This window comes from Acinetobacter sp. LCT-H3 (assembly GCF_001866125.1).
Lineage (GTDB): Bacteria > Pseudomonadota > Gammaproteobacteria > Pseudomonadales > Moraxellaceae > Acinetobacter > Acinetobacter schindleri.
On record NZ_MODX01000020.1, the window covers coordinates 1 to 55357 of the forward strand.

Here is a 55357-nt window from a genome sequence, read left to right on the forward strand (position 1 = left end):
ATTTTCATTGGCATCATTCACTGGTGGTAACGTAATTGGATCATTGATGTCATCCAAGCGATCTTGCAGATCGTCTTTGTCAGCACCATCCGGTAATACATTAACTGCATCCTGTGCTTTGTTCTTGGCTTCCGCGGCTGCATCAATTGCATCTTGAACTGCTTGTTGTTCTTCAGGGGTAATCAGGCCATCTTGTTGTGCTTGTTCTAGTATTTCTAATGCATTCTGATAGGTTGTTTCAGCTTGAGATACTAGCCTTTCAGCATTATCCACTGGATTTATTGGGGTAGAATCTTTTGAATTACTTGACCCACCCGATCCACCTACCGCAGCTGCAATTCCCCCAACAGCTAATGCTCCACCAATCCAAGGTAGTAAGTCAGTTGCCCCTCCTCCAAGGAGAGCCTCCTCAGTGATCGGATTGTATTTAACTAGTAATTGACCTGAACTGTCGGTAAATTCTGCCCAGTACAGCTCGCCATTATTCCCTTCAAAAACAAGTAAACTTTCATTCACCGCGGGGTCAAAATAATTTTCTACAACAATTTTTTCACCATTTTTAAGTGTGATAACTGCCGCATTTCCTTCTCTTAAAATATTGGCAACATCCTCTATTTTGACGCCAATTTTAACTACGGAATTTTGATTTAATATAACCGAATCGGCATTTAAACTTTGAATAATTTGTCCATTATTCTTAGCCAATATATCAATGCTAGCCATGAGAGAAACTCCTGAATATTCTTATGATGAGTCGTGCCGTGTATAATTCCCAACCAGCTCTTCATAGCAGGAGTAAATCCAAGTTAAAACCATAAAATAAGTAAGATTTTATTATTATTATGTAGTAATTTTAAATTGAAGTTTAATTTTATTAATTAATATGATTTAAGCTATTGATTTATATTTATATACAATTTATTGATGAATTATATTAGAAAATTTATATTAATTTTATTATTATGTATTTCAATTATTTATATTAAATTATAAGCTTTTATATCTAGTTAATTGTATATTTGTAAATTAATTACACTTAACAACAAATAAGTTACTTGATGTAACACATGAATTACAAATTTATAAACAGGTTATTAATCCACTATTTAATAGCTTAAATTTAATATAATAAGTTTATAATTTAATTTACTCTTTATATAAATATGTTAATTAAATAACTAGAAAATAATCTCGAATCATGAAATATAAATCGAGATTATTTTAAATATACAAAGCGTAGAATTTTAAAATATAAAAATTATTTACCTAGACAATCAAAAACTTCATTAAAGCGTTGAATCTGAAATTTGGGCTCAGCTTGAGCAAATTCTTCTGGTGAACCATAGCCATAGGTGACTGCAATAGTTTCTATCCCATTACGTCTAGCACCAAAAATGTCATGCTCACGATCTCCCACCATGATACAAGTAGCTGGATCTAACTGCTCTTGCTGCAAGATGTATTCGATCAGGTCACCTTTGTTGGTACGATCACCATTTAGCTCACTGCCATAAATGCCTTTAAAATATTGATCTAGCTCAAAGTGTTCAAGAATCTGTCGTGCATAAACGGTGGGTTTAGCAGTCGCAAGAAATAGTCGATATCCACGGCGTTTGAGTTCAGCTAAAGTTTCAGCCACCTCAGGAAAGACTTTATTTTCATACAGTCCGGTGACTGCAAAACGTTCCCGATAGGCTTCTAGTGCCTGCTCTGCCAGCACGTGATTGCTTGCAACGTTCAGAATTTTAGCGAGTGAGGCTTTAAGCGGTGGTCCAATAATCCAGTCAATATTGGTATCAGGATGAATAGGATGACCAATTTTTTCCAAGCCATAACGTGCTGAAGTGGTAATCCCTACTTTAGGATCAGTTAAGGTTCCATCCAGATCAATCAGGATATTCTGAATCACCACAGTCCTCCGGTTACTTCGATGCAAATGGGTATCGAGTGTTCATGAAATTTTGCCTATACTAACGCAAATCTAGAGTTTAAGGACATCGTTTTGCGCCCTACCGTACTATGCTTTTCAGGTTTGGATCCTTCAGGTGGAGCAGGTCTCCAGGCTGATATTGAAGCTATTGGCCAAAGCGGGGCTCATGCTGCAATAGCCTGTACCGCCCTTACTATTCAGAACTCTCAACAGGTATTTGGCTTTGAAGCGACATCAAAAAGCCTATTGCTTGCACAAGCTCATGCGGTAGTCGGTGACTTGCCCATCCGTGGTGTCAAATCCGGCATGCTTGGTACTACCGACAATATTGCAGCCCTAGCCGAGTTTCTTGCTGAGCATCCTGAATATTTTTATGTGCTTGATCCGGTACTTGTCGCGAACAGTGGTGGCTCATTGGGAGATCAGGCAACCTTGGTCAAGGCTTTTACCCAATTGATCCCTCATGCAACTATTATTACACCGAACACAGTGGAATTGCGTGCACTGACAGGTGAGCAGGATCTGGAACTTGCGACACAAAAACTGTTTGCCATGGGTGCCAAAGCTATACTGGTCAAAGGAGGTCATGAGGATACTCCCGATTATATCCAGAACAGTTTATATATTCAGGGTGAACTGGTGAACCAGACCCGTTGTGCTCGTCTGAAGGGTGAATATCATGGTTCAGGCTGTTCACTGGCCAGTTTCATTGCCGGTCGTTTAGCATTAGGCGATCAGCTCAAGACTGCCGTACAGCATGCTGAAACCTGGTTATTCGGTGTATTAAAAAATGCTGAAACCCCTATCCCTAATGGACAGAAAATTCCAAAACGCTTTGGTTAATACTCATTCTGCAAATAAAAAGAGCCTAAATCATTCAGGCTCTTTTTTTATTGGAATTCAACTGAACATTGCCCTATAGTAGAGAACTTAAATAGCGAATGAATTCATATAAATAATGTCATTATAGATTTAAATAGTTAGCTCTAATACTTTCATGCTATGTGTTTCAATCTCTACCGGTACCGAAATATGCTGATGCACCATTTTCCATTGCCCTTGTTCCTTTTTCAAACATAAGCTAGTACGACACCATTTCACGGATGGAAGCCACTTTACTTTTTCAGCACTTGCTGGTGTAAGTTTGACATAACCATGAATGAAAGCTAAATGAGGCTCTACGTGGATTGTCACGTCATGTCGCTGTATGGTCACTCCATGCAGCATATAAGGCTTGTAAAGATTCCATTTCTGTTCATAAGCTTCCAGACCATGAACTTCTGTACTTAAATCAAAAAACCTGACATCTGATACACACAACTTAAGCACATTCTGAATATCCAAGCCTGTTATTGCACTATCCCATTCATGTAATAAATCAACTATTTCTCTACCTAAAGATGCGTCCCCGAATATTTTCATCTCTATTCTCTTATATTTTTTAAATGGTCAAATAATCACTGCAATCTGCCCCGACAGAAGGACATAGATTTTTTTTAGAATTACAGCAAAAAAACCTTAACTAGTTAAGATCATCAAATATATTAAAAGCCCCATAAAATTCATTTTTTAAAGATCATTTTATTGTTAGCTAAACAACTTCCATAAAACTTGAGAAGGAACCTAGTTAATTTAAGCCTATTTAAGTTATTTTTCACTGTTTGCTAGATTTTATTTGTGTCACAACATAACAATCCCGAAAAATAATACTTATAATTTCAACAACATACAAGTATTGTTAAACTAAAGTTAAATAAAGGCTTTACTATAACAGTCCTTTGGCATTTCTATGATTTCTACACAGAGCTGTATTGTCAAACCCTGCTGGGCTGGTAGATGCTGTCGTAGCACTGCTAAGACACACTGGGAAATTGCCTGTTTCAATTCAGGACTACGCCCCGACAATAAGGATACTTTTGCATGTACATAGGCCTGAGTGGTATTCAAATCCAGTCCAATCACATAATTCTGCTGACAAATTGCCCGGCTTTTTAAATCATTCGGATCCTGAATATAATTTGCAGTATATAAGGCCTGGTGAATCTTAAGCAGCATCGGCTTGACCTCCAGATTCTGGATATTATCTGAATATTCAATATGAAGATGAGGCATGAGGTTTTATTTACTCAGTATTTTTTCTTGATTATGCCCCGTCTGAAATAAAATGTAAGCCAAGGCAGGTGATGACGGCCTATTTTTTAAACCGCCATTCTGGTTCAAACTTTAATAGATTAAAACAGATCAGGACTGGATTATGCTTTTTTCACATATTCAGACTTGAGCTTCATTGCGCCAATACCCTCAATTTTACAGTCAATATCATGACCATCTGCTGCATCTGGCAACAGGCGAATACTTTTTACTTTAGTTCCAACTTTCACCACAGATGAGGAACCTTTAATTTTCAGGTCTTTGATCACTGTTACACTATCACTATCAGCAAGAACATTACCATTGGCATCCTTAATGATTAGCTGCTCTTCTGTATCTTCACCCTCTTTCCATTCATGCGAACATTCAGGACAAATCAGTAAATCCCCATCTTCGTAGGTGTATTCAGACTGGCATTTTGGACAATGGGGTAGACTCATAAGAACCTCAAAAATAAAAATAAAAATAAGAAATGAATAAATTAAAAAATCATTATAGCATTTTATACCTTATATTTTATATGGATTTAATTTCTACAATTCCTCTATTCGTTTTAAATAATATCAGTTTGAATTATTCATTAATAAACTGTTGATTAACCAGAAGAAAAAGCCCAGACGGGCTGGGCTTATACTCTTCATTCTGTGTTATAAAAATTTTGTTTAGCTTTAACTGGTCAAAGGCGTATCATCATCGTCGATGTCGTCATATACATAAGCCATACAGCCCCAACCATCATAAACGCCACCAAATTCACTCGCGATTTTGGTAAACCATTGCTCCAGATCAACAATATCTTCGTAGCTCGGTTCCATATAAACGAAAATCGTGATCACCCACTCGAGTGTATCGCTTTCTTCATCCTGGAACAGGCTGATTTTCTGTTCTTCTTTTAATAGATGCAAAGCACAGCGATCAGCCTGAGATTCTTCATTAAATGCAATCGAAAATTCAATTTCATGTGCTTCAGTCAGATCATCGCCATCCTGAAACATCTGCCAGAGTACATTGCCATTTTCATCATCCGGGAACTGCTGATAATCACGTGACATAGGGCTGTCCTTATTATGCTGCCGTTTTATTATACAAATTAGATTAGCTGATTTTTATACAGGATACGATAGGAAAAATAACATTTTTTACAGTTTTTAAATGACTGATTTTATATATCAAATCGATTTTTTATTTTTAAACTATCTCTTTAACTTTTAACTGGTAGAGATACTTTTGACTGCTTATTTTGGAGATATTTTCATCCTCATTTTACGCCTAATTTTTTTGACTAAGCGGCTTAAGCCTGGTGAATAACTTTTCCTGGTGTTTTCTTTAATTCCAGAAGTAAGGCTGCAAACTTGAGCTCTTGCAAACGTAAATCCAGATACGATTGCTGAATGCGAGCCTGACTTAAATCCTGCCCTTTATGATTAATTAAATAAAAATCATCTTGCAGCGCCTGTAGCATCTGTCCCAGATTATCTGCAGTTAAACGAGACAGATACAGGTCGGCACGGCTGTTAAAGGCCAGACTGATCATATCCATGGTGGTATTACGGCGATCTTCATCGACATAGTTGCATTGCGCAACTTTTTTGTCTCGAATCGCCTGCTCAATTTGCTCACGAATATCCTGTAAATGTCTTGCAGTATCTTGCTCCTGATAACCCTCTATTAATTCAGTCAAAACATCTTTAGCTGCTAGCGAGAATCCATACTGATAACCATGAATTTTATGCTCTAAGGCAGTAACCACATCCTGCAAGCGATATTCTTCTTGTGCCTGTTTATAATAACGTTGCAGTTTTTCCCGTGCCTGCTGATCAACCTTTTGAATTGCCTTAGCCTGATAACCCTCTATAAATGCCTTCACCCGCTCGATATAGCCTTTAATATCATCCACCATGATTGAAGCATCAACCTTGGTCATTTCTACAAAATTTTCAGCCTGTAAGGTACGGTTAATGACATATTGTTCAATTTCGCAGATCTCCTGGTATTTCTTATATTTTTCTAAAGTCGTGCGTAAACTACTGATCTGCACGCGTAGCTGGGACAACTCGTACTCACTATCTTCTACCTGTTGTTCATAATCAGTCAGTTTATGACGTGCATGATCCAGATTGTCCTGTAAAACATCGAGGTTTCCACGCAGGGATTTTAATTTGTTTAGTGTGACTGCAAGTACGCCAGATAGTATCCCCACCAGAACGAATAAAATAATACTTAACATCGTCCGTGCCCTAATTAAAAAAATAAAATAAGAAAAATGCTTTAAATCAAACCAAAGAACTTATGAAAGATTCTTATTTTGCACTGATTTTCTTAAAAATCCTATCACTAGAATTAGGTATAAATATTTAATAATACTGATATTTTTGATCCTAGACAGTATCGTGGACAACCGATCCCTCTAAATTCTTGAAATATTTCTGTTCAAAGGCTTCTGGACTTAACCAGCCATTTGCAGAATGCCTTCTGATTCGATTGTAGTAAACTTCAATATACTCAAACAAGATAGCATTTGCCTCTTTTCTCGTAGAAAATACACTGCCATGTACTACATGCCCCTTCAGGGTATGGAAGAAGCTTTCGGTCACTGCATTGTCCCAACAGTTTCCTCGTCTAGACATGCTTTGAATACAGTTATTCGTCAATAATAGCGCCCTAAAATCACGACTACAGTACTGACTACCTTGATCCGAATGCACCATGACACTCGTTGGATAACCCTGACGAGCCATTGCATAATTAAACGCATCACACACCAATTGGCGGTCTATTCGATGGCTGGTTTGCCAACCCACAATACGACGGCTGAATAGATCTAGCATCACACATAAATACAGCCAGCCTTCTTTAGTGCGGATATAGGTAATATCCGTTGTCCAAACTTTATTAGGCTGAGTAACTGTAAATTGGCGATCCAACAAATTTGGTGCTGTAGACAAACGATGATTTGAATCAGTCGTATGCTTGTATTTACGTGTAATCCTACTACATAAACCAAGCTTTTTTAGCATCCTTCCAACGGTACGTTCGCTCATGCGATAACCTAAATCACGCATGTCATGTACCAATGACGGTGCACCCAAGCGCGCATGATGCTGCCAATATACAACTTTTAAATCATTGTATTTCTGCGCTGTATTGGTCTGGCGTTTTCGCCAGGCATAATAGCCTGAAGTGCTGACATCTAGGCATTTACAGACAGAAGACACAGTGACTTCATTCACATCCATATCTTGAATTACCGTGTACTTTTCTTGGCATGATCTGTCAGAAAGTACACATGCGCTTTTTTTAAGATGTGATTGGCTTCCTTGAGCTGTTTGACTTCTTTCTCTAATTCCAAGATCCGCTGTTGTTCAGGAGAAAGTTGACGTTTGCTTGAACCTACTGGATTGGCTTCACGAATCCATTTATCTAAGGTTGAATAACCCACACCTAATTTATGGGCGATTGCAGCTATAGGCTCGTGGGAGTTTGAAAGTGCATGATCAATTGCTTGCTGTTTAAATTCTGGACTAAAGCGTTTAGCCATTTCTTGGATCTCCAAAGATTGAAGTTACGTTATCTTTAGAGGGACATGCTGTCCATTATTTTGGCTAGGATCATTTTGTTGAATCTTATTGCTTTATCTCTTGAAATCTTGCCGGAATAAAAATATTAAAGCTTTAAGTATGAATTAACTTATAAGATAGACAGCAAGTTATTGAATTTAATTAAATAATTATTATATTCTTAATTTTTATCAAAATTAAAATATAATATTGTTTGATAACATAGATTTAAATTTACCAAATTTTGATCTTTTTAAAAATTTAATTTTCTTCATGAGACAGTATTAAGATAGGTAAACTTATAAATTTACATAGTTCAACAAAGCACATAACTATATTTAAACTAATGCTTTTTAGATCAAAAAATAAGTAAATTTGGAGAATTAAAGAAAAAATATGAAATATTTTCTCACACTTTATACAACGCAATAGATGAGTAAAGTGTTCTGCATTCATTCCAGAAATTCAAATATTATTTAATAAAACATGGAGTCGAAACTAGAAAATATTAAAAAGGCACACTACCGTGAATTTCTACCGGTTTATCACTTAAGGGCTGGGTAAATGCAAGATAACTGGCATGCAGGGCCATACGTTGCAGCGGACTGCGCAGTGGTTCGGGGTGATAAATTTTATCGCCAGTAATCGGATGACCAATATGCATCATATGTACACGCAGTTGATGTGAACGCCCGGTAATCGGCATTAATAAGACACGGCTAATATCTTGTGCCACATCATAATCCAACACTTGATACAGGGTTTTAGAGGGCTTGCCCAGTTCCGTATGTACCATCTGACGTGGCCGATTTTCCCAGTCAGTGATGAGTGGGGCATTAACTTCACCCTCACCGACCAGTTTGCCTTGTACCAAAGCGATATAATGCTTATTCACTGTACGTGCCTGAAACATTTTACTGACTGCCACTTCTGCATCACGATGCTTGGCAAACATCAGAATTCCGGAAGTAGCCATATCCAGGCGATGGGTAATTCGTGCTTCCGGAAATTGCTCGCACACACGTAAATAAGCGCTGTCATGATGCTCTGGCAGACGACCCGGCACCGACAACAACCCTGCCGGTTTTTCAATCACCACCAGATCCTCATCTTCATAGAGAATTTTAATCGGATCTTGAGGTGGGCAGTAAACAAAGTTATCGTTTAGTGGCATGGCGCAATTGCATGGGGAGAAAGATGCGCAAAATAACAATGTCAATTCAGTGTGTCAATCTGAACGTTTACAGGAAGTTGATTTAAGGAGGTTATACTCGGCTTGCGACTTGGCCAGCCGGGTTTAAGCTGCTCAGATCGTACTGCTGAATTGCTTCCGGTCAATTTAATCTGCCAGATAGTAATCGACTGTAGATACGACACGAACTTTTTTAAGATAGGGTGTATTACTGTCGCGATCTTCAATACTGAACAGACCCTGATTAGCAGTTTTGATTTTTCCTAGACGACTTTGTGAATCAGCTGCAAATTTTTCTGCCACGCTCCGAGCATTTTGTGTGGCCTGTTCAATCATCGCTGGTTTAATGTCATTCAAGCCAGTAAATAGATACTCAGTTCGTTGTCCAGAATCATCGCCACCAAAGGCAATGCCCTTTTTACCCAGTTCTGCTAAACGGGTTTGTGCTGCCCGTACTGCATCAATATTATGGGTATATACGGTAATGGTTTGATGTGCGGTATAACGCAGGGCAACATTGGCATCACCGCCATACTGCTGTGCATATTTATCTGTGGTGACGGGTGCTCCCGTGGTAATTTCTTCGGCTTTAAAGCCTTCACCTTTCAGGAAAGTCTGGATTTGCTGGGTTTGTAGTTCCATCACGTCATAAAGCTGAGCCAGATCCTGACTGGCCGAACTAAAACGAATCGGCCAGACCGCGACATTTGCCTTAACTTCACGTTCAGACAGGCCTTTGACCGAGACAATCCGTTCATACTGTTTGATCTTGACGGCACTATTCCCCAGAATCCATCCCGCTATAATCATTCCTAAGCCGATGAGTGCACCTAAAATCAGGGCGGGTTTAAACTGATTCATTTGCCTGAGCTCCTTTTAGCGATGTTGTTGTTTTTAGTTGGATAATTTTAATAAGTTAAACTGGGTCTTTGAGATTACTATTCGACCACAGGTTAAAATCACGTTAATGAAAGATTCAAATCTATTATTTCTCTGTATGTTCACATCAGATATAAAGCCAATAAAGGCACTAGATTAAATAGAAAAATACCAATCTTATAGAGTGCCATACCTGCATAATGAATGGCATCGAAGGTTGAGTCTGATAGCTGGAACCATTTTCCATGCAACTGTTTGACCCAATCATGGGCAAAGACAATGATCAGGAACCAGAATATTAATATGCTGTAATTAACGAACAATGCATACAGTAAAAATTGCCGCCAGAAATCAAGCTCCATCGTGATTCCCCTAAAGGATACGGTTCAATTTCCAGACTAGCATAAATTGACTGAATAAAAAGAAATGGCGGATATAACACTGTTAAGGAGATTTGAATAGAAGAGTTATTTTTATATTTTCTAATGGGTTTTACTGGAGAATTTTTTAGGGTGTTGGGAAAACTCGCGATGGTTTACTTCAACTATCAATCTTTGTAAGAATTGATCTTATAGCCTACAAACTTCTGGTTCATAGCGTCCTAAGCCGGATCAAGACCTTTTGGGTAAGTACTGCTCTCGCGTTTTGCGCCGCTCACAGCATGCTACTCTTTCCGATCCCGTCACACCCTTGAGAAATATATTAGCCTTGAGCGTACGGAATTAATTTCCTATGTTTTTATCATTTTTCTAATTTTTGAAAAATTATTCCGATTTAAAAGACAATTCAGAGAAATAAATCTCATTGGCTCATTTTTATGACGTTTTATTTTAAAAAAATGAGCTTTATTGGAATTTTATTTACCCCTTTTCTCCTTTTTTTCACTTTAAAAAGTTCCCTGCAACCATTGTGCAGTAAACCACCAGCCACTCATGGCACACATCCCGGACATGATAATTGCCAGTACTTTATTCATTTTGCTTAATTCAGATGTCAGTACTTTCAGATTGATCAGATAAGCCAGCGCAAAATAGATCAGCCCAATTGCACCACAAAAAGGCACAAATATGAGCGACCAGGCCGCACAGACATGTGCAGAAAGCGGTAGTTTCGGGGATTCAGAAACGTGGTTGGTCATATCCATACTCATTTGCACTCTTTATCGTGCATAAAAGTGCACTAAATTAAGTCAAAGCTCTGCGATTAGATGAAGCTTTGCATCCTCGTATTAAATAAATTGCAAAATGTGCGCCAATTTCAGGCAGTTAGATATTTAAAATGTAAGTTGATCAAAGTCTTTAATTTTAGATAAGTAAATAGGTGACTTTTTATGCACTGAATGCGTTTCTTTATATTTTGGGTTGCGCTCCGGATCCGTGATTAGGTTTTTACTATAGATTTTTTTGCCAGTCAGCAGATTAAAGCTGGTTTTCGACTCAAGTAAAGGACCATGATGAGAAAACTGGTCATAACCAATCAGTCGCATATCCTGATTCTGAAGACGGAATTTATAGCTCCAATAGCCATAACGTCCATGCTGATACGTAAGCTGCAGTAGTCCTTTGTTAATTTCAGGCACCAGTTCAGGTGGATAGTACACCCCACCATCTTCCTGATCCGAGCTGAAACAGTTCAGGTTTTGCAGAAACTGTTTATAAGTGTTCTTGTCCTTTTGCCCCAAAAGAACAATGATACCTCGGCGGTTCCGGTCTAAGGTTCCACGATATTCATCTTTAACTAAAGCTTTAGGATCTGTAGCTTTGACAATCAGTACAGCATCTGGCACACCATCTTTATTCAAGTCACCTTTTACTACTTCAAAGAAAGAATAGTTTTTAGGGACATAGGCTTGAAAAGTTTTTTGATCTTGTTGTGACTGGCGCTGTTGGGGCTTTAAAGCTTGTTGCGCTACGGCTGCATTCGAGATCAATATGGTTGCACTGAAAAAAACTGCAAGTTTTGCTATTTTCATTTTCCTGATCTCATATGTATAGGCACATGTTGCTTATTATTTTTAACATAGAAAGATGAAAGCTGAAACAAAATGACCCTACACAATGGCAGGGTCAAAAATCTCAACATCATATTCATTTTTAATTACTGATTGATTCATGAGTTATGCCTTGCAGCATTTTTCACAACCGGTCACTTTCTCTCTAGGCCAGTTCATGCGCGCACGCTTATACGCCAGTTCATAATTGGCAAAATAACCAATCAGAATCTGAGCATTAGGATCAGGCAAGTCTTCACACCCCATCGTTGAATTATGGATCAGATGTGCACCATTGTCTGTCGTATGCTCATCAATCACAAACTTGATCATATCCATGCAAACTCCCCATATTCTTTTTTATAAAGGTAGGGATTAAAACCATAATAAAAGTATGTATTTATTAATCCCATACTAAAAATTATGCCTTTAATGAATAAAAATCAATCACTTTTTAGAGTTTTTTTAGTCCTTTCACATGAACTTACTATTTAGTTTTAGATTTATAAAACAGTGACTTAGAGGATTTATGCTATACCAGTATCAGCTTTTTTTTTCTTGATCTGTTTAAACCAGCGTACAAACCAGATGGCAGCAATAATTAATACTATCACCAGCATTACAGGTGCCAAGAAGGATAAAATTGAAATCAAGATCGCACTGACCCACTCCCCCGTAGAAATGACCGGATTTCCTACTCCACCGGTGGTGGTAGTTGATAAACCTCGCAAAGCCACCGTACCAAATTGTACTGCTCCGGCGGTGCCTCCACCTACAATTAATGCGGTTGCCCAAGCTATAAACTGCGACATTTCCCCACTACTTACTGCCATCGTAGATACGGTTCCAGCAATGACAGCTGCGGGGGTAGCAATAATATCAAGGATATTATCCACCCAGGGAATATAGTAAGCGATGATTTCACATAAGGTCGCGATGCCCAGTGTCAAACAAACCGAGGGTAATGCCAGCCAGCCGAAGCCCTGGATCGGTTCAAACCAGTTCAGATTACAAGCGATACTCATGACCAGCAAAGGTGCAAATATACGGAAGCCACACGCTGCACTGAGTCCAATACCAATACATAAACCGAGGATCGTTTCCATACTGCACTCCAAACCTGTTTGTGGCGATGGGTGATTTTCTTTCTCTCTAAAATAGCAAAAAGCCCTATGGGGTAATAGGGCTTTTATTTAAAACAGGTTTTTCTGTTTTATTTTTTTGCTGTAGCTTAGGCAACCTTATCGTTATATTGGGTGCCTTGGCATTTGGTACACGGTGGTAAGCGGTCTGTACCAATTTCTAAGTAAACGCGATGTCCGCATTGAACACAAAAATAGAAACCTGTTCCCGGTTTAGAGCCAGCAATAACCATCTTTGTTCTCCGTTGTTTTAGAAAATGGTCTAAGCAGTATAACTCTGTTGTAATGAATGTCTATTGTCCATTTTTGTAAATGATGATGGCAGATGGGCGAAGTCAATCTTATCTAGAAAAGCAAACCATTACCTGAAGTATTACGAGTATTGATATAAGCATTACTAATTTGAAAATCACTATAAAACTTTAAAAACTCTTTAGGATCTCTAATCTTATCTAACAAATTTCTTTTGAAGAGGGAAACAAACATAGCTATTGAATAGGCCTGACAATTAATTGATTTTTCAGGATTAAACTCAATATCTGTAAATGCTTCATATTCTAATAATTCAGAATGATATTGGGAATTAAACTTTAAAGCATTAATATAAAGCCAATCATAAAAAGCTGTTAAAGGCTCCAATCCCCAATCAATTCCATAAAATGAAAATTTTTTTAACTGTCCTGACATTTTTAATCTTTCATCTTTTTTTGCTTCTCTTGAAGTAACATTCAAAAGATCTAAAAAAGGCCCTCCATATTCAAAAACTTTGCTGCTTTGAAAAGCACATTCAACACTAAAGTTTTTCTGTGACTTTTTATCAAACATCATCAAATTGAAAGCACTTAAAGCTATACCTAAATCTGATTCAGATTTGCTAGAAACTTCCAGAATGTTCTGAATATTCAAACTTTCTCGAATACTCTGGTGCAAAGAATTAATCGACTTCTGCTTTTGTACTACAGCAAACCCAGAATAATATTGAAAATCTATCATTCTAGTATCTACAAGTGTAGAACCAATTGAATTAGCAATAAAAACTGGTCGTTTTGCCATATTTCACCTTCTAAAACCCCCATAGAAATGCTTTTCTAGTATGAAAAACTTGAGAGCCTTCTGCACAATATGCGAATTTAATATGTGGAAACTTTTTTGAAAAAAAACTAATTAGATTTTTATCGCTTAAAATACAACCCTTTAAATAATCAATCGTTACAGTCGAAGGAATCATCACTTCTGCCTGAACATCTGTAGGGTCACAAGGTCTAAGAATATTTTCTCTAGTCTCTGCAGCGTAAGTAAACATTCGTTCTAATGCATTTCCCCCTCTAAAAGAACTTGGGGGTAATCTACTAACATTAGCTGATGCTGCATTTACAGGATAAAATAAGCAGTCATATGCCGTTAATATCTCGGGTTTAAAAACTAAAAGAGCCCATTTACTATCCGGTGTAGCACATCTTAATCGATAAAACATTAGATGATTTGGAAAGCTAATACTAAAGCTACTATGATCTAATTTTCCGTCTGCCCTTACAGTATCATTGAAAATTGAAGTACTACCCACCAAATTACTTCTTGGCACTACCCCATTTAATAAAATGCTACTAAGGTTTTCAACTCTAGAAAAATGAAAAACAGATTTAATTTCTCTTTTATCAATAATTTTTTGAATGTCTTCCAAAATAGTAAAGCCCCCAATTTTTAACATTATTTGGAGGCTATACTATTAAATTTCAAGACTTTTAATTAACTTACATTCCCTTCCAAGAAATCCTGTGCAAAGCGCTGTAGTACTCCACCCGCTTCATAGACAGACACTTCTTCTTCGGTATCCAGACGACAGGTCACAGGTACTTCAATCGTCTGTTCCTTACCATCTTCCGTGGCACGCTCAATCACAAGTGTCAAAGTCGAACGTGGTGCAATATTACCAATCACGCTATACAGTTCAGTACCATCCAGCTTTAGAGTCTTGCGGTCTGTACCCGGCTTAAACTCAAGTGGAAGAACGCCCATACCCACCAGATTGGTACGGTGAATACGCTCAAAACCTTCAGCCACAATCGCTTCTACACCTGCCAGACGCACACCTTTGGCTGCCCAGTCACGACTTGAACCCTGACCATAGTCTTTACCAGCAATCACGATCAAAGGTTGTTTACGGTTCATGTAGGTTTCAATTGCTTCCCACATCCGCATCACTTCGCCTTCTGGTTCCACACGCGCTTTAGAACCCTGCTTAATGGTGCCATCAGAACGGACCACCATTTCGTTATACAACTTAGGATTCGCTAGGGTTGCACGCTGTGCAGTCAGGTGATCGCCACGGTGCGTCGCATAAGAGTTAAAGTCTTCCTCGGGCACACCCATTTTTGCTAAGTATTCACCCGCTGCCGAATCCAACACAATCGCATTCGATGGAGATAAATGATCAGTGGTGATGTTATCGCCAAGGATGGCTAACGGACGCATATTTGCCAGAGTACGCGGTGCAGCCAATGCCCCTTCCCAGTATGGCGGACGGCGGATATAAGTACTTTGCGGACGCCAGTCATACAGCGGACTTGCTGCCTGCTCACGCTCACCCAGATCGAACATTGGAATATACACTTTCTTGAATTGCTCTGGCTTCACTGATTCTTTTACCAGCGCATCAATTTCTTCATCCAATGGCCAGATGTCTTTCAGGTAAATCGGGTTGCCGTCTTTATCGTTGCCTAGTGCATCTTTTTCGATATCAAAACGAATCGTACCGGCAATTGCATAAGCCACGACTAACGGTGGAGATGCCAAGAAAGCCTGTTTTGCATACGGATGGATACGGCCATCGAAGTTTCGGTTACCGGACAATACCGCTGTGGCATACAGGTCACGGTCGATAATTTCCTGCTGAATCTTTGGATCGAGTGCGCCCGACATGCCGTTACAGGTGGTGCAGGCATAAGCCACGATACCAAAGCCGAGTTTTTCCAGATCTTCAAGTACACCTGCTTCTTCCAAGTACAGCGCAGCTGCTTTAGAACCCGGTGCAAAAGATGATTTCACCCATGGCTTACGCACTAAACCAAGCTCATTGGCTTTACGTGCCAATAAACCTGCTGCAACAGTATTACGTGGGTTGGAAGTATTGGTACATGAAGTGATCGCCGCGATGATGATCGCACCATCTGGCATCAGGCCATCGGTACGGTTTTCTACTACCCCGGCAATGCCTTTTTCTTTCAGGTCAGCAGTTGAAACACGCGCATGCGGATTCGATGGACCAGCAATATTACGGGTCACAGTCGACAGGTCAAAACGCAATACACGTGGATATTCAGCTTGTGTCATTTCCGATGACCACAGACCAATTTCCTTGGCATAGCCTTCAACCAGTTTTACTTGTTCTGATTCACGACCAGTCAGGGTCAGATAATCAATGGTGTTTTGATCAATATAGAACATGGCGGCCGTTGCACCATATTCAGGGGTCATATTAGAAATTGTGGCGCGATCACCCACTGACATGCTGTCCGCACCTTCACCAAAGAATTCTAAGTACGCACCCACAACACGTTCCTTACGTAGGAATTCAGTTAAGGCCAAAACGATATCTGTTGCGGTAATGCCCGGTTGACGCTGTCCAACTAACTCTACACCGATAATATCTGGCAGACGCATCCAAGATGCACGGCCCAGCATCACGTTCTCAGCTTCCAGACCACCGACACCAATCGAGATTACGCCCAAGGCATCGGTATGTGGTGTATGCGAGTCTGTACCAACACAAGTGTCCGGGAATGCAACACCGTCACGGTTCTGAATCACCGGTGACATTTTTTCCAGATTGATCTGGTGCATGATGCCGTTACCGGCTGGAATCACATCAACATTTTCAAAAGCCGTTTTGGTCCATTCAATAAAATGGAAACGGTCTTCGTTACGGCGGTCTTCAATCGCACGGTTTTTCTCAAATGCATCCGGATCAAAGCCACCATATTCCACTGCCAGCGAGTGGTCGACAATCAGCTGGGTTGGCACCACCGGATTGACTTTGGAGGGATCACCGCCCTGATCGGCAATCGCATCACGCAGACCGGCAAGATCGACCAGTGCCGTTTGCCCCAAAATGTCATGACATACCACACGGGCTGGATACCACGGGAAATCATGCTCCTGTTTACGCTCAATTAGCTGACGCAGTGACTGTTCCAGAATGGCAGGATCACAACGGCGTACCAACTGCTCTGCCAGCACTTTGGAGGTATAGGGAAGTTTGGCATATGCGCCTGGCTGAATATCTTCAACGGCCTGACGCACGTCGTAATATTCCAGCTGGGTACCTTGCAGTGGTTTACGGTAGTTGTTGTTCATAGCTTACCTGCCTCTTGAATCGTTCTTCTGTACTGCATACTTGTTGTAGATGTTTCACATCGTTTTGCAGGCATAGTACACTGTGGAAAAGCCATTTCCCAAATCTCTTATATTTCATAAACTTATATATAAAAAACAGCGTTTTTGAAATAAATGGATACATATTCTTTAAAAGAATGGCTTTAAATCCTTATTTTTTAGAAAAAAACCGGGCAAATCCTTCTTATTCTTTAGTATAAGAATAGCCTTATAGCTCAAAAAATAGACTTATTTAAGATTAACGGTATGTTTTATTTTTTCATTTAAAGGCAAAAGACGGTTTTTAAATGATCTGAGTTTTTTGGGTAGAAAGAGCACTATTGAATAGATAATTTTTTTGACTCTTTTCCATCTTTGGCAAGATCCTTAGCCTGACAATAAACCATAGCATCAATAAAATTTTCCAAGTTTATTTCTAGCTCTTTTTAATTTTGAGGGAAATACAATATGCGCTTGATACCTGGAAACCTGTAAAGCAAGTGAGCTAGATTAAAATCCCTAACTTTTTTAAGATTTTTTTTACAGTCGATGATTTCTTGCAAATTACTTTAAATATCATAATTAATTCAAAAACTTAATACTTATTCTTAGTAGTTTATTATCTGAATAGTTTTGACCTTTTCCTGTCATCTATCTGTATATCCCAATTTGGTGATATTCACCCTTAAAACATTTCAGTACATCTAAGCGATAAGTACTTCATAACAACAACACACAACATAAAAAATTAATAAAGGTGAATAACATGTTACAGATCGCCATTATTGGGATCATTACTGTATTAGTGGCAGTTTTGGCTTCCAGCTGGATTGGAGGGAAAAAGCCCTCCGATCCATACAATCCGACTAAACCTACTCCTACCCACCCCACTAAACCGGATCATCCTTCTCCCCCTTTCCCTCCCGCCTCTGGTAAATCGGAGTCACTCATTAATAATCCACCCTTGCTGCAAAAAGGTGGTAAAGGTAAATACGAACTGGTTGCGGCATATAAGACCAATAAGATTTATAACCCGAGGCAATCGCAATGGGATCAATTACTGGTTCGGGGTTATTTGACTAAAGCCAGTTTATTGAACAGGCAGGAAGCACGTGAAACCGGAATTGTGGATGAACTGGTTGGTCCACAGATTCGGGTCAAACAGGGTGAAACCTTGTCGATTAATTTAAATAATCAGCTACCTGATGAAACACCTGAAAGCTGTGAAAATATTCTCGATCCGAATGAACCCCATTGTTTTAATACCACCAACCTGCATACACATGGTTTCTGGGTCAGCCCTCAGGGAAATAGTGACAATGTCTTTCTGAAAATTGCCCCACAGGCGAATCTTGATTATCAATATAAGATTGAACCCAATCATCCTGCGGGCACTTACTGGTACCATGCCCATTTACATGGCTCGACCGCAATTCAGGTATCTAGTGGGATGGCTGGTCCACTCATTGTGGAAGGAAGCCGGGTACCTAAAGTGAAAAATGGCAAGGTGACTTCTACAGGTGATCTCGATATTTTATGGAAAGATAAAGCCAAGCATAATGATGCAAATGAAAAAATTCTGATCTTCCAGCAAATTCAATATGACTGTACTGACACTGAAGGCCAATCTTTAAACAGCAATGATTGTAAAGGTGCAGGCATAGGCACGATGGAAAACTATGCTGGTCTGAATAGCTTCAACTCTTGGGGGCTAAATAACTACTACACTTCAATTAATGGCAAAGTATTAGGCGAAATTCAGGTCAATCAAAATGAATTTAACCGCTGGCGTATGATTCATGGAGGGGTACGGGACACTATTGGCTTAATCATTAAAGAATTACCTGGCTCCAGCCAATATACTGCCAAGCAAACGGTGGATGCCTGTCTTTCCTATCAGGGGAATATTCTCATTCCCGCCTCAAAAGTTGCTTTCGATCAACTGACCAGCCTGCCAGTTCACACGATTGCCCAAGACGGATTAACGATGAGCCAGGCTCAGCCCCGTACCCTTTCCGTGTTCCAGCCAGGTTATCGTCACGATGCCATGCTCAGCTTTCCCTCCACCAATAAATACTGCATCTTCGATTCAAGATTAAATATTGATGATGAAATTAATATCAGAACTTCCGGTGAAATCACCCCACAGTTATCTCCTAATAGCAGGCTAAATGCACAGCTGCTGGGCTGGGTAAATGTAAAATCCACCAAGTTGAAGGCGCAAACTGCTGCTCAGTTTTTAAAAGATCAGGCACAGAAAATCGGCTTAAGCAAGGAGATTCAGGCGCAATTAGCGCAACTTAATCTGTCTGCCTTTACTGATCATCCCTCATTGATGACCAGAGAAATAGATAACCTGATTCAAGACCGACCACAACAACGCTCTACTTTTGATGCCTCTTTTGGTCCAAATGGTAAATTCGGTTATCGTTATGCTGATCATCCAGGCATCTATAGTTTTGGAGAAACCTTCACTGGAGAAAGTGTGGTCAATGGCAAATATGTGCGCAAGCTAGAAATAGGTAAAGTCGATGAATGGGTACTGACCAGCGCAAATCTGGGACATCCTTTCCATATCCATGTCAATCCGTTCCAGATTGTTAAAATTTTAAACCCGGATAAAAAAGACGTAAGTGAAGCAATATCGGAACCTGCAACCACGCCCAATGAGCTGGATGATGTCCAGTACCGAGGTTTAAAAGGACAATTCAAGGATACCATCTTTGTTAAACCGGGATATGAAGTGATTGTTCGAAGTCATTACAAGAAATTCGAAGGTGACTTTGTACAGCATTGTCATATTCTCGATCATGAAGATCAGGGCATGATGGAATATGTACGAATCTGTGGCGGGAAATTTGACTGTAATGCTGATTTACCTGGTTCACATGACCATCATCATTAACTCTCGCTTTTAATTAAAAGCCTGCATCTGATATTGCGGGCTTTTTTATTTGCCTAGAGATAATGCTTGCTGCACAATAGCTTGATTGATTTTTAGTATTCAAACTGAGGCTGATCATGGCAACATCTCCTGCTTTTACCTTATTTACGCTGAATGGAGTAGATGCGCAAAAATTCCTGCAAGGTCAAGTGACTTTAAATACTGAAGCCTTGGCTGAAAACCAAACGCGCTATACCGCAATCTGTAGTTTAAAAGGACGCATTCTATTTGGTTTATGGCTGAAAAAAATTAACGCTGAAAGCTTTGAAATCGTTGTGACTGCTGATCAGGCTGAAGACTTTGCCAAGCACATCCGCAAGTTTGGAGCTTTCTCCAAAATGAAGTTAGAAGAAGTAGGTTTAGCTTATCCAGTCGTCACAGGCATCCATAGCGAATTTGGTCCTGAAGCAACGGATATTCAAGCTTGGGAGATGAATGCAATTGAATCAGGTCAGGCATGGATTCAGGCAGCAACCGCAGAACAATTCCAGCCACAAGAACTGCGCCTGTATCAGCGTGAAGGCATCCACTATGACAAGGGGTGTTACCTCGGTCAGGAAGTCATTGCCCGTTTATGGTTCAAAGCCAAACCGAAACACTGGTTGCATCTGGTACAAGGTACAGCTGAAGCACCAGCTATCGCAAGTAAACTGAATAATGATGTAGAAGTCGTAAACAGTGTCAATATTGACGGCGGCTTTAAAGCACTCGTGGTTGCCAAACCGGAAGCGCTTATTGAATTAGGTTTGACTGTACTCGACCTGCCTGAAGCACTCAGTGGTGATGTCGCTCGTCCACAATAAGAAAATCACTTTAAAAAAAATCCTCCTATATGGAGGATTTTTTTTAAAGATTAAAATCATGGAACAATTTGTTCATGTCTTTAATCACATAATCTTTAAAATGAAAAGCGCGTGCATGTTTCGCATCGAAGCGTGCAGTTTTACCTTCATGCTCAAAAATATATACACGGTCTTCATTGCTGACTAAAAAGTTTTGACCCAATCGCATGAGTAATGCATCGAACTTATCCTCATCAGCGATACTGTCATCCTTACTGATTTGATCATATGCACGTTTAATGCCTTTAATAAACATTGTTTCACCCTACTTCATGGCTCAAACGCGGATTTAATCAGAGATTCATAGAATTTCAAAGTTTTGTGGTAAAGATAGTTTTCATCTTCTCTTCATTATATTTGTATTTCGTGACAATTAGGATATTTACAAAGTATAAAATCATTTTATGATGTAGCTGTAATAATTTAAAAAACACCACGGAATCAGGTGTTGCATACAACAAGGTCCAGGAACCATGAAAAAAATAATATTTGCTGCGATGCTCGCAGTTTCATCTCAATATGCACTTGCCAATGCAAATACCAAAGCTGAAGCAGTTGATCCTCAATTTGCCAAGGTTGAAGCCCTAGTCAAAGCCAATGACTTTAAAGGTGCCCACACTTTACTGAATGAGTTAGCACAGAAAGGAAATGCTCAAGCACTGTATAACTTAGGCTATTTAACCCAGACTGGTCAGGGCACCGCAAAGAATGAGAAAAAAGCGGTACAACTGTATGAACAGTCAGCAAGCAAAGGCTACCCGGTTGCCAACTATGTCCTCGGTAAAAATTATGCAGGCGGTACAATGGGGCTGAAACAGGATCTGAACAAAGCCAAACAATATCTGGAACGTGCATCCAGTGCCGGTTTTGATGATGCTACTGTGGATCTGGCAGTGTTACTTTTTGCTGAAGGAAAACCTGCTTCTGATCAGCAAGCACTGAAAAAACTTCAACCACTGATTAAAAAAGATAATTTCCAGGCAATTCATGCCAAAGCCCTGTATGACATCAGCCTGGGCTTTAAAAATAAAGATGAAAAACCGATTCAGCAAGGTTTAAGCTCGATTCAGGAGCTTGCCAAGAAAGGCTATATCCCTGCCCTGATGGCAGTCGCTAACATGTTTGCCAATGGTAATATCGTGCCGCAAAACCTGCCTGAAGCGAAGAAAATCTTTAGTGCCTTGGCTCAGGAAAATATTCCACAAGCCAAAGAGTCTCTGGCGGCAGTAGAGAAAATGATTGCTGAACAAAGCAAGAAACCAGCTCAACCAACGGCGCAAAAGAAAAGCTAACCTAAGCTATAAAAAGCCCCTGATTCGGGGCTTTTTTATTGGAATGTTTAACTGAGATAATAACCAGACTGAGTCAGGATGACTGCCACCACAATAAATCCCATTAAGGTACTGAGTACCAATGGCGGTAAAGCTTTGTCCTGTACCCCATAATGCTGGGCAAAAATCCCAAAAGCGATTGGCATTGGCAATGCCGCCAGCAATGTGCCGATAAAAAGCATCTCACGACTGACATCGAAAGCCGATAATAAACTGAAAATCAGCAATGGCATGACGATGACTTTTATGGCTGTCAGGAACCAGCTAAAGGCCGTCAGTGAGCTGAGATTCATGCCAATCAGGCTACCACCAATCACAAATAAGGCCAGTGGCGATGCGGTTTGCCCTAACATTTTTAAGGTAGAGCTAAGTAATTCTGGTAGTTGAATATCTAGAACTATGCACAAAATACCCAGCATAATCGAAAGAATCACCGGATTTTTCAAGATCCGTAGCAATGTTCCAGTCAATATACTTTTACCAGCTGTACCGGGGGCTTGCAGACCCCGTTCAGCCAGAATCAGCATCAAGGTCACGATCAGCAGATTTTCTACAATAAGAGTCAATGAAAGATAAATTGCTGAATGTGAACCAATCAATAAAGTCAGTATCGCCGTGCCGATAAACCCGGTATTGGACATGGCCCCCCCCATGGCCAGCACACCGGACTCAGTGAGAGAAGCCTTGAAGAAATAGCGGCAGCAGAAAAATACTACGCCGTAGAGCAGCAAAGAACCGCCTGCATAGGCAATAAAATACTGTGGACTCCAGATATCGCTGAGATGTTTACTTGCCAAGGCTTGTAACAGAAAAGCTGGCAAGGAAATCTTCATTACAAACTGACTCATCGCCGTAATCAGCGAGGGGGTGATAAATTGGGTTCGTGCAGCGATATAACCTAAAAACACGACGGCACAAATTGGAAATAGAATAGTGAATAACATTAATTTTCTGCAGTTTTACTGCATTGTTCCTTAATATGTTCATCCCTGAACGATTAACTTCCACTCATTCAACAAGCAGTTTTATTTGTCCGCTGAGGAGAAAGGCTTAAGCAGATCACGCAAACCGTGTGGCTGGCAACGCAAATACTGAGGCGTCACCTCTACGGTTTCACCGAGTGTCGCAGCTGCATGCCATGGCCAGCGTGGATCATACAAAATGCCACGCGCAAGCGCGATAGCATCTGCCTGTCCATATTGTAGAATTCCTTCTGCCTGCATTGCTTCCGTAATCAAACCGACCGCAATCACTGGAATATTGACCGCCTTTTTAATCGCTTCCGCAAAAGGAACCTGATAATTCGGATGCACATCAATTTTCTGGTCTACATGTAAACCTGCACTCGAAACGTGGATATAGACAGCACCCGATGCTTCCAGCGCTTTAGAAAGTTCAACAGCAGCCTCAATGTTCCAGCTTTCAACCTCTTTCATCCAGTCGGTAGCGGAAATACGCACGCCAATCGGATAGCCTTCAGGAACCGCAGCTTTCATCGCTTTAAAGACCTCTAAAGTCAGACGAATTCGGTTTTCAAATGAACCGCCATATTGATCCTGGCGCTGATTCGACAGAGGTGACATAAACTGATGCAGCAAATAGCCATGCGCAGCATGAAGCTCAATCAGCTCAAATCCTGCTTCGACAGCACGCTTGGCACTGGTGGCAAAGTCCTGAATTACTTGCTGGATTTCCTCAAGATTTAAGGCTTTTGGTGGGTGCTCATGTGCTTGAAAGGGAATATCACTGGCAGAGACAGTCTGCCAGCCTAAAGGCTGATCTGGTGCAATTTGCCCCTTGCCTTCCCAGGGTTTATCTGTGGAGGCTTTACGCCCAGCATGTGCCAGCTGAATCGCAAAAGGCATTGGCGAAAGAGATCGTACCTTCTCCAGTAAGGTCTTGATCTGTGCTGTCTGGCTATCATTCCACAAGCCCAAATCGGCATAACTGATCCGGCCTTCTGGCTGTACCGCAGTCGCTTCGACAATACATAAACCTGCACCTGATAAGGCATAGTTAGCCCATTGCTGTTCGTGCCAATAGGTAATTTCCCCCTGCTCTGTTGCAGAGTACTGACACATCGGCGCAATTACGATTTTATTTTGAAGTTGCAGTGATCCAAATTGAATAGGTTGAAATAGTAATGCCACGCTGTATTTCCTCTTTTTATTGCACAGTTTCACTCTAGAAATAAAAACAAGCTCCCAAGAGCCTGTTTAGTTATAGCGTGAACAATCCAACTTTAGAAGATCACTCGTGTAGTTAACCCTAGTACTAATGCATTGTCTACTTGATTGCTAGACCCTGGATTTATTACATATTGCAGGTTTGGACGTAGCATTAACCACTTTGTTGCGTTATAGCTGTAGTTGAGTTCGATATTGTATTCAGCGCTAGCATCAAATGATGGACGTGAATCTGCAAAACGGTCATTCACATGCACACGGTTGACCGCCAGACCTAAAATGTCGTTCGGCTGGCTGTCCACAAGACCGATATATTTCACACCAATTTGTTGTGAATTATCTACTTTGTTAGTATCGCGGTCATGCCAGGTAAAATTAGCAAATGAATGTAAACCCTGACGGCCACTACCTGTCGATGTTAACTGTTGCTCTATAGCTAACCAGCCTGCAAAGGTACGATTTTTTCCTTCACCTGTTGCGATGTCTTTTTGGTTAGCAATATCATCAGCCGTGTTATACATACCACCAATACGGTAGCTACCCGGTAAACCGTTCACAAAAGATTTTGGAGTCCAGACCACCTCTGCCGGAATGGTTACGCCATCCGCATGATCGGTATTCAGACTCCAGCCTTGACCTTCAGCCTTGCCATTACCATTGTCCGGGTTAAATTCATAAACTCCTACTTGAACTGCAACTTCAGGATTTAACCGTTGTTTAACGCGTGCTCCCCATTGAGATACTGGGGTATTCATCCAGATATTACCCTGCCATTTACCCATCTGTGCAGCGCAGAATGCTGTACTGGCAAAATCACAAGCCATGACATTAAAGTCCATACCCAGACCTAAACGACCTGCTTTAATACTCAATCCTTGATCTTTGAAGGTCTTCTCAATTGACAGTTCGCTTAAACGACTGTCCTGGTTACCACGACCAAAAGTACCTTGAACATTGGCCATGTGAGGAGCATTTCCTTGTAAATCACGCACTGAAGTACTTTGGCCTTGACGTGCGGTAGCGACTACACGAACAGTTACACCATCCCAGCCTGCCAGTTTTTCCATATCTAACTGGGTGCCTAACCATAACTGTGCAGAAGTTAATGGATCTGCTCCTTCATTACGGCCACCCTCTGCAAGATAAGCCGTATCTGTCAGTATATTTGCCTCAAACTTGATACCTTGCTGGGCAAGTTCTGTACGCTTTCCATCCCAGTCCCCGAACAGGTACTGCCCCTGAGGATCAAATGCAGATTCAGCTTGAGCTGAAGTCATGGCTACCATGAATGGCAGTAAAGCTAGACTTAACTTTTTCATATAAAACCTAAACATACGGAGAGAGTAAAGGCAACCTGAGACTTGCCCTGTATGACTTGATACAGAACGTTACATAACTTTTCACTTAAATACACAGCATTTTTTTTATTATTGGTAAAACTTTAAGTTATAAGAGATAATATTTTATATAAAATTTAATTTATATAATGTATATTTTTCAGGTATTTAATTACTTAATAAGATCTAAAATCCGTTTCTCTTTAAACCTAACAGTAAAAATACACCTGATATTAAAGTTTATTTTTTAAACAATTGTTAAAATAAATTTCCATCTTCAATTTTCAGTTCTCTTTTAAACAGGACTTGCATTCAACTATAAAACGCCCAATATTAGCGTCATGATATTAGCTGCTAAATGTTATGCCTGAATTACCAGAAGTTGAAACCACCAAAACCAGTCTCCTGCCTCTCCTTGATCAGAAAGTTCTATACGTGGAGGTGCGTCAGTCAAGCTTACGCTGGCCGATTCCTGAGGATATTGCTCGTCTGCAAGGACAGCGCCTGATTCAACTGACACGTCGTTCCAAATATATTCTGGCGCAATTTGAACAGGATACGATGCTATGGCATTTAGGCATGTCAGGTAGCTTTCGCTTGTGTGAAGCCAATGAAGAATTGCGCAAGCATGATCATCTGATTATTCAGTTTGAAGAGATTCAGCTGCGTTACCATGACCCGCGCCGTTTCGGCTGTATTCTCTGGTTAGACACTCAATCACAAAGCAAGCTGATTGATACGCTTGGGCCGGAGCCATTAAGCGATGCTTTTAATGCCGAATATCTATTTGAAAAACTAAAAAATAAAAACGTTGGCACCAAAGTTGCAATTATGGATAACCATTTCGTGGTCGGCGTAGGCAATATCTATGCAACTGAAAGCCTGTTCAATATGGGTATTCATCCAGCCCAGCCAGCCTCAAGTTTGAGTTTCGAACAGATTGAAAAACTGGTGGTTGAGATCAAGCGTATTTTAAAACAGGCGATTGACTTAGGTGGTTCTACCTTACGCGACTACACCAATGCTATGGGAGAAAATGGTTATTTCCAGCAGACGCTGTTGGCTTATGGCCGTGCAGGAGAAATGTGCGTGAACTGCGAAACGACACTAGAAAATATCAAGCTCGGCCAGCGTGCATCCGTCTATTGTCCTGAATGCCAGCCGCTGAAAAAGGTAAAGCTTTCATCCAAGCGTGTGGCTGCTGTACGAGGTAAGAAATCATGAAGACTGCGATTGTCCGTCATATTCTGGTGAAGGATAAAGATACTGCGGAACAGCTTAAAAAGAAGATTCTGGCAGGTGCAGATTTTTCCAAAATTGCCAAACAATATTCGACCTGTAACTCTGCCAAACGTGGTGGTGAACTCGGTGAAGTAAAAAAAGGCCAACTCGTTCCAGTGATTGACAAACTGGTCTTTACTGCTGCGGAACATGTTCTACATGGTCCAGTCAAAAGTCAGTTTGGTTTTCATTTGCTAGAAATTAAGTTCCGAATGGATTTTTAATCCCCCTAAATCCCTCTATAAGTAAAGGGGGACTTCCCCTCTTCTTTTAGGGAGAGGTTAAGAAATAAAAAACGGCGCGAGAAGCGCCGTTTTTTGATCTAGAAAGCTTAGACTTCAGGTCGTTTTTTTAATTCATCACGAATTTCACGTAATAATGCAACATCTTCCGGTGTTGCTGCTGGCTCTGGGTCTACCTCTTGTTTACGACGCAGTTTGTTCATTAGTTTTACTAACCAGAATACGACCCATGCCAATAACAGGAAGTTAATTAAAATCGTCAGGAAATTACCATAAGCAAGAACATTCAGACCCGCTGCCTGTGCAGCAGCCAAATTGGTCACATTATTTGGATTATCACCTAACACCACAAACCAGTTAGAGTAATCAACATCACCACCCAAGATCCAGCTCACGACAGGCATGATAATGTCTTTCACCATAGAATCGATAATTTTACCGAAAGCACCGCCAATGATCACACCCACTGCGAGATCCATGACATTGCCTTTCACCGCAAATTCTTTAAATTCTTGAATAATGCTCATAAAGTCACCTGTTTCTTATACAATTTTCAATTTTGCGATAGATTATACAGGAGTTAGATATTTCTATTTAAGCCTAATTGATCAGGTTTATGTAATCTTGTCCAACCTTATCTAGATATATAAAAAAACCGCTGAACAATGTCAGCGGTTTTTTAAACTATTAGTAATCGAACTTATTTAGCACGGTTACGCTTACGTTCGTTTTCAGTCAGGTAACGCTTACGGATACGGATTGACTTCGGTGTTACTTCAACAAGCTCGTCATCTTCAATGAATTCAAGCGCTTGTTCTAGCGTGTATTCAATTGCAGGAACAAGTGTTAACGCATCATCAGTACCAGAGGCACGTACGTTGGTTAACTGTTTTGCTTTAGTTGGGTTAACAACCATGTCATCAGAACGTGAGTTAATACCCACGATCATGCCTTCATAAACTTCTAACTGTGGTTTAGCGAATAGACGACCACGGTCTTGCAGCGTAAACAATGCATAGCCCAGGCAAGTACCTTGAACCATAGAAATCAGTACACCATTTTGACGTTTCGCAACAGTACCTTGTTTCATTGGACCATAATGCGAGAAGCTAGACGTCATGATACCCGTACCAGAAGTCATGGTCAGGAATTCTGAACGGAAACCGATCAAGCCACGTGAAGGTACAGTTGCTTCAATACGGATACGGCCTTTACCGTCAACTTCCATATTGGTCATTTCGCCTTTACGGTGACCCATTTGCTCCATTACAGCGCCTTGGTGCTGTTCTTCAACGTCAAACGTTACGTTTTCATATGGCTCTTGTTTTTCACCATCAATTTCTTTGATGATGACTTGTGGACGAGACACGCCCATTTCGAAGCCTTCACGACGCATGTTTTCAATTAAAACTGAAAGGTGAAGCTCACCACGACCAGATACTTTGAAACGGTCTGGACTGTCAGTGTCTTCAACACGAAGTGCTACGTTGTGGATCAATTCGCGGTCAAGACGTTCACGGATATTACGTGAAGTTACAAATTTACCTTCTTTACCAGCAAACGGTGAGTTGTTTACCTGGAATGTCATCGATACTGTAGGTTCATCTACAGACAATGGTGGAAGCGCTTCAACTGCTTTCGGATCACAGATTGTGTCAGAAATGTTTAGTGCATCAATACCAGTGATACAAACGATGTCGCCTGCTTGAGCAGATTCAACATCAACACGCTCTAAACCATGGTAACCCATGATTTTCAAGATACGGCCGTTACGAGTGTTACCTTCTTTGTCGATCACAGTCACAGGCGTGTTTAATTTCACTGAACCGCGTTGGATACGACCAACACCGATTACACCTACGAAGCTGTTATAGTCAAGTGAAGACACTTGCATTTGGAATGGACCATCAACGTCAACTGCTGGTGGTTCAACAATGTCTACGATTGTTTGGAACAACGGCGTCATGTCGTCAGCAAGTTCTTCAGGAGAAGGACCCGCTACACCACGAAGACCAGATGCATATACAACCGGGAAGTCTAACTGTTCGTCAGTACCGCCTAAGTTATCGAATAAATCGAATACTTGGTCAATTACCCAGTCAGGACGTGCGCTTGGCTTGTCGACTTTGTTGATAATGACAATTGGTTTTAAACCACGTGCGAACGCTTTTTGCGTTACGAAACGAGTTTGTGGCATTGGACCTTCTTGTGAGTCTACAAGAAGCAATACGCAGTCCACCATCGAAAGAACACGTTCAACTTCACCACCGAAGTCGGCGTGTCCCGGGGTGTCCACGATGTTAATGCGATATTCTGTGTTAGTACGTGCATCAGTCCATTTGATTGCAGTGTTTTTTGCAAGAATGGTAATACCACGTTCACTTTCAATAGCGCCAGAATCCATGACACGCTCGATCTCACCCGCGCGATCACCGAGAGCACCTGATTGTTGCAAAAGTTTGTCTACAAGAGTGGTTTTACCATGATCGACGTGCGCAATAATGGCGATGTTACGGAGAGTTTTAATATCTGACATGTAAATTCGATACGTATTAAATTTGAGGGCAAATTATACAGAAAAATACAAACTTTTGACAGTGACAGTTTGTTGACTTCGTCAATTTTTTTTCCAATGCCTTTTGTAATGACGTGTAACTCGATTAGAATAGCGCCACCCAGCCTTAATTTGCATTGACACATGTCTGATTTTAATCAATCTCCTTCTTCCAAAGATCAACTTGACCTCGTGTACGGCCTTGAAGATCGCCCTAAACCATTTATCGCATTTCTAGCAGCGTTCCAGCATTTACTGGCCATTATTGTCCCAATTGTGACTCCTGGCCTGCTGATCTGTCTGGCACTTGGTGTCTCTAAAGAAGATACCAACATGATTTTATCCATGTCATTGGTAATTTCAGGGATCGCGACTTTTTTACAATCCAAAAAAGTTGGCCCATTTGGTGCAGGTTTGCTGATTGTTCAAGGCACCAGTTTTAACTTTATTGGTCCAATTATTGGTATTGGTTCGGCGATGGTTGCTGCCGGTACACCCGTAGAAGCTGTCATGGCTTCGATCTTTGGCGTGGTGATTGCAGGTTCATTTATTGAAATGGGCGTATCGCAAATCCTGCCATGGATTAAAAAGCTGATCACACCTTTAGTAACAGGGATTGTAGTTTTACTGATTGGTCTGACTTTAATTAAAGAAGGCCTAATCAGCATGGGTGGTGGTTATCAGGCCATGAATGATAAAACCTTTGCTAATGCTGATAACCTAATCATGTCATGTACAGTTCTGGCACTGATTATTTTACTGAATCGTGTGCGCATTACCTGGGTAAAAAGTTCGGCAATTCTGATCGCACTGGTTGTAGGTTATATTCTTGCTGGCTTTATGGGTCACCTGAACTTTGAAGGCTTAAAAGATGCCCCACTGGTTCAGATCCCGACACCAATGCATTTTGGATTAAGCTTCTCTTGGAGCTTATTCATTCCAATGGCGTTTATTTATTTGGTGACTTCACTAGAAGCGATTGGTGACATTACTGCAACATCTAAACTCTCTAACCAGCCAGTCGATGGCCCGACCTGGATGAAGCGTATTAAAGGTGGCGTATTAGTGAATGGTGCAAACTCTTTACTTGCGGGTTTATTCAATACATTCCCAAGTTCTGTATTTGCACAAAATAACGGTGTGATTCAATTGACTGGTGTAGCGAGCCGTTATGTCGGCATCTGGATTGCAGCACTTTTAGTCATTCTGGGTTTACTTCCAGCCGTGGCTGGCGTGATTCAGGCGGTTCCTCAAGCTGTTCTTGGTGGCGCAGTGATGGTGATGTTTGGTGCAGTCGCTGCCTCTGGTATTAACATTCTGTCTGGTATTCACCTAGACCGTCGTGCTCTACTGATCATCGCAATTTCTCTTGCATTAGGCTTGGGTGTGGCACAGGTTCCACAGATTCTGGAACATCTTCCTGAATTATTCCGTAATATCTTTAGTTCTGGTGTTGCGACCGGCGGTATTGCGGCCTTGATTCTAAATATTGTACTTCCTGAAACAAAGAAGTAAGTTCATGTCCAGAAAACACTGTCTGAGTTGAACTTGGACAGTGTTTTTCTATTGGAGAGATTCCTATGGATGCTAAAAGCGAAGTTTTATTAAGACAATATGATTATTTGTCGGGTCGTGTACTGCTGATTAATCCTCCAACGGATCATCTGCTGGCTGAATTTGATCAATCCATTCAGGCTGCAGTGTGGACATGGAATTATAATGACTACCTGTATTTTCAGGCCCAGCAAGCTAATGTACATTTTGGTGCAGAATTTCCTGAAGGTGAATTTGATCAGGCTGTAATCTTTGTTCCAAAATCCAGAGAATTACTTAATTACCTGATTCACAATGTAGCGGTTTACCTAAAACAAGGCAGCCAGGTATTTTTGGTAGGTGAGAAAAAAGGTGGCGTGGAACGCGCGGCAAAACAGCTGCAACCCTATGGTAAAAGCCTCAAACTCGATAGCGCACGACATTGCCAATTATGGCAATTGACACTAGACTGCAACGTCGAGAAAAAGGCATTAGCTGACTGGGCACAAACCTATAGCGTCTCTACTCCCAAAGGTGATTTACAAATCTGTGCACTCCCTGGTGTATTTAGCCAGAATCATCTGGATGTCGGTACAGCGGTTTTCCTGCCCTACCTGTCTGAAGTGACTTCAGGTAAAATTGCCGACTTTGGCTGTGGTGCCGGCGTCATTAGTGCCTATCTTGCCAAGCTCAATCCGAACAATCGTATCTTTGCCTTAGATGTAGATGCTTTTGCATTAGCCTCTACCAAAATGACTTTTGAGAAAAATCAGCTTGAGCCTGAGCAGCTTGAAATTAAGGCAGTGAGCGGGATTGAAGATGCACCATTATTTTTGCACGCTATCGTCAGTAATCCACCCTTCCATCAGGGTATTCAGACCAACTATGATGCCAGTGAAAATCTGTGCAAGACTTCACGTCGTCATCTCAAGTCTGGTGGTGAATTATGGATTGTGGCGAACCGCTTCTTAAATTACCCGATTTTAATTGAGCAAAGCTTTGGCCAGTGCACCGTCAAAACTGATCAACAAGGCTTCAAAGTGCTTTTCGCCAGCACTCAAAAAAATGTTAAGGAATCATGATGAGCGAAACTCAACACAGCACACAGCTGCAGCGTAAGCTAAGTGCTCGTCATCTGAATATGATCGCCATCGGTGGATCAATTGGTACAGGTTTGTTCCTGGCTTCAGGTGCAACTATTGCCAATGCCGGACCAGGTGGTGCATTACTTGCGTATGCGCTCATTGGTGTCATGATTTACTTCCTGATGACCAGCTTGGGGGAGCTTGCAACCCATAATCCGACTTCAGGTGCTTTCTTTACTTACGGTACTAAATATGTCGAAGGCGGTTTTGGTTTCGCTTTAGGCTGGAACTACTGGTATAACTGGGCAATCACCGTAGCCTTTGAGCTGGTCGCAGTCCAGTTCATCATGAAATTCTGGTTTCCAGACATTCCTGGTTTTTACTGGAGTGCCCTGTTCCTGGCGGTGGTCTTCGGGATTAATGCACTGACGGTAAAAGGCTTTGGTGAATCTGAATTTTTCTTCTCCTTAATCAAAGTGCTGGCGATTATTGCGTTTATCATCATTGGTATCTTCATGATTGCAAAAATCATGTTAACTCCTGAGGTTGCTACATTTGCCAACTGGACCAAAGGTGAAGCACCATTTGTGGGTGGCTTATCTGCCCTGATCGGGGTGGCGATGATTGCCGGATTCTCCTTCCAGGGAACTGAAATGGTCGGTGTCGCTGCAGGTGAATCTAAAGATCCGCAGAAAACCATTCCAGTAGCAATCAAGCAAATTTTCTGGCGTATCCTGTTATTCTATATTGTGTGTATCTTCATTATCGGCACCCTGATTGCTTATGATGACCCACGTCTTTTACAGGCAGCGTCTAGTGAAGATATTGCGCTTTCGCCTTTCACTTTGCTATATGAACAAGCTGGTTTCGCCTTTGCTGCCAGTGTGATGAATGCGGTGATTTTGACTGCAATTCTGTCTGCAGGTAACTCGGGCATGTACTCCTCTACCCGTATGCTGTTTGATATGGCACGTAAAGGCAGTGCACCAAAATTGTTTGGTCGTCTGGATGCGCGCGGTGTGCCAATGAATGCACTATATGCCACCACTGCAATCGCAGCCTTATGTTTTCTGACAACATTTATTGGTGAACAGGAAGTATTTAACTGGCTACTCAATATGTCTGGTATGTGTGGATTTATTGTATGGTTGGGTATTGCAATATCTCATTACCGCTTCCGTAAAGGATATCTGGCTCAAGGTTATAAACTTGAGGATCTGGCGTATCGTGCCAAGTTCTTCCCATTTGCACCATGGTTTGCTTTTGTGCTATGTGCGATTGTGGTCCTGGGGCAAAACTATCAAGCAGTACTGAGTGGTGAATGGCTTGCAGTACTTTCTACTTACATTGGTATTTTCTTATTCTTGGCAATCTGGTTAGGTTATAAGTGGAAACACAACACCAAACTCATTTCTTATAAAGAGATGGATGTTCAGCCGATGAAAATAGATCATGAATAATTTTCGATCTGAAAAAGCAGCCTGAATGGCTGCTTTTTTATTGTATTAACTGTGGCGCATAACAAAATTTCGATCGTCAATGACGATAGTTTGCTGACAAATCCCCTCTACCCGACGCTGCTGTTCAAACACTTCTTTCCGCATGGACTCAAAACTGTCAAAGAAGCTGATTTCACTTTTATTGATTTCGTACACCAAAGAATGATTCCCTACGCCCTCCAGGGTGTCATAGAACACAATCACAAAACGACCAGCTTCTACATTTTCCTGAATGTCTGCATAAGACAATGGCTGTTCTATAACCGGGATTTGTAAACGAGATGCTTGTTGATAGAACTCAATTTCAATTGGCTGTTTATCTGGGTCATGTTCAGTATAAAAATGAACATCCAAACCCAGTGTTTTTAAAGCAACTGCAAGCGCAATACTGGAGGTTCCCATTTCAGGATCATGGTGTGTGAGCTGTACCAGATCCGGAATATGCAGATCTATACCATAGTGATGAAAAATCATCCAGATCGCATAGAGGCCACTATTGGCCTCCAGATTTTGTAAATCTTCAGGAAGTTCCACACTCATGCTCAGACTCAAAAACAGGTTTAGGGCTATGCAGTGTAGTCAAATCAGGGCAATAAAAAAAGCGACTCATAAGAGAGTCGCTTTTTTTAATCAGTGTTCAATAATGAATTATTGAGCAGCTGGTTGTTCAGCTAGTACAGTACGGCTACCAGAAATAGTCGCGAATACACGACGGTTCATAGCACGACCTTCTTTAGTGTTGTTGTCAGCAATCGGTTGATCCCAAGCGAAACCTTGAGTAGACAAACGAGAAGCATCAACGTTGTATTCGTTAACTAGTGAAGATTTCACAGAGTTAGCACGAGCAAGAGATAAACGTTCGTTCAGTGCACGTGGACCAGTGTTGTCAGTGTGACCTTCGATACGAGCAGTTGCGTTTGGATATTCAACCAATTTTTCAGCAACTTTCGCGATTTCTGGTTTGTACTGATCTTTGATGTTAGATTTGTTTGTATCAAAGAATACACGAAGTTCCATGTTCAGGTCTTCAGTCAACTCTTGTGGAGCTGGAGCAACTGGAGCAACTGGTTCAACTGGAGCAACTTCTACGACTGGCGCAGCAGGTTTCAAGTGGCCACCAAGAACTACGTTTAAACCAGCAAGCGCTGTGTAGTTCCAGAAATCTTCGTCAATGTTATAAGTTGCACGAGCTTCTGTACGTAGAGACAGAGCATCGTTTAAACGCCAGAAAGCACCTAGACCAGCATTACCTAAAGTACCTTCGTCATCTTTAAGACGCGCATCACCATCTAAATCATATTCATACTTGTAGTGACCAGCACCTAAAAGTACGTATGGTTTGATTTTGCTGTCATAGTTTTTAGTGATCAGATCAGAAGTAACGTAGAAGTTACCATTGATTTGAGTTTGCTTATACTCACCGTAAGAAGCTTCGCTGTCTTCGATATCACCTTTCACTTGGTTATATTCAGCTTCAAAGCCTAACCATGGAGTCAGTTCAACACCAAGCGCAGCACCTACGAATAGGTCGTCTTGAAGCTCAGGAGTTTCACCATATAGATGATCTTCATAGCTGTTGTTGTGTTTTGTATCTTGCCAAGTATAACCAACCAGTAATGGAGTAACAGTTACGCCTGCGTTTGCAGCAGCGAAAGGAGCAGCTACAAGCATTGCTAAAGCAATACGACTCATTTTCATGGATTTATCCTCCAGAGATAACAAATTGTTGTTCAAGCTCAAGCCTAAATTGGCTTTCCTGAGATAGGCTTCTTTTACCCCAGTTTTATTTTTAAGCTATTCACAGGGAATCATACAAACACTGAATAAATTTTCCAAGTGCTTGATTAATCTAATCAAGTAAATTATTGACAAAATTACTTACAATTTCCGTTGTAATTCGGTAAATTTTTACTCAATTTTTTATTGTGAATACCTTATTGTCTCTTACCTAATTTTAACAGCTTTCTCCTATTTCAAGTACAAAAATACTAGGTAAATAAAAAAAAGCATTAAAAAACGCCTAATTAATAGCATGTTTCAAATAAAAATAATATATAAATAGGTTAAACCATGTATATAAAAAGAAATAATGCGTTCACAATTGTGGAGCTTATTGTTGTTATTTCCACTCTTGCAATACTTACAACCCTAGCAGTTCCTCTGTTTCAAGAATATCAGTCAAAACAAGAAGCTAACAGTATTTATCAGAAGATTACAGCAGTGAATCGCTATGCACGCAGTCAATCGGCAGTATTACGGCAGAATATTGTGATTTGTCCCACATTAAATCTATCGACCTGTCAAACAAATCAGTGGAGCAATGCCTGGCTGGTATTTGTCGATCAAAATAAAAATAGACAGGTTGATGCCGGCGAAACCGTACTGCATGTTGATCATCTAAGGCTTAAATATGGACAGCTGGATTGGAGAGGTGCTTTAAGTGTCCCAAGTATCAACTATCAGGCTCAAACCAATTTACCTATTGGCTCCAATGGCAGCTTTTACTACTGTTCTTTTCAGCATTCCTATTATTACAAAATTGTACTTAGCAAAATGGGGCATCTGCGTAAAGAGAATCTAAATACATGCTGAGAAAACTGTCCGGTTTATGATTCAATTTTTTTGAGGCTTTAATCTTGCAGTTTTTTCAATATACTGCTTAGGTCGAGAATAAAAGACTAAAACTCATATGGAGATACAACAATGACTGACATCGTAATTGTCAATGGTGCACGTACAGCCATGGGTGGCTTCCAAGGCAGCTTATCAGGTGTGACTGCGCCTGAACTAGGTGCTGTCACGATCAAAGAAGCCATTGCACGTGCAGGTTTACAACCAACAGACATCGAAGAAGTCATTATGGGTTGTGTTCTTCCTGCCGGTTTAAAACAGGGTCCTGCCCGTCAGGCAATGCGTAAGGCTGGTCTTCCAGACAGCACAGGTGCTGTAACTATTAATAAGCTTTGTGGTTCAGGCATGAAAGCAGTGATGCAAGCTGCTGACATGATCAAGGCCGGTTCTGCAACTTATGTAGTTGCTGGTGGAATGGAATCGATGACCAATGCGCCCTATGTATTACCTAAAGCACGTGGCGGCTTCCGTATGGGCCATGGTGAAATTAAAGACCATATGTTCCTGGACGGTTTAGAAGATGCAGAAACTGGTCGCCTAATGGGTTCTTTTGCCCAAGATATGGCAAATACCAAAGGTTATACGCGTGAACAGATGGATGATTTCGCTATCCGTTCATTAAAACGTGCACAAACTGCGGTCAATGAAGGCTACTTTGCAGATGAAATTGTGCCAGTCACTGTTTCCACCCGTAAAGGTGATGTAGTGGTTGATAAAGACGAACAGCCATTCAATGCCAATATTGATAAAATCCCAACATTACGTCCTGCTTTTGCTAAAGATGGTACCATTACTGCAGCAAATGCCAGCTCTATTTCTGATGGTGCCTCTGCATTGGTTCTAACTTCTGCTGACAATGCAGCAGCTCAAGGTTTAAACCCATTAGCAAAAATTGTTGCCTATGCGTCAAACTCTCAACATCCATCAGAGTTTACAATTGCTCCTGTTGGTGCTATTCAGAAAGTACTGGATAAAGCAGGCTGGACAGCTGAAGAAGTAGATCTTTGGGAGATCAATGAAGCCTTTGCCATGGTCACCATGTGTCCAATGGATGAGTTCAAGCTTGATCCTGAAAAAGTCAATATTAATGGTGGTGCTTGTGCACTAGGTCATCCAGTGGGTTCTACAGGTTCTCGTATTATCCTGACCTTAATCCATGCATTGAAACGTACAGGCGGTAAACGTGGTATCGCTGCGCTATGTATTGGTGGTGGTGAAGCAACTGCAGTCGCGATTGAGCTAATCTAATTATCGAAAAATCAAATGACTGAAGAGGGCTTTTAGAGCCCTCTTTTTTATTAATCCAAAATCTGGCCTTAATGATGACTACTAAAATATTACTCGAACAATCATTTAAAACCGGGTCTTAAATTAAAAATTATTTTTGTCTTGATTACCCTATCAATAGAAGAATTCCCTTCCTTACACTTTCATAAAGCTTCTTTATCAATCAGACACGTTGCAAGGAGTAGATTAGAGAGAATCAAAACAAGAAAAAAGGAAACCTCCATGCGATTTAATCACTATCTCAACTTCCAAGGTGAAACTGAAGCCGCTTTTACTTTTTATCGTTCAGTGTTTGGTGGTGAATTTTCTAATTTGAGCCGTTATGGTGATATGCCCGGACAGGAAGGCATTGACCTCTCCGATACGGATAGAAGCCAGATTTTGCATATTTCACTTCCTATCAATGAATATACTGAATTAATGGGATCAGATATTAATGAAAAGCTAGACAGCCCTAGCTCCCCTACTTTTACCAAAGGGACCAATCACTATATTGCAATTATTTTAAGTGCTAGTGAACAAGCCGAAGCTCAACGACTGTTTGAGGCTTTATCTGCCAAGGGTCAAATTGAAATACCTTTGGAAAAAACTTTTTGGGGCGCACTTTACGGTGCCTGTACCGATCAGTTTGGTGTGCAGTGGATGATTAACTGTCTATTAGAAGAACGTAGTCCAAATTTCTAGAAATAAAAAAGCCTCCATTTGGAGGCTTTTAACTGAAGACGGATTAAGCTCCAGTCTGATAGTTCGGTTTTGGCACAGCTGTGGATGCTTGGTACGGATTGCTAAAGTCATTTAAACCTGCTGCCGCTTCCTGAATATCTTTACCTTCTTTAATCACGAAAGTATCGAAACCCGAACGCTTCATATAGTTCAGTACGTCTTTAAATACATCACCTGTTGCACGCAGCTCGCCCTGAAAACCCTGGCGACGAAGAAGTGCTGCAAATGAATAACCACGGCCATCATTAAAACCGGCAAACTCGATAAAGATTGCATCCAACTGATCAAGTGGAAATTCATTGGTTTCAGGAGAAGCATCTACTGTCAGGTAAAGTGCTTTTTTGCCCGAAACATTGGCGATTTGATCTAACTGTTCAACAGTCAGAACCACATCACCTTGTGGCAATACGCCATCTTCACCCATCAACTGGTAAGTATTGTCTGCAATCGTGCCATCTTTAGAGAGCACTTGTAGTGCGGTATTAAGCATATGTACGCTCCTTGAATGATTGGATGCCAACACGACGATAGGTATCGATAAATTCTTCACCTTCCTGACGCAGGTCAAGATAAGTATTCAGGATTTCTTCGATGATATCCGGCACTACTTCAGCAGCAAATGATGGACCAAGAATGTCACCAATCGATGCATCATGGTCTGCATTACCACCTAAAGTGATCTGGTAGAATTCAGCACCTTTTTTGTCTACACCCAAAATACCGATATTACCAACGTGGTGGTGGCCACAGGCATTCATACAACCTGAAATATTCAGGTCAATTTTGCCAAGGTTATAAATCGTATCCAGATCATCAAAACGACGTGAAATTGCTTCAGAAATCGGAATTGATTTCGCATTCGCCAATGAACAGAAGTCACCGCCCGGGCAGCAAATGATATCCGTCAAGAAACCGATGTGAGCGCGGGCCAGATTGTTTTGCTCAAGGATCGTCCACAATTCGAACAGGTCTTTTTGTGGGACATCAACAAGAGCAATATTTTGCTCATGAGTCGTGCGTAATTCACCGAAAGTGTACTTGTCTGCAAGATCTGCAATCAGGTTCATCTCTTCAGTGGTTACATCACCAGGAGCCACACCTGCACGTTTCAGTGAAATCGTAACGATACGATAGCCTTTCACCTTGTGCGCATTGGTATTGATATTGAACCATTGCTTGAATTTCGGATGCGCCGCGAACTGTTCAGAAAAATCTTCATCTGCATAATCTTGATAAGCAAATGGCGTGAAGTTCTCATCCATTTTTGCCAAGGTTTCAGCATCGATTTTCAATGTTTTAATGGTATGTGCAAATTCCGCTTCTACTTTCTCAGCAAATACTTCAGGTGTGAGTGCTTTTACCAAGATTTTGATACGCGCTTTATATTTGTTGTCACGACGACCATGCAAGTTGTATACACGAAGTACTGCTTCAAGGTATGCAATCAGGTCTTCACGTGGCAGGAAGTCACGGATAAAGCTACCAATAATTGGTGTACGGCCTAGACCACCACCGACTTTGATTTTATAGCCCATATCACCCGCTTCATTTTTCACGATATATACACCGATATCGTGGAATGCAGTTGCTGCACGGTCGATCTCTTCCAGTGCAGAAACAGCAATCTTGAACTTACGTGGCAAGAAAGCGAATTCCGGGTGAAAAGTAGACCATTGACGGATCAATTCACATGTTGGACGCGGATCTGCAATCTCGCCTGCAACGACACCAGCATATTGGTCAGTCGTCGTATTACGGATACAGTTACCTGATGTCTGAATCGCATGCATTTGTACTGAGGCCAATTCTTGCAGCATATCTGGCACATTTTCCAGTGCAGGCCAGTTGAACTGGAAGTTTTGACGTGTTGATACGTGTGCATAACCACGGTCGTATTCTTTTGCCAGTTCCGCAATTTTACGTAACTGTTTAGAGTTCATCAGACCATACGGTACTGCTACACGCAGCATTGGCGCATAACGTTGTACATATAGGCCATTTTGAAGGCGGAGCGGACGGTATTCATCTTCCGTCAATTTGCCCGCTAAGTAACGTTCCGTTTGGTCACGGAACTGTGCAACACGTTCATTAATCAGTTGCTGATCGAAATCAGTATATAAATACATGGCGTACAGCTAGTAGTTTCTATTATATCGTCGGCAAGGATAACGAGATTAAAACTATCAATAAAATGCTTTTTATACATATTTCATAGCGATTTTATTGATAAGCCTACCAGAAATTCAGTGATTTAAAGGATTTGTCGAGCAAAACTCCTTTTCAACGAATAATGATTTATTTTTTAAATCTTTAGCATTTATTTTCATATAAAAGCAGCTCACCTCTGCTGATTAATAAATAATCATTAAAAAATCTAAAAACTTACCACTGTTCAGATTCACCTAGTGCCTGTCCCATAAAATCATAGCGTGAGCTAGAACGGGAAAATTTGATTGGACAGGCCAGCTGTGGCTCAGTCTCCTGTTCCCCTGCTTTGACTGGAACATGCACCACCCAGCCCCGCTCTTGTGCCAGTTGTGAAGTTAAGGCTTCATCCAGGTGTAATACCGGCTCCACACACACATCTAAAGTAGCAAATATAGTCTGCCACTCATTCAGAGTTTTACTGCGAATTTTCTCTTGAATTGCTGCTTTCACTTCTTTCTGGTCTTGAGCATCTAAGGATAAACCTTTTTCTAACAGAACTGGTAACTGCAATGCCTGTGCCAAACCCTGCATAAATTGTGGCTCCAAGCTGCCAATAGAAAGATAACGTCCATCTTGAGTTTGGTAATAATCATAAAAAGTGCCGCCATTGAGATGCCCCGATTCCGGTTGGGCATGCACACCTGCTGCCAGACTGGCGGCGGCTGCCATATTATTTAAGGTCACCGCACAATCGGTCATGGAAATATCAATATACTGTCCCATTCCGCTACGCTGGCGCTCAATCACCGCTGCCAGGATAGCGATAATCGCATGCATGGAACCGCCAGCAACATCAGCGACCTGAATACCTAAAGCCGGTGGACCACCCTGAACCCGACCGCTATGTCCGGCAATTCCGGATAAGGCCAAGTAGTTAATATCATGCCCGGCCTTATCTTTATAAGAACCAGTTTGCCCATAGCCAGTAATGGAACAATAAATAAGTCGCGGATTGATTTCAGCCAAGGTGGCGTAATCCAGTCCCAAACGTTGCATTACGCCGGGACGGAACTGTTCAACCACGATGTCATAGTCCGAAATCCTGGTTTTGATCTGTTCGATACAGTCACGATTTTTAAGATCCAGCGTGATAGATTGTTTGTTACGATTCAAATAATTGTGTGCAGTTGCCTGTCCATGTGCGTATGGTGGCACTAATCGCAATAGGTCAGGACGTGTTGGTGATTCAATATGCACAACCTCGGCACCGAGGTCTGCCAAGTACATGGTGGCAAAAGGACCAGGTAAAAGTGTAGAAAAATCGAGGACTTTCAATCCTTTTAATGCATAGGACATTAGAATAATTACTCTATTTATGATGGTTTTTTATGCATATTAGAAACATAAACACACAAAAACAATGTCATGTTCAGCCATTTACCTTGATCATTTCGGCAATTTAATATGTAACAAATGGCAAATCCGATTTTGTAAATTGCCATTGATTTATTATTTGTTGTCAATTAGGTCAAGCATTAGTGAACATCAAAGAGACTGAAGGATTAAACATGAGTCGCGATACGATCAGTATCCATTTCGTTAACGCTGCACTCTACGGCGTGAAGCGTCTCGGCATGGACGTCGATACGTTATTGTCTCATGTTGGTATTGAAGCTGAACTTCTGCATCAGCCTAAGGCCCGTATCTCGCCAGAACAATATACCCGTTTTATTAAAATGCTGTGGATGGTGACACAGGACGAGCATGTCGGCTTTGACAAACAGCCTCGCCGTCTGGGCACATTTGCAATCATGTGTCAGCTGATCATCCATGCTAAAACTTTAGGTGATGCGCTGGAACTTTCTTCCCAGTTCTACAAGCTGTTTGGCGATGACTGGGCGGTGACACTGGAACGTGACAAGCATGAAGCACGTTTAGTCCCTCAAATTCCGAAAGAGATGGACCCGGATCATTTCATCACTGAAAGCATGCTAATGATCTGGCATGGTCTGGCTTCGTGGTTGATTGAACGCCGCCTTCCATTGGAACGTGTACATTTCAGCTATCCACGTCCAAATCATGCGGATGAGTATGACGCATTATTTTTTGCACCCGTGATGCAGTTTGACGCGCCACGTACTGAAATTACTTTTGCAGCGGATTATCTCGATTTACCCATCCGTCAGAATGAAGAAACCTTGGAAGAGTTCCTGAAAGCTGCACCTGCTCAACTGTTGGTAAAATTCAAAAATACCAACTCTCTAACCTCCCGTATTCGTGATGTACTGAAGAGCCAGATCGGCGAAGAAATGCCGACGCTGAATGATGTCGCTTCCATGCTATATCTATCTCCACAAACTTTACGTCGTCGTCTGGCTGCTGAAGGCAAGAGTTATCAAGGCGTTAAAGATGCACTGCGTCGAGATGCTGCCATCCACCTCTTGTTAAATCCAGATTTAACCCTGGAAGATGTCGCGCAGCAAGTTGGTTTTAGTGAAACCAGCACCTTCCATCGTGCTTTCAAAAAATGGACCGGTGTAACACCAGGTTTATATCGCCAATTACATGGTTACCATTAAGCCACATTCTCTTCATATTCAATATTAGCTCTTTTGCTAATCTCAGTTCATGCCCAAGCTCCAGACTTGGGCATTTTTTCGTCTGATCTTTTTCTTGAATCATCGCCATTGACCAGATTGCTCAAATGACCTGGTCCGTTCTCGTCATTGCGCTTAGTTAAAGAATCATTACACTCAAAATGATTAGAACAAATCTTATTCATTCAAAAAAGGGAAATTGTATGAGCGAGGCCTATATCATCGATGCCATTCGCACACCACGTGGCAAGGGAAAAAAGGATGGATCCTTGTATGAAGTCAAACCGATCAGTTTACTCACTACCCTGCTCAATGAACTGAAAGAGCGTCATTCCTTAGATACCTCCAAGGTTGATGACATTGTCTTGGGCTGTGTCACTCCGATTGGTGACCAAGGTGCTGATATTGCCAAAACTGCAGCAATTGCAGCGGGTTGGGATAACGATGTGGCTGGTGTACAGATTAACCGTTTCTGCGCTTCTGGTCTGGAAGCAGTCAATATGGCCGCACAAAAAGTCCGTTCAGGTTGGGAGGATTTAGTGGTTGCGGGTGGAGTCGAATCCATGTCCCGCGTACCGATGGGTTCGGATGGCGGCCCTTGGGCGCTCGATCCTGAAACCAATATGGCTTGTGATTTTATTCCACAAGGCATTGGTGCCGACCTGATCGCGACCATTGATGGTTATAGCCGTGATGATGTAGATAGTTTTGCAGAACAGTCCCAGAAAAAAGCGGCAACAGCTCAGGCCAGTGGTCATTTTGATAAATCGATTGTGCCAGTTAAAGATAAAGCTGGTGTGGTGATTCTGGATAAAGATGAGTTCATTAAACCGAATACGACAATTGAAACACTCAGCAAACTCAACCCAAGCTTTGCCACCATGGGACAGATGGGCTTTGATGCAATTGCCCTGCAAAAATATCCAGAAGTCGGTACAGTCAATCATGTGCACCATGCGGGAAATTCTTCTGGCATCGTGGATGGTGCTGCCTTGGTCCTGCTTGCTTCAGAACAGGCTGTTAAAGAGCAGAACCTGAAACCGCGTGCCAAAGTCTTGTCAACGGCTCTGGTGGGCGCTGATCCAACCATTATGCTCACCGGCCCTGCCCCGGCTGCACGTAAAGCTTTGGCTAAAGCTGGTCTCAGCATTGATGATATTGACCTGTTTGAGGTCAATGAAGCCTTCGCCGCAGTCGTTATGCGCTTTATTAAAGAACTCAACGTTGATCCAGCCAAAGTCAATGTTAACGGTGGCGCCATTGCCATGGGACATCCACTGGGTGCAACCGGTGCCATGATTCTCGGTACTTTGTTAGATGAGCTGGAACGCCAGGGTAAAAAACGTGGATTAGCAACTTTATGCGTCGGTGGCGGCATGGGTATTGCCACTATTATTGAACTGGTTTAAGGAGAGAACCATGAGCGCCATTCAATTTGAAAAAACAGCGGACAATATTGTTGTTCTGACTTTTGACTCTCCAAACCAGTCTGCTAACACCATGAATGCCGACTTTCGCACTGCACTTAGCGAAGTTGTCGATAGGCTTAAAGTAGATGATGAAATTTCCGGAATTATTTTCCGTTCAGCCAAAAAGACTTTTTTCGCTGGCGGTGATCTGGATGAACTGATTCAAGCTACACCAGAACATGCCACTGAATTCTTCAACATGATTGAAGAGATGAAAGTACAGCTGCGCTATATCGAAACCCGTGGTATTCCGGTGGTTGCAGCCTTGAACGGCACCGCTCTTGGCGGTGGCTGGGAAATTGCCCTGTGTGCCCACCACCGGATTGCCTTGAATGATCCAAAAAGCAAATTTGGTTTACCTGAAGTGACTTTAGGTCTGCTACCCGGTGGTGGCGGCATAGTCCGCACTGTTCGTTTGCTGGGTTTGCAAACCGCTCTTCCTTTATTGATGGAAGGTAAGCAGCTCGGTGTAGAAAAAGCTAAAGCATTGGGCTTGATTCATGACACGGCTGATAGCCCTGATGAGCTGCTGGAAAAAGCAGTTGTATGCATTAAAGCCCATCCTAAATCCGTACAACCTTTTGATGAAAAAGGCTACAAGATTCCAGGCGGCTCACCATCCACGCCAGCAGTGGCACAAATGCTGGCAATTGCTCCTGCGATGCTACGTGATAAAACCAAAGCTTGTTATCCAGCACCTGAAGCGATTATGTCTGCAGCAGTTGAAGGTGCGCAGGTCGATGTCGATACAGCCCTCCGTATTGAATCCCGTTATTTCACCTATCTGGCGACCGGTCAGATATCGAAAAACATGATCGGCACCTTCTGGCATGGCATGAACAGTATTAAATCCGGGGTTCATCGCCCAAAAGATTGTGCCAAATGGCAAGCCAAGAAAGTTGGGATTTTGGGTGCAGGGATGATGGGCGCTGGAATTGCTTATGTCACCGCCAGCAGAGGTATTCAGGTCGTTCTAAAAGATATCTCGATCGAAGCTGCTGAAAAAGGCAAAGCCTATAGCCAGAAACTGCTGGACAAGAAAGTCAGTCAAGGTCGACTTACAGCTGGACAGCGCGAACAGATTTTAAATCTGATTCATCCCACTGCAAACACAGAAGATTTGACGGGCTGTGACCTGATCATCGAAGCGGTCTTTGAAAATCAGGAACTGAAAGCTCAGGTGATTCAGGAAGCAGAACAATATCTGGCTGCCGACGGCGTAATGGCATCAAATACTTCGACCTTACCAATTAGCAATCTGGCACAGGCAAGTAAGGATCAAGATAAATTTATCGGTCTGCATTTCTTTAGTCCGGTGGATAAAATGCAGCTGGTAGAAATCATCAGGGGGCAAAATACCTTAGACGAAACCCTCGCCAAAGCTTTTGATTTCGTGCAGCAGATCGGCAAGTTGCCAATCGTCGTGAATGACAGTCGTGGTTTCTTTACTAGCCGTGTCTTTGGTACTTTTGTACAAGAAGGTTTGCGTCTGCTGTCAGAAGGTGTGCATCCAGCACGTATTGAAATGGCTGCTTTAAAAGCTGGTATGCCCGTTGGTCCATTGGCAGTTCAGGATGAAGTGTCCTTAACCCTGACCGAGCATGTTAGCAATGAAACGCGCAAGGTACTTCAGGCAGAAGGTAAAGAACGTCAGGCCTCACCTGCCGATGCAGTCATTCAAACCATGATTCACCAGTTTAATCGCAAAGGAAAGGCAGCTGGCGCGGGCTTTTATGACTATCCTGAAGGTGGGAAAAAACAACTCTGGTCAGGCCTCAGTCACTGGAATAAAAATACCGAGATTTCTGAGCAGGAGATGATTGAACGCTTCCTGTTTGTACAGGCACTGGATACCGTACGTTGCCTGGAAGAAGGCGTGTTGCAGTCAACTGCAGAAGGAAATATTGGCTCGATCTTTGGCATTGGCTTCCCTGCCTGGACCGGTGGTGCAGTGCAGTATTTAAATCAGTATGGACTGGCGAAGGCCTTGGCACGTGCCAATGTACTGGAAAAAAAATATGGTGAACGCTTTAAAGCACCGGCACTGTTAAAAAATAAGGTTTCTGCTGCTGAAACTTTCTAATCTAATTCGCACAGAATAAAGAGGAGCGTTCAGCTCCTCTTTTTATAAGTCTACTGAAAAAATGATCATATTTTACAGTGCAAATCCAGTCTGCTTTTCAGCCAATCTATGTTATAAAGTAACATAGATTCTATATCCTCTTTGGGTTCATACCATGTCTGATCAAAATACTCCTGAAAATTCGCCTTGGGGTTGGAGAGCACTGATTATCTTCTGCATAATTGGTGGTATATTCATGTTTATCTTCTGGTTAGCTGTCAGCAATGAACCGGACTACATGCCAAGCCAGCAGAAGAAACAGGATACCCAGCAACACGCATTTAAAAATGCCCCAACCATGTCAGAAGAAGCCATTGCCAAAGCTCAGGCAGATCGTGAAGCACGTGCAGCAGCTCAACAAGGTACTGAACCGCAATCAACAGCTGCTGAAGAACAGCATATGTCAGCAGATGAACATGCCCATATGGATACCGAACATGGTGCACATGATCATTAAGATCTTACGATAAAAAAAGCGAGGTTCATGCCTCGCTTTTTTATATCTGAAAATGAATCTTTAAAGTTGTAAATACATATCGATATGTGGAATTCCACAGTCCAGATATTCATCACCCTGTAGCTGAAAACCCAAAGCCTGATAAAAGCCGATAGCATGTACTTGAGAGGAAAGTTTGACAAACTGCCGTCCTTCAGCGCATGCATAGTCAATTACTGCCTGCATTAACTGTTGACCGATCTTGAAACCACGCGCTGATTTCAGTACTGCAACACGACCGATACTACTATTTGTTAATAGTCGGGCTGTGGCAACCGGTTGATCATGCAGATAAGCCACAAAATGGGTGCACAGCTTATCTTCTGCATCCCATTCATCTTCCGGTGCAATATGCTGTTCCTGAATAAACACAGCTTCGCGAATCAGTCTGGCTTCGGCAGCCAGCTCGGCCCAAGTGCCTGCAACAATTTTTAGCTCAGCATGATTTAGCATTTACAACCAATCCCCTGTTGATCCCATTCATCCTTGAGCAATAATTCAAGGGAGTGTTTCTGAATCCCATACATCTCTTTCAAAGCCTGAATCTGGTTCAGCACGTCCTGATCCGGTTCCTGATCGTCCTTGCGCTTCACCGCCAGAATCATTTTGTTTTTGCTGGTATGCTCAAGCGCAACAAATTCGAATACTTTAGTTTCATAACCATAGGCTTTCAGCAACAAGGCACGAATAGTATCTGTCAGCATTTCTGCCTGCTGGCCCGTATGAATCCCGAATTGCAGCATTGGACTCAAAACTTTTGGCGCCTGTAACTGTGGGCGTAGTTCCTTGTGACAACATGGGGCACACATGATGATCTGCGCATTCAGACGAATGCCGGTATGAATGGCAAAATCCGTGGCCACATCACAAGCATGTAAGGCAATCATCACATCCAGATGCTCAGGCTCATAGGTGCGCACATCACCCTGGAAGAAATCGAGCTGGTTAAACTGGGATTGTTCTGCCACCTTCTGGCAAAACTCAACCATTTTCGGATTCAGTTCTACACCCGTCACCCACGGCGTCTGTCCATGCTTTTGCATATAGTCATACAAGGCACAAGTCAGATAGCCCTTACCTGAACCAAAATCTACTACCCGCAGACCTTCCTGAGAGGCTTTAATCTGCGAAAGCGCATTCGAGAAAATTTCCACAAACTTGTTAATCTGTTTCCACTTGCGCGCCATGCTCGGAATGACCTGACCTTGCTGATCAGTAATGCCGAGATGCTGCAGAAACACACTGTCCTGATCCACATAACGCTGCTTGACCCGGTCATGGCCCTGTTCAGCAGTTTTGGATTTAACAATAGGTAGAGTTTTGCTGCGGGTCAGCATGACTTTTTTCTTGTTTTTTTTCAGCTGCAATTCTTCGGCTGTAGTGATCAGATTGGCCTGCTTGCAACAGGCCAATAATTCAGTGACCTGAGACAAAGCCTCAGTTAAAGGATAATTTTTAGTGACGTCCTGGGTTTTATATCTGTACAGACAACTCAGTACTTTTTGCTCATTCAGCCAAATGACGCGCAAAGTCATTTTCTCCAGTTGTTCCAGTTCGCCCTTATACTGACTTAAAATCAGGCGATCAAATTGATCTGTTTCAATGGCTTGCTGGAAAGTATCCAGAAATTGCTGTTCTTGAACCGAGAAAGAAGCCAAAATGGACATAAAAGAAACCTGAAATGAATTGCCATTAAAGTGTAAATGTTCTTACCCTAAAAGCAAAATTGAATTACTATACATTTGTATATTTAAGAAGAATGATAACTATGTCAAATGCACCATTGCTTCAGGATTATGATGCTATCGAAGAGCGCATCAACTACATCAGTCACGGTATAGGTGCTGCCTTGTCAGTAATTGCCGGTATTTTACTGGTGATTAAAGGCTCTTATCTCAGTACGGGTCAATGGATTGGCTTATGGGTCTATGCACTGAGCATGATTGTACTTTTTTCTGCATCCATGCTGTATCACATGGCCACAACTGCAGACCGACGTTATTTCTATAAAAAAATTGACCATACTGCGATCTATTATCTGATTGCCGGTACTTATACTCCCTTTCTGGCAATTGCCATTCCAACGGCCAAAGCCCAGTATTTGTTGATTGCTTTATGGATCATTGCTGTCTTTGGAACACTATTCAAGTTCATTTTCATTCATCGTTTTCAGAAACTTTCCCTGTTTGCTTATCTCGCAATGGGCTGGCTTGCACTGTTAGTTATTGATGATATGCAGAAATATTTATCAGTACAATCTTTAACCTTTCTCATCATTGGGGGACTTGCTTATACGATGGGTGCATTGTTTTATGCATTAAAAAGAGTAAGATATACGCACGCTATCTGGCACATTTTTGTATTGATAGGCGCAGGATCACATTTTCTGTCTATCTATCTTTACGTGATTTAATCCTCTCATTCTTCATTTCAGTGACCCTGAGCAAGTTGAATTGAGAAGATTGCAGTTGTTTTTTTAAGAAATTACGCCTTTTTTAAAAAGATTACGCTTTTAAAACTAAGTTGTTTTATTTTTAGTAAGTGTAAGGTCATTCATGGCGTCGACAAATTCTGCTGCTCAGCCAGCACAAAACTCAAAATTCCGCGTTTTAACAGCGAGTTTAGTAGGCACTACAATCGAGTTCTTCGATTTCTATATTTATGCTACTGCCGCTGTCATTATTTTCCCTTATTTGTTCTTCCCGGCAAGTACAGACCCAATGACCGCAACGATCCAGTCACTTGCGACTTTCGCAATTGCCTTTATTGCGCGTCCGATCGGTGCGGCATTGTTTGGTCACCTCGGCGACAGAATTGGTCGTAAAGCCACTCTGGTTGCTGCCTTGCTGACCATGGGACTGTCTACTGTAGCGATTGGCCTACTGCCAACTTATGGTCAAATTGGTATTGTAGCGCCTTTGCTCTTGGCATTATGCCGTTTAGGTCAGGGCCTTGGTCTGGGTGGTGAATGGTCAGGTGCGGTCTTACTTGCAACTGAAAATGCACCTGAAGGTAAACGTGCCTGGTATGGTATGTTCCCGCAATTGGGTGCACCAATTGGCTTTATCCTGGCAACTGGCTCATTCTTGACGCTCGGTGCATTGATGTCTGAAGCTGACTTCATGGCTTGGGGCTGGCGTATTCCATTCATTTCAAGTGCGCTTCTTGTTATTGTAGGTCTTTGGATTCGATTAAAACTGCATGAAACACCTGCATTCCTGAACGTTTTGGACAAGCAAAAAGAAGTAAACGTACCTTTTGTTCAAGTATTTAAAAAACATTCTAAAATGTTAGTACTGGGTACAATTGCAGCTATCTGTACCTTCGTTGTGTTCTACTTAACAACTGTATTTGCGCTGCAATGGGGTACTAAGCAGCTAGGCTATTCACGTGAAGAATTCCTTCAGTTGCAATTAGTTGCAACGCTATGCTTTGCTGCATTCATCCCATTATCTGCTGTATTCGCAGAAAAGTTCGGTCGTAAAGCGACTTCAATCGGTGTATGTATCGTTTCTGCGATCTTCGGTATCTTCTTTGCCGACATGCTTGAATCAGGCAGTACAGTTATCGTATTCCTGTTCCTGTGTATCGGACTTGCGATCATGGGCTTAACTTATGGTCCGATTGGTACTGTATTGTCTGAAATCTTCCCGACTTCAGTACGTTATACAGGTTCCGCTTTGACCTTCAACTTGGCAGGCATCTTCGGGGCATCTTTTGCGCCTTTAATCGCAACCAAGCTGGCAACACAATATGGTTTATCTGCCGTGGGTTATTACCTGACAGCAGCCTCTATCCTGTCACTGTTGGCATTCCTGCTGATTCGTGAAACCAAGAATGATGATGTAAACAATCAGATCTAATTCAGGTATTGGCCTATAAGAAAAGCCAGTGCGAACGCACTGGCTTTTTTATTTCCGAAATTTGGTGTGCAACAAAAAACTGCTATTTCTCCTCCTCTATTTACGGAACAATACAGAAACGGATTCATAACGAAAAGGATAAGATATGCAGGATCCAATCGAATATTTGACCGAAGACCAGCTGGTTCATATTGTGGTCTTACTGGAAGAAGACAAGAAAAGCGAAGCCATCCAATATATTGTTCAACATACGCCATTAGACCAACAGCAGGCGCTTGAAGTGATTGCCGCGATCGTGATGGAGCATGATGCTGCCTTACAGGTACAGACACAAGGCGCAAGATTTAGTGATGATGTCACCATTAATCCACAGCTGAAGACTGAAGCGCTAACCGACTCTATTGCAGTCTCCATCCCTGCAAGTGCTACACAAGATCATGCTACCCGCCCACCCATTCCAGAGTCGACCCAAGAGTTACAGGAAAAAGTCGCTGAACCGGTCACTGCAAAAAATGGACCGCATCTGATCTGGATCATTGCAGGTATTATTCTTCTGATTCTGCTAATTATCTGGATGGTTGGCTAGATACTGAAATCCGCCAAATCATTTATATCAACTCAATGATATCGATGGTGGGTGGTACACGAAAACGGAAAGGTACACCCACCAGACCTGTTCCGACAGTGACAAATACATCGGCATGTTCATGTCGATATAAGCCGCGCTTATGTCCGAGAATTGACACCCGTTTCATCACATAGTCCGTCAACCACGGTAATTCCACTTGCCCGCCATGCGTATGTCCAGAAAGCATCAATGGCCGGCTTGGCAATTTCGGCACCATGTCTACCGTATCCGGGTTATGTGACAGGATCACCCAGGGCTTATCTTGCGGCAACTCTGGCAAGAACCGCATATCCGCTTTACCCGCCCAGAGATCACCAATACCCACCAGGCGAAATTCATCAAATTCAACAATTTGCCCTTCAATATCTATAACATTATTGCTTACTAGAGCAGTATGTAATAACTCTTGAATGGGCGGTCCCGGGTACTGCTCATCATGGTTACCATTCACAGAATATACCGGTGCCTGAATTTCCTGCAGAATGGCGAGTTCTTGGGTCAGGGTATCTTCCGGTTCATAGGTCCAGTCACCTGCGACCACTACCAAATCAGGCTGCTGCTGATTTAATTTATGTACAATTTGTTTTAGCTGACGTTCATGACCAGAAAATAAACCAATATGCAAATCCGCAATTAAAGCAATACGAACAGGTTGCCGCATTTTTTTATCAGTATTAATCTGATAACGAGTAGTCTTGATCTGGATTAAATGCGGCTCAATAAAACGTGCATAACACAGTACCCCACTGAGCAGACAGATAAATACTGCCTCATGAATGGAATAATATCCATTAAAACCGCCATAAATACTAAAGAAAAATAAAGGAATCAGTAGATAAGATAGATAATAAGCGAGCAGATGGGTAAAGGCTTTAAAGGGATGAATCGTCTGGGTATGTGACTGACTGATCCACGCCTGCGATATACACCACAGCGCCAAAATCGCCATTCCGATATAGAAATATAAGATCACGGAATCGATATTCCCCATAATTTCGCCTTGTCCAGTTCTTTAGTACATTCTCTGCTCTGTATTTATCTTTTCACAGCTGGCAATTATACTCAAACCTAATTTATCACGCTTAGATTCATATGACGAATGCTCCCCGCTCCAAGGCTGACCAGCCCATGGTCACTTCCCGACGTAATACTCCATATAAATCTGCTGTTTTACTGGGTTTGAGCCTTGTTCTGGGGATCCCTGCCTGCAGCACGCTTCCTCCGCAGGTAGAACGACCTTCACATACTGCCTTTGAAACTGATACTTCACAGACTTCCCTGGCTAAAATTGTTCAACCTTTACGTGATCAATATCTAGGTTTGACTGGATATCATGTTCTCTATGATCCACTTGAAGCACTTGCAGCCCGTATGCAACTGATTCATAAGGCCGAGCAGACTTTAGATCTGCAATATTATATTTGGGACAATGACCGGATTGGCGCACTGGCCTTAAATGGCATTATTCAGGCCGCCGACCGTGGAGTAAAGGTCCGCCTCCTGATTGATGACAACAATGCCAAGAAGATGGAAGGCATTTATCTGGCATTGGATCAGCATCAAAATATCGATGTTCGCTTATATAATCCCTATCGCTTCCGCCAGCATCGTGCCATGGATATGGTACTGGATTTGAAACGTATCAATCGTCGTATGCACAACAAGAGCTTTATTGCAGATAATCAGATTGCCTTGATTGGCGGACGTAATATGAGTAATCAGTATTACAATGTAAGTGATGCCTATCAATTTTCCGATGTAGATGTGTTGCTGGTTGGTGCTGCCTCAGATGAGATTATCCATTCCTTTGATGAATACTGGAATGATGACTATGCCTATCCAGTGCGGAATATTGTTAATCCACGTCACCATAGCCTACGCTTTGAAAGCCTTAAACAGCAGCTAAAAGCACATCAGGATGACCCACGAGTACAAAACTACCTCGACTTAGCTAACAGGTCTAAGGCTTTTGATAAATGGCTTGATCATAATATCCAGCTGGATTGGGTTGAAGCAGAAGTAGTCAAAGACCCGCCTACCAAGATCAAGTCCAAGGCAAAAAAAGAAGAACACCTGAATTTCCAGTTGTTACAGCATCTGGAAAAACCTGAACAAAGTGTAGATATTGTCTCTGCTTATTTTGTACCAGAAAAAGAAGGTGCAGAACGGCTCAAAAGTCTGGCTCAAAAAGATATAAAGATTCGAGTACTCACCAATTCTTATAAAGCCAATGACGTTCCTGTTGTGCATGCTTTTTATTCTAAGTACCGTAAAGATTTACTGGAACATGATGTACAGTTGTACGAATTTCTAGCGGCGCCAGATGCAGCAAACCTGAATGCCAATACCAAGGAAATTGCTGACAAGGCTAAAGTGAGCTTGAAAGGTCTGAGTCGTTCCAGTTTACACGCAAAACTGATGGCCTTAGATGAGAAACAGGTATTTATTGGTTCTTTTAACTTTGACCCGCGTTCAGCCTATCTAAATACAGAGATTGGTGTATTACTCAATAGCCCTTCCTTAGCACAAGCTGTGCATAAAACCATGGATCAGAACTTAAGTAAATATGCTTATAAGCTGGTATTAGATGCCAATCAGAATATCAACTGGAAGATCCAGCAACCGAATGGTGAAATTAAAACTTTGACCAAAGAACCGAAAATGAAATGGCATCAAAAAGCCCTATTAAAGTTTGTGTCTTGGCTTCCGCTTGAAGGGTTCATGTAACAACATGGCCCGTCTGGAAAAATAGCTGAACCAAATAATAAAAAACCAGTCGATGCGACTGGTTTTTTATTGAATTTTTTATATTAGGATTTCGCTTTTACTTTATAGCATTCAGCAGCGGTCAGGCTAACTGTACCTCCTGCAAGTTTGGATAATCTCTTAACACTTTCATCAGAAGGATTCTGTTTACCATAAACTTGGCTAAAGCTAGCAAAGCTATTTGCCCATTTTACCGTATTCCCTTCAGAGTCTGTCAAACTGATCGTCGGTTTAGGAGTATTCGTACCGTCACCTGTTACTCTCACATTAAATAAATCAGTCAAATTCACTAATGCTCCCCCTACCACTATGGATTCGGAAGAACCATCAGTTGAGGTCTTGATGGTGGAATTCATACCAATGAGAGCACCGTTCAAATCGCCTAATTCCTCATTAGCGAAAACCATACGAATAGAAAGTGTATTGTCTGTTTTCTTTCTCACAGCTGCAGGTACAAAGGCACGTGAAACGGTTCCAATACGATATTGTTGTACTGTTTCTACCGCATCCGTATCCTCAGAATCCTCGACCAAATAGGTTGTTTGCATTGTAGATGGATTGGGCTTTGTTGCACAAAGATT

General features: G+C 41.7%; 53 protein-coding genes and 1 pseudogene. 20 read left to right on the forward strand and 34 right to left on the reverse strand.

Features of this window, described 5'->3' with window-relative positions; genetic code table 11:
• Both BK820_RS10860 and BK820_RS10865 read right to left on the reverse strand, forming a co-directional pair.
• Nucleotides 1-723 (reverse strand): BapA/Bap/LapF family prefix-like domain-containing protein (locus BK820_RS10860; RefSeq protein WP_143045194.1); only part of this gene is annotated, 723 nt, incomplete at its 3' end.
• A 535-nt stretch (nucleotides 724-1258) separates the two neighbouring features.
• On the reverse strand, nucleotides 1259-1909 hold the full coding sequence (locus BK820_RS10865; RefSeq protein WP_071320919.1) for an HAD-IA family hydrolase: 651 nt from the start codon (nucleotides 1907-1909) through the stop codon (nucleotides 1259-1261).
• A gap of 93 nt (nucleotides 1910-2002) precedes the next feature.
• On the opposite strand from BK820_RS10865, the gene BK820_RS10870 reads away from it, so the two are divergent.
• Nucleotides 2003-2773, forward strand: a complete 771-nt coding sequence (locus tag BK820_RS10870; RefSeq protein WP_071320920.1) for a hydroxymethylpyrimidine/phosphomethylpyrimidine kinase — start codon at nucleotides 2003-2005, stop codon at nucleotides 2771-2773.
• Nucleotides 2774-2902: 129 nt separating this feature from the next.
• On the opposite strand, the gene BK820_RS10875 is transcribed toward BK820_RS10870, so the two are convergent.
• From BK820_RS10875 to acnD, 17 genes are all read right to left on the reverse strand, one after another.
• Nucleotides 2903-3352: a YybH family protein gene (locus BK820_RS10875; protein WP_071320921.1), complete on the reverse strand. Its 450-nt coding sequence runs from the start codon at nucleotides 3350-3352 to the stop codon at nucleotides 2903-2905.
• Between the two features lie 327 nt (nucleotides 3353-3679).
• Complete coding sequence (locus tag BK820_RS10880) at nucleotides 3680-4042, reverse strand: 5-carboxymethyl-2-hydroxymuconate Delta-isomerase (RefSeq protein ID WP_071320922.1); 363 nt, start codon at nucleotides 4040-4042, stop codon at nucleotides 3680-3682.
• A gap of 140 nt (nucleotides 4043-4182) precedes the next feature.
• Nucleotides 4183-4521, reverse strand: a complete 339-nt coding sequence (locus BK820_RS10885; protein WP_071320923.1) for a zinc ribbon domain-containing protein YjdM — start codon at nucleotides 4519-4521, stop codon at nucleotides 4183-4185.
• A 228-nt stretch (nucleotides 4522-4749) separates the two neighbouring features.
• Nucleotides 4750-5133: a ribonuclease E inhibitor RraB gene (locus BK820_RS10890; protein ID WP_004814565.1), complete on the reverse strand. Its 384-nt coding sequence runs from the start codon at nucleotides 5131-5133 to the stop codon at nucleotides 4750-4752.
• Nucleotides 5134-5372: 239 nt separating this feature from the next.
• The gene (locus tag BK820_RS10895; protein ID WP_071320924.1) at nucleotides 5373-6308 is read right to left on the reverse strand and encodes an SNIPE associated domain-containing protein; all 936 of its coding nucleotides are present in this window, start codon (nucleotides 6306-6308) and stop codon (nucleotides 5373-5375) included.
• A 151-nt stretch (nucleotides 6309-6459) separates the two neighbouring features.
• A protein-coding gene (locus BK820_RS10900) for an IS3 family transposase (protein ID WP_143045195.1) occupies nucleotides 6460-7619 on the reverse strand; the annotation gives its coding sequence in 2 pieces (ribosomal slippage) (nucleotides 6460-7385 and nucleotides 7385-7619; 1161 coding nt in all).
• Between the two features lie 527 nt (nucleotides 7620-8146).
• On the reverse strand, nucleotides 8147-8812 hold the full coding sequence (locus BK820_RS10910; RefSeq protein WP_071320926.1) for an RluA family pseudouridine synthase: 666 nt from the start codon (nucleotides 8810-8812) through the stop codon (nucleotides 8147-8149).
• Nucleotides 8813-8977: 165 nt separating this feature from the next.
• A complete protein-coding gene (locus BK820_RS10915; RefSeq protein WP_071320927.1) occupies nucleotides 8978-9691 on the reverse strand; it encodes an SIMPL domain-containing protein in 714 nt (237 codons plus the stop codon).
• 140 nt (nucleotides 9692-9831) lie between these two features.
• Entirely contained in the window at nucleotides 9832-10071 is a 240-nt protein-coding gene (locus BK820_RS10920; protein WP_004891620.1) for a DUF6868 family protein, read from the reverse strand.
• A gap of 524 nt (nucleotides 10072-10595) precedes the next feature.
• Nucleotides 10596-10853, reverse strand: coding sequence for a hypothetical protein (locus BK820_RS10925; protein WP_071320928.1), 258 nt, complete (start codon nucleotides 10851-10853; stop codon nucleotides 10596-10598).
• Between the two features lie 129 nt (nucleotides 10854-10982).
• Nucleotides 10983-11681 carry a hypothetical protein gene (locus BK820_RS10930; protein WP_071320929.1) on the reverse strand — a complete coding sequence of 233 codons (699 nt, stop codon included), beginning with the start codon at nucleotides 11679-11681 and terminating at the stop codon, nucleotides 10983-10985.
• Nucleotides 11682-11825: 144 nt separating this feature from the next.
• Nucleotides 11826-12038 (reverse strand): hypothetical protein, encoded by a 213-nt coding sequence (locus BK820_RS10935; protein WP_004814551.1) that lies wholly within the window; start codon nucleotides 12036-12038, stop codon nucleotides 11826-11828.
• Nucleotides 12039-12226: 188 nt separating this feature from the next.
• Nucleotides 12227-12805 (reverse strand): DUF4126 domain-containing protein, encoded by a 579-nt coding sequence (locus tag BK820_RS10940; RefSeq protein ID WP_071320930.1) that lies wholly within the window; start codon nucleotides 12803-12805, stop codon nucleotides 12227-12229.
• Nucleotides 12806-12930: 125 nt separating this feature from the next.
• On the reverse strand, nucleotides 12931-13128 hold the full coding sequence (locus BK820_RS15585; RefSeq protein ID WP_262467878.1) for a zinc ribbon-containing protein: 198 nt from the start codon (nucleotides 13126-13128) through the stop codon (nucleotides 12931-12933).
• A gap of 58 nt (nucleotides 13129-13186) precedes the next feature.
• Nucleotides 13187-13894 (reverse strand): DarT1-associated NADAR antitoxin family protein, encoded by a 708-nt coding sequence (locus BK820_RS10945; RefSeq protein ID WP_071320931.1) that lies wholly within the window; start codon nucleotides 13892-13894, stop codon nucleotides 13187-13189.
• 10 nt (nucleotides 13895-13904) lie between these two features.
• Nucleotides 13905-14549: a DarT ssDNA thymidine ADP-ribosyltransferase family protein gene (locus tag BK820_RS10950; RefSeq protein WP_071320932.1), complete on the reverse strand. Its 645-nt coding sequence runs from the start codon at nucleotides 14547-14549 to the stop codon at nucleotides 13905-13907.
• Between the two features lie 38 nt (nucleotides 14550-14587).
• Nucleotides 14588-17194: a Fe/S-dependent 2-methylisocitrate dehydratase AcnD gene (gene acnD / locus BK820_RS10955; protein ID WP_071320933.1), complete on the reverse strand. Its 2607-nt coding sequence runs from the start codon at nucleotides 17192-17194 to the stop codon at nucleotides 14588-14590.
• Nucleotides 17195-17978: 784 nt separating this feature from the next.
• Here acnD and BK820_RS10960 point away from each other — a divergent pair.
• Together BK820_RS10960 and ygfZ are read left to right on the forward strand one after the other, a co-directional pair.
• Nucleotides 17979-20117: a multicopper oxidase family protein gene (locus BK820_RS10960; protein ID WP_071320934.1), complete on the forward strand. Its 2139-nt coding sequence runs from the start codon at nucleotides 17979-17981 to the stop codon at nucleotides 20115-20117.
• 116 nt (nucleotides 20118-20233) lie between these two features.
• Nucleotides 20234-20959 carry a CAF17-like 4Fe-4S cluster assembly/insertion protein YgfZ gene (ygfZ, locus tag BK820_RS10965; RefSeq protein WP_005223133.1) on the forward strand — a complete coding sequence of 242 codons (726 nt, stop codon included), beginning with the start codon at nucleotides 20234-20236 and terminating at the stop codon, nucleotides 20957-20959.
• A 43-nt stretch (nucleotides 20960-21002) separates the two neighbouring features.
• Here the strand turns inward: ygfZ and BK820_RS10970 are convergent, their stop codons facing one another.
• Complete coding sequence (locus BK820_RS10970) at nucleotides 21003-21254, reverse strand: hypothetical protein (RefSeq protein ID WP_004814532.1); 252 nt, start codon at nucleotides 21252-21254, stop codon at nucleotides 21003-21005.
• A gap of 217 nt (nucleotides 21255-21471) precedes the next feature.
• Between BK820_RS10970 and BK820_RS10975 the strand changes: the two genes are divergently transcribed.
• A complete protein-coding gene (locus BK820_RS10975; protein ID WP_004891596.1) occupies nucleotides 21472-22290 on the forward strand; it encodes a tetratricopeptide repeat protein in 819 nt (272 codons plus the stop codon).
• 47 nt (nucleotides 22291-22337) lie between these two features.
• Here the strand turns inward: BK820_RS10975 and BK820_RS10980 are convergent, their stop codons facing one another.
• The 3 genes from BK820_RS10980 to BK820_RS10990 all read right to left on the reverse strand — a co-directional run bounded on the left by BK820_RS10980 (nucleotide 22338) and on the right by BK820_RS10990 (nucleotide 25834).
• Complete coding sequence (locus BK820_RS10980) at nucleotides 22338-23273, reverse strand: AEC family transporter (protein WP_071320935.1); 936 nt, start codon at nucleotides 23271-23273, stop codon at nucleotides 22338-22340.
• 81 nt (nucleotides 23274-23354) lie between these two features.
• Nucleotides 23355-24479, reverse strand: coding sequence for an NADH:flavin oxidoreductase/NADH oxidase (locus BK820_RS10985; RefSeq protein WP_071320936.1), 1125 nt, complete (start codon nucleotides 24477-24479; stop codon nucleotides 23355-23357).
• Nucleotides 24480-24571: 92 nt separating this feature from the next.
• Nucleotides 24572-25834 carry a carbohydrate porin gene (locus BK820_RS10990; protein WP_071320937.1) on the reverse strand — a complete coding sequence of 421 codons (1263 nt, stop codon included), beginning with the start codon at nucleotides 25832-25834 and terminating at the stop codon, nucleotides 24572-24574.
• Nucleotides 25835-26215: 381 nt separating this feature from the next.
• Here BK820_RS10990 and mutM point away from each other — a divergent pair, with 381 nt between their 5' ends.
• Both mutM and BK820_RS11000 read left to right on the forward strand, forming a co-directional pair.
• A complete protein-coding gene (mutM, locus tag BK820_RS10995; RefSeq protein ID WP_071320938.1) occupies nucleotides 26216-27076 on the forward strand; it encodes a bifunctional DNA-formamidopyrimidine glycosylase/DNA-(apurinic or apyrimidinic site) lyase in 861 nt (286 codons plus the stop codon).
• A complete protein-coding gene (locus tag BK820_RS11000; RefSeq protein WP_071320939.1) occupies nucleotides 27073-27357 on the forward strand; it encodes a peptidylprolyl isomerase in 285 nt (94 codons plus the stop codon). The genes mutM and BK820_RS11000 overlap by 4 nt, the downstream gene beginning before the upstream one ends.
• Before the next feature lie 107 nt (nucleotides 27358-27464).
• Here BK820_RS11000 and mscL read toward each other — a convergent pair whose 3' ends face one another.
• Complete coding sequence (gene mscL, locus BK820_RS11005; protein ID WP_071320940.1) at nucleotides 27465-27902, reverse strand: large conductance mechanosensitive channel protein MscL; 438 nt, start codon at nucleotides 27900-27902, stop codon at nucleotides 27465-27467.
• 173 nt (nucleotides 27903-28075) lie between these two features.
• On the reverse strand, nucleotides 28076-29911 hold the full coding sequence (gene typA, locus BK820_RS11010) for a translational GTPase TypA (protein WP_004891578.1): 1836 nt from the start codon (nucleotides 29909-29911) through the stop codon (nucleotides 28076-28078).
• Between the two features lie 162 nt (nucleotides 29912-30073).
• Here typA and BK820_RS11015 point away from each other — a divergent pair, with 162 nt between their 5' ends.
• The 3 genes from BK820_RS11015 to BK820_RS11025 all read left to right on the forward strand — a co-directional run bounded on the left by BK820_RS11015 (nucleotide 30074) and on the right by BK820_RS11025 (nucleotide 34007).
• Nucleotides 30074-31444: a uracil-xanthine permease family protein gene (locus BK820_RS11015; RefSeq protein WP_004814515.1), complete on the forward strand. Its 1371-nt coding sequence runs from the start codon at nucleotides 30074-30076 to the stop codon at nucleotides 31442-31444.
• A gap of 65 nt (nucleotides 31445-31509) precedes the next feature.
• Nucleotides 31510-32544 carry a methyltransferase gene (locus tag BK820_RS11020; RefSeq protein WP_004814512.1) on the forward strand — a complete coding sequence of 345 codons (1035 nt, stop codon included), beginning with the start codon at nucleotides 31510-31512 and terminating at the stop codon, nucleotides 32542-32544.
• Nucleotides 32544-34007, forward strand: coding sequence for an amino acid permease (locus tag BK820_RS11025; protein ID WP_004814510.1), 1464 nt, complete (start codon nucleotides 32544-32546; stop codon nucleotides 34005-34007). The genes BK820_RS11020 and BK820_RS11025 overlap by 1 nt, the downstream gene beginning before the upstream one ends.
• 45 nt (nucleotides 34008-34052) lie before the next feature.
• Here BK820_RS11025 and BK820_RS11030 read toward each other — a convergent pair whose 3' ends face one another.
• Nucleotides 34053-34586 (reverse strand): cysteine peptidase family C39 domain-containing protein, encoded by a 534-nt coding sequence (locus BK820_RS11030; protein ID WP_004814508.1) that lies wholly within the window; start codon nucleotides 34584-34586, stop codon nucleotides 34053-34055.
• Nucleotides 34587-34694: 108 nt separating this feature from the next.
• Entirely contained in the window at nucleotides 34695-35744 is a 1050-nt protein-coding gene (gene omp38, locus BK820_RS11035) for an outer membrane protein Omp38 (protein ID WP_004814506.1), read from the reverse strand.
• 372 nt (nucleotides 35745-36116) lie between these two features.
• Between omp38 and BK820_RS11040 the strand changes: the two genes are divergently transcribed.
• From BK820_RS11040 to BK820_RS11050, 3 genes are all read left to right on the forward strand, one after another.
• Nucleotides 36117-36638, forward strand: a complete 522-nt coding sequence (locus tag BK820_RS11040) for a GspH/FimT family pseudopilin (protein ID WP_004814504.1) — start codon at nucleotides 36117-36119, stop codon at nucleotides 36636-36638.
• 111 nt (nucleotides 36639-36749) lie between these two features.
• A complete protein-coding gene (locus tag BK820_RS11045; protein ID WP_071320941.1) occupies nucleotides 36750-37925 on the forward strand; it encodes a thiolase family protein in 1176 nt (391 codons plus the stop codon).
• A 261-nt stretch (nucleotides 37926-38186) separates the two neighbouring features.
• Nucleotides 38187-38648 carry a VOC family protein gene (locus BK820_RS11050; RefSeq protein WP_071320942.1) on the forward strand — a complete coding sequence of 154 codons (462 nt, stop codon included), beginning with the start codon at nucleotides 38187-38189 and terminating at the stop codon, nucleotides 38646-38648.
• A 43-nt stretch (nucleotides 38649-38691) separates the two neighbouring features.
• Here BK820_RS11050 and BK820_RS11055 read toward each other — a convergent pair whose 3' ends face one another.
• The 3 genes from BK820_RS11055 to BK820_RS11065 all read right to left on the reverse strand — a co-directional run bounded on the left by BK820_RS11055 (nucleotide 38692) and on the right by BK820_RS11065 (nucleotide 42191).
• Nucleotides 38692-39177 carry a DUF934 domain-containing protein gene (locus BK820_RS11055; protein ID WP_071320943.1) on the reverse strand — a complete coding sequence of 162 codons (486 nt, stop codon included), beginning with the start codon at nucleotides 39175-39177 and terminating at the stop codon, nucleotides 38692-38694.
• Nucleotides 39170-40813 carry a nitrite/sulfite reductase gene (locus BK820_RS11060; protein ID WP_071320944.1) on the reverse strand — a complete coding sequence of 548 codons (1644 nt, stop codon included), beginning with the start codon at nucleotides 40811-40813 and terminating at the stop codon, nucleotides 39170-39172. The genes BK820_RS11055 and BK820_RS11060 overlap by 8 nt, the downstream gene beginning before the upstream one ends.
• Before the next feature lie 256 nt (nucleotides 40814-41069).
• Nucleotides 41070-42191, reverse strand: a complete 1122-nt coding sequence (locus tag BK820_RS11065; RefSeq protein ID WP_004891568.1) for a CaiB/BaiF CoA transferase family protein — start codon at nucleotides 42189-42191, stop codon at nucleotides 41070-41072.
• Between the two features lie 212 nt (nucleotides 42192-42403).
• Here BK820_RS11065 and BK820_RS11070 point away from each other — a divergent pair, with 212 nt between their 5' ends.
• The 4 genes from BK820_RS11070 to BK820_RS11085 all read left to right on the forward strand — a co-directional run bounded on the left by BK820_RS11070 (nucleotide 42404) and on the right by BK820_RS11085 (nucleotide 47480).
• Nucleotides 42404-43414 (forward strand): AraC family transcriptional regulator, encoded by a 1011-nt coding sequence (locus tag BK820_RS11070; RefSeq protein ID WP_004814497.1) that lies wholly within the window; start codon nucleotides 42404-42406, stop codon nucleotides 43412-43414.
• 221 nt (nucleotides 43415-43635) lie between these two features.
• Nucleotides 43636-44841, forward strand: a complete 1206-nt coding sequence (locus BK820_RS11075; protein WP_004891565.1) for an acetyl-CoA C-acetyltransferase — start codon at nucleotides 43636-43638, stop codon at nucleotides 44839-44841.
• 10 nt (nucleotides 44842-44851) lie between these two features.
• Nucleotides 44852-46984, forward strand: coding sequence for a 3-hydroxyacyl-CoA dehydrogenase NAD-binding domain-containing protein (locus BK820_RS11080; RefSeq protein ID WP_004891563.1), 2133 nt, complete (start codon nucleotides 44852-44854; stop codon nucleotides 46982-46984).
• A 154-nt stretch (nucleotides 46985-47138) separates the two neighbouring features.
• Nucleotides 47139-47480, forward strand: a complete 342-nt coding sequence (locus tag BK820_RS11085) for a hypothetical protein (RefSeq protein ID WP_004891561.1) — start codon at nucleotides 47139-47141, stop codon at nucleotides 47478-47480.
• Between the two features lie 60 nt (nucleotides 47481-47540).
• Here BK820_RS11085 and BK820_RS11090 read toward each other — a convergent pair whose 3' ends face one another.
• Entirely contained in the window at nucleotides 47541-47972 is a 432-nt protein-coding gene (locus tag BK820_RS11090; RefSeq protein ID WP_071320945.1) for a GNAT family N-acetyltransferase, read from the reverse strand.
• Entirely contained in the window at nucleotides 47966-49186 is a 1221-nt protein-coding gene (locus BK820_RS11095; RefSeq protein WP_071320946.1) for a class I SAM-dependent methyltransferase, read from the reverse strand. Before BK820_RS11095 ends, BK820_RS11090 begins: the two co-directional genes overlap by 7 nt.
• Before the next feature lie 101 nt (nucleotides 49187-49287).
• Here BK820_RS11095 and trhA point away from each other — a divergent pair, with 101 nt between their 5' ends.
• The 3 genes from trhA to BK820_RS11110 all read left to right on the forward strand — a co-directional run bounded on the left by trhA (nucleotide 49288) and on the right by BK820_RS11110 (nucleotide 51968).
• Complete coding sequence (gene trhA / locus BK820_RS11100) at nucleotides 49288-49932, forward strand: PAQR family membrane homeostasis protein TrhA (protein ID WP_071320947.1); 645 nt, start codon at nucleotides 49288-49290, stop codon at nucleotides 49930-49932.
• Between the two features lie 142 nt (nucleotides 49933-50074).
• On the forward strand, nucleotides 50075-51382 hold the full coding sequence (locus BK820_RS11105; RefSeq protein ID WP_071320948.1) for an MFS transporter: 1308 nt from the start codon (nucleotides 50075-50077) through the stop codon (nucleotides 51380-51382).
• 145 nt (nucleotides 51383-51527) lie between these two features.
• The gene (locus tag BK820_RS11110; RefSeq protein WP_008304534.1) at nucleotides 51528-51968 is read left to right on the forward strand and encodes a hypothetical protein; all 441 of its coding nucleotides are present in this window, start codon (nucleotides 51528-51530) and stop codon (nucleotides 51966-51968) included.
• A 22-nt stretch (nucleotides 51969-51990) separates the two neighbouring features.
• On the opposite strand, the gene BK820_RS11115 is transcribed toward BK820_RS11110, so the two are convergent.
• Nucleotides 51991-53001, reverse strand: coding sequence for a metallophosphoesterase (locus BK820_RS11115; RefSeq protein WP_004891549.1), 1011 nt, complete (start codon nucleotides 52999-53001; stop codon nucleotides 51991-51993).
• A 101-nt stretch (nucleotides 53002-53102) separates the two neighbouring features.
• On the opposite strand from BK820_RS11115, the gene BK820_RS11120 reads away from it, so the two are divergent.
• The gene (locus BK820_RS11120; RefSeq protein ID WP_372510698.1) at nucleotides 53103-54737 is read left to right on the forward strand and encodes a phospholipase D family protein; all 1635 of its coding nucleotides are present in this window, start codon (nucleotides 53103-53105) and stop codon (nucleotides 54735-54737) included.
• Between the two features lie 83 nt (nucleotides 54738-54820).
• Here the strand turns inward: BK820_RS11120 and BK820_RS11125 are convergent.
• Nucleotides 54821-55357: pseudogene (locus BK820_RS11125) on the reverse strand (hypothetical protein); the annotation flags it as partial.

Coding starts and splice junctions, on each gene's coding strand:
- BK820_RS10875 (WP_071320921.1), bottom strand. CDS start 3,352: ATGAAAATATTCGGGGACGCATCTTTAGGTAGAGAAATAGTTGATTTA.
- BK820_RS10880 (WP_071320922.1), bottom strand. CDS start 4,042: ATGCCTCATCTTCATATTGAATATTCAGATAATATCCAGAATCTGGAG.
- BK820_RS10885 (WP_071320923.1), bottom strand. CDS start 4,521: ATGAGTCTACCCCATTGTCCAAAATGCCAGTCTGAATACACCTACGAA.
- BK820_RS10890 (WP_004814565.1), bottom strand. CDS start 5,133: ATGTCACGTGATTATCAGCAGTTCCCGGATGATGAAAATGGCAATGTA.
- BK820_RS10895 (WP_071320924.1), bottom strand. CDS start 6,308: ATGTTAAGTATTATTTTATTCGTTCTGGTGGGGATACTATCTGGCGTA.
- BK820_RS10910 (WP_071320926.1), bottom strand. CDS start 8,812: ATGCCACTAAACGATAACTTTGTTTACTGCCCACCTCAAGATCCGATT.
- BK820_RS10915 (WP_071320927.1), bottom strand. CDS start 9,691: ATGAATCAGTTTAAACCCGCCCTGATTTTAGGTGCACTCATCGGCTTA.
- BK820_RS10920 (WP_004891620.1), bottom strand. CDS start 10,071: ATGGAGCTTGATTTCTGGCGGCAATTTTTACTGTATGCATTGTTCGTT.
- BK820_RS10925 (WP_071320928.1), bottom strand. CDS start 10,853: ATGGATATGACCAACCACGTTTCTGAATCCCCGAAACTACCGCTTTCT.
- BK820_RS10930 (WP_071320929.1), bottom strand. CDS start 11,681: ATGAAAATAGCAAAACTTGCAGTTTTTTTCAGTGCAACCATATTGATC.
- BK820_RS10935 (WP_004814551.1), bottom strand. CDS start 12,038: ATGGATATGATCAAGTTTGTGATTGATGAGCATACGACAGACAATGGT.
- BK820_RS10940 (WP_071320930.1), bottom strand. CDS start 12,805: ATGGAAACGATCCTCGGTTTATGTATTGGTATTGGACTCAGTGCAGCG.
- BK820_RS10945 (WP_071320931.1), bottom strand. CDS start 13,894: ATGGCAAAACGACCAGTTTTTATTGCTAATTCAATTGGTTCTACACTT.
- BK820_RS10950 (WP_071320932.1), bottom strand. CDS start 14,549: ATGTTAAAAATTGGGGGCTTTACTATTTTGGAAGACATTCAAAAAATT.
- acnD (WP_071320933.1), bottom strand. CDS start 17,194: ATGAACAACAACTACCGTAAACCACTGCAAGGTACCCAGCTGGAATAT.
- BK820_RS10960 (WP_071320934.1), top strand. CDS start 17,979: ATGTTACAGATCGCCATTATTGGGATCATTACTGTATTAGTGGCAGTT.
- ygfZ (WP_005223133.1), top strand. CDS start 20,234: ATGGCAACATCTCCTGCTTTTACCTTATTTACGCTGAATGGAGTAGAT.
- BK820_RS10970 (WP_004814532.1), bottom strand. CDS start 21,254: ATGTTTATTAAAGGCATTAAACGTGCATATGATCAAATCAGTAAGGAT.
- BK820_RS10975 (WP_004891596.1), top strand. CDS start 21,472: ATGAAAAAAATAATATTTGCTGCGATGCTCGCAGTTTCATCTCAATAT.
- BK820_RS10980 (WP_071320935.1), bottom strand. CDS start 23,273: ATGTTATTCACTATTCTATTTCCAATTTGTGCCGTCGTGTTTTTAGGT.
- BK820_RS10990 (WP_071320937.1), bottom strand. CDS start 25,834: ATGAAAAAGTTAAGTCTAGCTTTACTGCCATTCATGGTAGCCATGACT.
- mutM (WP_071320938.1), top strand. CDS start 26,216: ATGCCTGAATTACCAGAAGTTGAAACCACCAAAACCAGTCTCCTGCCT.
- BK820_RS11000 (WP_071320939.1), top strand. CDS start 27,073: ATGAAGACTGCGATTGTCCGTCATATTCTGGTGAAGGATAAAGATACT.
- mscL (WP_071320940.1), bottom strand. CDS start 27,902: ATGAGCATTATTCAAGAATTTAAAGAATTTGCGGTGAAAGGCAATGTC.
- typA (WP_004891578.1), bottom strand. CDS start 29,911: ATGTCAGATATTAAAACTCTCCGTAACATCGCCATTATTGCGCACGTC.
- BK820_RS11015 (WP_004814515.1), top strand. CDS start 30,074: ATGTCTGATTTTAATCAATCTCCTTCTTCCAAAGATCAACTTGACCTC.
- BK820_RS11020 (WP_004814512.1), top strand. CDS start 31,510: ATGGATGCTAAAAGCGAAGTTTTATTAAGACAATATGATTATTTGTCG.
- BK820_RS11025 (WP_004814510.1), top strand. CDS start 32,544: ATGAGCGAAACTCAACACAGCACACAGCTGCAGCGTAAGCTAAGTGCT.
- BK820_RS11030 (WP_004814508.1), bottom strand. CDS start 34,586: ATGAGTGTGGAACTTCCTGAAGATTTACAAAATCTGGAGGCCAATAGT.
- omp38 (WP_004814506.1), bottom strand. CDS start 35,744: ATGAAAATGAGTCGTATTGCTTTAGCAATGCTTGTAGCTGCTCCTTTC.
- BK820_RS11040 (WP_004814504.1), top strand. CDS start 36,117: ATGTATATAAAAAGAAATAATGCGTTCACAATTGTGGAGCTTATTGTT.
- BK820_RS11045 (WP_071320941.1), top strand. CDS start 36,750: ATGACTGACATCGTAATTGTCAATGGTGCACGTACAGCCATGGGTGGC.
- BK820_RS11050 (WP_071320942.1), top strand. CDS start 38,187: ATGCGATTTAATCACTATCTCAACTTCCAAGGTGAAACTGAAGCCGCT.
- BK820_RS11055 (WP_071320943.1), bottom strand. CDS start 39,177: ATGCTTAATACCGCACTACAAGTGCTCTCTAAAGATGGCACGATTGCA.
- BK820_RS11060 (WP_071320944.1), bottom strand. CDS start 40,813: ATGTATTTATATACTGATTTCGATCAGCAACTGATTAATGAACGTGTT.
- BK820_RS11065 (WP_004891568.1), bottom strand. CDS start 42,191: ATGTCCTATGCATTAAAAGGATTGAAAGTCCTCGATTTTTCTACACTT.
- BK820_RS11070 (WP_004814497.1), top strand. CDS start 42,404: ATGAGTCGCGATACGATCAGTATCCATTTCGTTAACGCTGCACTCTAC.
- BK820_RS11075 (WP_004891565.1), top strand. CDS start 43,636: ATGAGCGAGGCCTATATCATCGATGCCATTCGCACACCACGTGGCAAG.
- BK820_RS11080 (WP_004891563.1), top strand. CDS start 44,852: ATGAGCGCCATTCAATTTGAAAAAACAGCGGACAATATTGTTGTTCTG.
- BK820_RS11085 (WP_004891561.1), top strand. CDS start 47,139: ATGTCTGATCAAAATACTCCTGAAAATTCGCCTTGGGGTTGGAGAGCA.
- BK820_RS11090 (WP_071320945.1), bottom strand. CDS start 47,972: ATGCTAAATCATGCTGAGCTAAAAATTGTTGCAGGCACTTGGGCCGAG.
- BK820_RS11095 (WP_071320946.1), bottom strand. CDS start 49,186: ATGTCCATTTTGGCTTCTTTCTCGGTTCAAGAACAGCAATTTCTGGAT.
- trhA (WP_071320947.1), top strand. CDS start 49,288: ATGTCAAATGCACCATTGCTTCAGGATTATGATGCTATCGAAGAGCGC.
- BK820_RS11105 (WP_071320948.1), top strand. CDS start 50,075: ATGGCGTCGACAAATTCTGCTGCTCAGCCAGCACAAAACTCAAAATTC.
- BK820_RS11110 (WP_008304534.1), top strand. CDS start 51,528: ATGCAGGATCCAATCGAATATTTGACCGAAGACCAGCTGGTTCATATT.
- BK820_RS11115 (WP_004891549.1), bottom strand. CDS start 53,001: ATGGGGAATATCGATTCCGTGATCTTATATTTCTATATCGGAATGGCG.
- BK820_RS11120 (WP_372510698.1), top strand. CDS start 53,103: ATGACGAATGCTCCCCGCTCCAAGGCTGACCAGCCCATGGTCACTTCC.